Origin of the sequence: Serratia sp. CY33525, from assembly GCF_052169115.1 — a bacterium.
In the GTDB taxonomy this organism is placed as follows: domain Bacteria; phylum Pseudomonadota; class Gammaproteobacteria; order Enterobacterales; family Enterobacteriaceae; genus Serratia; species Serratia sarumanii.
The window spans coordinates 332708-386634 of the sequence record NZ_JBJNLK010000002.1 but is presented as its reverse complement, the minus strand read 5'-3'; the positions used below and the strand labels follow the sequence as shown (position 1 = coordinate 386634).

Below are 53927 nucleotides of genomic sequence, written 5' to 3'. Positions count from 1 at the left end.
GCATTTCTTCGCCATGGTCGGCATTGGCCTGTTCGTGGCGATCCACGTCTTTATGGTGATCGTCGTGCCCAAAACGCTGTGGGCGATGATAACGGGTGGCAAACATGAATGAGAAAAAGCCGCGGGCAACCGCGCCAAAACTGGAACCGGACCAAAAAAAGCAGCTGGTCAATCTGCAGCGCCGCCTGATGCTGCGCTCCGGCCTGACGCTGGGCGGCATCGCCATGCTCACCGGTTGCAACCTGCAAGACGGCGATCGGGTGGATAAGGTGCTGTGGGCCATGTCGCGCTGGAACGACCGGGTGCAGGCCTGGCTGTTCAGCGGCCAGCGGCTGGCGCAAACTTACCGGCCCGATCAGATTACCCAGCCTTTCCCCTTCAACGCGTTTTACCCGGAATACAACGTCCCCGAGATCGATCTGGCCGGCTACCGGCTTGAAGTCGCTGGGAAAGTGGAGAAAAAAGCGCCCTGGACGCTGGAACAGCTGCAGCGGCTGCCGCAGCAAAGCCAGATCACGCGTCTGATCTGCATTGAGGGCTGGAGCGCCATCGGCCAATGGGGCGGCGTGCCGCTGCGCACCTTTCTGCAGCACGTCGGGGCGGATCTGAATGCCGGTTACGTCGGCTTCAAATGCGCCGATCGCTACTACTCCAGCCTCGACATGGCCACCGCGCTGCACCCGCAGACCATTCTGGCGCTGGATTTCGGCGGCAAGGCGCTGCCGGCGGACTATGGCTACCCGCTGCGGCTGCGGGTGCCCACCAAGCTGGGGTTCAAAAACGCCAAACATATCGCCGCCATCTTTGTCAGCGACGTCAATCCGGGCGGCTATTGGGAAGATCAGGGCTACAACTGGTTCAGCGGCATTTAGTTTTGCGCGGCGCTGCGCATAAGCGCCATCGGCGGCTGGAGGATCTTCTCCGCCGCAGTTAATAATCGGTTCGTCACAAAGGGGATAACTATAGGAAAAATAATAGTAAAAAGGATTTCATCATGGAGATTGATGTGAGGGAGTCACACACAGGGATAGCAGACACATACAGGTATCAGATTACTGTAAGAAAAAGTGATGGTAAAACGGCCATCTATCATTTGGATTTCAAGAAAATTGGGCAAAACATGCACCATTGGTTTGCCCCAGTGTATGTGGACACTACTCTCCTCGATAATGCTTTCTCTCTGGAGTTTTATGATGTTAAGGCGCTGAGCGACGCAAGCAGGCACCAGCGCTCAGCTTTCGATACCTATACCGCAATGCATTACACCCTTCTCCAACGCGAACGTTTATTCGTCGTTGGCATCGGGGAAACCCTTCTCAAGTTTGCTTATCAGTATCATGCCAGGATCATCTTCAGTGCACCGTTAAGGCCAGCATTAGCTAAAATTTATGATTTCCTGTTGAAAAAACACGCTGAAAAAGGGCATTATTCATACAAAATAGAGTTTATAAAGGACGGCCTCTATGTCATCGAAATCCCGCGTAACCCCCATAACACCCCATACTTACCAGCAGCACGTTAAGGAACAACGCCTGAAAGAGATGCAAGCCTTCCACGAAGAGTGGTGGGAACAAAGGCGCCGCGAATGGCGTGAACGCGGCGGCGTTGAAGCAAGTGAACCGCCCGCACGTGGCATCGATACCGAACTTTTATCCTGATTCCGGTTCGTTCTTACTCTTCTTCCCCTGCCGTCAGCAACGCAAGCCCCGCTTGCTCGATTGCCTCCCGCGCGGCGGCGGGTAGCCCCTCGTCGGTAATGACGGCGTCAAAGGCGGCGATCGGCAGCGCCAGGTAGGTCGCGATCTTGCCGTATTTCGAGGTGTCGCTGAGCAGAATGCAGCGGCGGCTGGCCTCGACGATGGCCTTCTTTACCATCACCTTGTCTTCGTTCGGCGTCGACAGGCCGCGCATGCTCCACGAAGAGGCGGAGATAAACGCCAGATCGATAAACAGACCGCGCAGCGCCTGCGCCGCCGCTTCGCCGACGCAGGAGCGGTTTTCCCGGCACACGGTGCCGCCGGTGTGGATGATTCTGCACTGGCTGTGTTCGATCAGAAAGCCGGCGATGACAAAGTCGTTGGTCACCACCGTCAAATCGTCACGCTCATCGATCTGCTTCGCCAGCGCCAGCGTGGTGGTGCCGGCATCCAGATAAATACAGCTATTGGCGGGAATTTGCCGCGCCGCCAGCCGGCCGATGGCGATTTTCTGCCGGCTGAACATCCCCTCTTTGGCCTGGTGCGAAGGTTCGCTCGCCACCCGCTCGGGCGCCTGCACGCCGCCCGAGACCGACTGCACCGCGCCCTGTTCCTCCAGCTTTTGCAAATCGCGGCGGATCGTCATATGCGACACCCCCAGCCGTTCGGTCAGCTCGGCAATGCTGACGACGCCGCGTTCGGATACCAGCGCAAGAATTTGTTGATGGCGTTCTACAGGTATCACGGTTCCCTCTCGTTGCTGCGGTGATAATAATTGTGATTTTACGTCAATTTTCGTTCGCCGATAGCCCTAATTTTTCGCGGCGTGACGGCGCGCGCAGTGACGCCAGAAAAACATAAACTTATTTAAAAACATAACAATAATGTTGATGCAGGCCAGAAACCGTACGAAGAATTCGTCTCACGCATTGTTAATTATTGTGATGTCGATCGCGGATAAACGGCCGTCAAGCGCTTACATTTAACACAACAAAACAAATTATCACTAAAATTAACAGGAGTGCAGTATGACACACCCAGGGAATTATGCCGTCTGCGTCATTGGGCTGGGCGCGATGGGCATGGGCGCGGCGCGTTCGTGCCTCCGCGCCGGATTGACCACCTACGGGGCGGACCTGAATCCGCAGGCGCTGGCGGCGCTGCAACAGGCCGGCGCAAAACACGCGTCTACCAGCGCGCGCGACTTCGCCGCCGAACTGGACGCCGTGCTGCTGCTGGTGGTGAACGCCGCCCAGGTGAAGCAGATCCTGTTCGGCGAACAAGGCCTGGCGCCAAAGCTCAAGCCGGGCACCGCGGTGATGGTCTCTTCGACCATTTCCGCCGATGACGCCAAACAGATCGAGCAACGGCTGCTGGACTACGGGCTGCCGATGCTGGATGCGCCGGTTTCCGGCGGAGCGGCCAAGGCGGAGGAAGGCCAGATGACGGTGATGGCCGCCGGCGCCGACGCCACCTTCGAGCGCCTGCAACCCGTGCTGGACGCCATCGCCGGCAAGGTTTACCGCATCGGCGAGGCGATCGGCCTGGGCGCGACGGTTAAAATCATCCACCAGCTGTTGGCCGGGGTGCACATCGCCGCCGGAGCGGAAGCCATGGCGCTGGCCGCCCGCGCCGGCATCCCGCTGGACGTGATGTACGACGTGGTCACCCACGCCGCCGGCAACTCCTGGATGTTCGAAAATCGCATGCGCCACGTGGTCGACGGCGACTATGCGCCCAAATCGGCGGTGGATATCTTCGTCAAGGATCTGGGGCTGGTGGCCGATACCGCCAAGGCGCTGCACTTCCCGCTGCCGCTGGCCTCCACCGCCTTCACCATGTTTACCGCCGCCAGCAACGCCGGTTACGGTAAAGAAGACGACAGTGCGGTAATCAAAATCTTTGCCGGCATCGATTTGCCGCAGAAAAAGGAGGCAATCTGATGCTGCTCGGCGTAATCGCGGATGATTTTACCGGCGCGACCGATATCGCCAGTTTTCTGGTGCAAAACGGCCTGCCGACGGTGCAGTTGAACGGCGTGCCGCAAGACGAAACGCCGGTCAGCGCGCAGGCGGCGGTCATCAGCCTGAAATCGCGCTCCTGCCCGGCAGAGCAGGCGGTCGAACTGTCGTTGCAGGCGCTGGCCTGGCTGCAAAAACAGGGCTGCCGCCAGTTCTACTTCAAATACTGCTCCACTTTCGACAGCACCGCGCAGGGCAATATCGGCCCGGTGACCGACGCCCTGCTCGCCGCGCTGGGGGAAAGTTTCACAGTGGTATCTCCGGCGTTGCCGATAAACGGCCGCACGGTCTATCAGGGCCACCTGTTCGTCGGGGAACAGCTGCTGTCCGAATCCGGCATGCGTCATCACCCGGTCACGCCGATGACCGACAGCAACCTGCTGCGCCTGATGGAATCCCAGGCCACCGGGCGCTGCGGGCTGGTGACGGCGGCGGAAATGGATCGCGGCGCCGGGGCGGTCAGCGAGAAACTGCGGCAATTGGCGCAGGAAGGCGTGCGCTACGCGGTGCTGGATACGCTCAACGAACGGCATCTGCTCAGCCAGGGCGAAGCGTTGAAAACGATGAAGCTGGTGACCGGCGGTTCGGGCCTGGCGATCGGCCTGGCGCGGCAGTGGGCGCAGAACGGCGAGCGTTCGGCAGAGGCGGCCGGCGCGCCGCAGGGCGAGAAAGCGGCGGTGCTGTCCGGTTCTTGCTCCGTCATGACTAACCGGCAGGTGGCGCACTACCGCGAACGCGCGGCGGCGCAGGCCATCGATATCGGCCGCTGTCTCGATCCGCAGGCGCGCGCCGCCTACGCCGCCGAGCTGGCGCATTGGGCGCAGCGTCACGCCGGGGAGGCGCTTGCCCCGCTGATCTACGCCACCGCAGCGCCGGAAGCGCTGCAGCAAACGCAACGGCAGTACGGTAGCGCCGCCAGCGAGGCGGTGGAGGCGTTGTTCGCCGAGCTGGTAGTGCAACTGCGCCAGTTGGGATTCAGCCGCTTTATCGTCGCCGGCGGCGAAACCTCCGGCGTGGTCACGCAGGCGCTGGGCATTCGCGGCTTCCATATCGGCCCCAGTATTTCCCCCGGCGTTCCCTGGGTGCGCGCCAGCGATCGGGCCATTTCCCTGGCATTGAAATCAGGCAATTTTGGCGATGAAGCCTTCTTCGCGCGCGCGCAAACGGAGTTTCCAGTATGACCACGACCATCGAACAGCAGGCACGAGAAGAGATGGTGCGCCTGGGCGCCTCGTTTTTCCAACGCGGTTACGCCACCGGCTCAGCCGGCAACCTCTCGCTGTTGCTGCCGGACGGCGCGCTGCTGGCGACGCCGACCGGCTCCTGTCTCGGCGAGCTGCAGGCCGACCGCCTGTCTAAAGTGAGCCTGAACGGCGACTGGCTGTCCGGCGACAAGCCGTCGAAAGAGATCAGCTTTCACCGCGCGCTGTATCTGAACAACCCGGAATGCAAAGCGGTGGTGCACCTGCATTGCACCTACCTCACGGCGCTCTCTTGCCTGCAGGGGCTGGACGTCGACAACGCCATCAAACCGTTCACCCCCTATGTGGTGATGCGCGTCGGCAAGGTGCCGGTGGTGCCCTACTATCGCCCCGGCGACGAAAGGCTGGCGCAGGATCTGGCCCGCCTGGCGCCCACCCACCGCGCCTTTTTGCTGGCCAACCACGGGCCGGTGGTGACGGGTAAAGACCTGCGAGCGGCGGCGGACAATACCGAAGAGATGGAAGATGCGGCGCGGCTGATCTTCACCCTCGGCGATCGTCCGATCCGCTATTTGACCGATGATGAAATTGCCGAATTACGGAGCTGACCCATGCCTAAATTTGCCGCCAATTTATCGATGATGTTTAACGAAGTGCCGTTCCTCGAGCGCTTCGCCGCCGCTGCCGAACAAGGCTTCAACGCGGTGGAGTTCCTGTTTCCTTACGAGCATCCCGCCGAGCTGTTGGCGGAAAAACTGCGCGAACACGGCCTGCAACAGGTGCTGTTCAACACCGCGCCCGGCGATGTCGCCGCCGGCGAATGGGGGCTGGCGGCGCTGCCGGGCCGCGAGCAGGATGCGCGCGCCGATATCGATCGCGCGCTGGCCTACGCCATCGCCCTCGCCTGCCCCTGCGTGCACCTGATGGCCGGCGTGGTGCCCGCGGGCGCGGACCGGCAGTGTTATCTCGACACCTTTATCGCCAATGCGCGCTATGCCGCCGACGCCTTCGCCCCGCACGGCGTCAAGGTGCTGATCGAAGCGCTCAGCCCACCTGTCAAGCCCGACTACCTGTTCGCCAGTCAACATCATGCGGCGGAGGCGGTGGCGGCTATCGAGAGACCGAACGTGTTCATTCAGTTCGACTTTTTCCACGCGCAGTTAGTGGACGGCAATATCAGCGGGCTGCTGGAAACACTGGCCGGGCGCTACGCACATATCCAGATAGCCTCGGTGCCGGATCGCCATGAGCCGGATGACGGCGAACTGAATTACCCGTGGCTGTTCGACAGGCTGGATGCGCTCGGTTATCAGGGCTGGGTAGGTTGCGAATACCGGCCGCGCGGCGACACCGCCGCCGGGCTCGGCTGGCTGAAACCTTACCGCTAACGCCGCCGCCGACACCAGGAAATCGATTTTATAACAATGAAACGCACCCGTATCGCCACGCGGCGATCGCGGTGCCCAACGCTTACCCAACGAAAGGCTTTTTTCATGTCTACCTCTCTGCTGTTGCTGATTGCCGTTCTCGGCGTGGTGCTGCTGTTATTGATGGTCATCAAGGCGAAGGTGCAACCCTTTGTCGCGCTGTTGGTGGTCAGTCTGCTGGTGGCGTTGGCCAGCGGCATTCCGACCGGTGAAGTGATGAAAGTGATGACCGCCGGGATGGGCGGCGTGCTCGGCTCGGTGACCATCATCATCGGCCTGGGGGCGATGCTTGGCCGCATGATCGAACACTCGGGCGGCGCCGAGTCGCTGGCGCAGCGCTTCAGCCAGGGGCTGGGGCCGAAACGCACCGTCGCCGCGCTGACCCTCGCCGCGTTTATCCTCGGCATTCCGGTGTTCTTCGACGTCGGCTTTATCATTCTGGCGCCGATTATCTACGGCTTCGCCAAGGTCGCCAAAGTGTCGCCGCTGAAGTTCGGCCTGCCGATGGCCGGCGTGATGTTGACGGTTCACGTCGCGCTGCCGCCGCACCCCGGCCCGGTGGCCGCCGCCGGTTTGCTCAACGCCGACATCGGTTGGCTGACTATCATCGGCCTCGCGATCTGTATTCCGGTCGGCGCGATCGGCTATTTCGCCGCCAACTACCTCAACCGCAAAACCTATCCGTTATCGATAGAGGTGCTGGAACAGCTGCAGCTGGCGGCGCCGGAACCGCGTCCGGAAGGGCAAGCGCCGCTCAGCGATCGCATCAACCCGCCCGGCGCCGGGCTGGTGGCAGCGCTGATCGTCATCCCGATCGCCATCATCATGCTCGGCACCGTCTCCGCCACGCTGTTGCCTGCCGGCTCGGCGCTGCGCGATACGCTGTCGCTGCTGGGCTCGCCGGCGGTGGCGCTGATGATCGCCCTGCTGCTGGCCTTCTACTTCCTGGCGCTGCGCCGCGGCTGGAGCCTGCAACACGCCAGCGATGTGATGGGCGCTGCGCTGCCGACCGCCGCGGTGGTGATCCTGGTGACCGGCGCGGGCGGCGTGTTCGGCAAGGTGCTGGTAGAATCCGGCGTCGGCAAGGCGCTGGCGGAGGTGCTGACGGCCATCGGCCTGCCACTGGTGCCCGCCGCCTTTATCATTTCGCTGGCGCTGCGCGCTTCGCAGGGATCCGCCACCGTGGCGATCCTGACCACCGGCGGCCTGTTGTCGGAGGCGGTCAGCGGCTTGAATCAGCTGCAGCTGGTGCTGGTGACGCTGGCGACCTGTTTCGGCGGGCTGGGGCTTTCCCACGTCAACGACTCCGGTTTTTGGATCGTCACGCGCTATCTGGGGCTGTCGGTGGCCGACGGCCTGAAAACCTGGACGGTGCTGACCACCCTGCTCGGCCTGAGCGGCTTTCTGTTCACCTGGCTGTTGTGGCTGGCGGTGTGATTTCTCTGGCATACTGAACGCCGTTGTTTTTCATCGCCTTTCACCCTGTGCAGGAGCTGCAACATGACCATAATCAACACCGCGCCAACGCTTGTCACCGAACGCCTGCGGCTGGACGCGCACAGGCTGGACGACTTCGAGTCGCTGGCCGCATTGTGGGCCGATCCGCTGGTGGTACGCTATATCGGCGGCACGCCGCGCGACCGGGAAGACTCCTGGGGGCGCCTGATGCGCTACGCCGGCCACTGGGCGCTGTTGGGGTATGGAAATTGGGCGGTGCGTGACAAACAGAGCGGCGAGTACCTCGGCAGCATCGGCTTCTTCGACGGCCTGCGCGATATCACCCCGGCGCTCGACGCGCCGGAAATGGGCTGGACGCTGGTGAGTTCTGCGCACGGCAAAGGCTACGCCACCGAGGCACTGCGGGCGGCGCTGGCCTGGGGTAAAACGCACCTGCCGGGGGAGAAAACCGTCTGCATCATCTCGCCGGAAAACCAGGCTTCGCTGGCGCTGGCGAAAAAAGTCGGCTTTAGCGAAAGCCGCCGCAGCGAGTACCACCAGAGCCCGATCGTCGTGATGCATTGCCCGCTCTAAAACCTAACCGCGTTGCATCGCCAACGCCGTTTGAACAAAGTTGTCCCGCAGCGCGTCGGCGCGCTGCGGGTCCCAGGCGATACCGACCTGCCACTCCGTTTCCTCGCCGCTCAGCGGTAAAATGTCGATGCTGGCCGGCGCGATATGCGTGATGCTGTGCGGCAGCAGCGCAACGCCGACGCCGGCGGCGACCAGCGCCAACAGCGTCTGAATATCGCCGGCCTGCTGCACCACGTTCGGCGTCAAGCGATGAGCGGCGATAAACCGCAGCGACTGATCGCTCAGCCCGCGCCCGCGCTTCGGAGTCAACTGCAACAGCGGCAGCTGATTGAAACGCGCCATCAGATCGTCGGCGCGCAGCGCCAGCGCGCCCGGCGCGGCCAGCACCAACCGGTCACTCAGCATTGCCACGCCGCACAGCGGCGTATTGACCGGCAAACGCACGAACCCCGCCTGCAACTCCCCCTGCAACAGCAACTGATACTGCCGCTCCGACGGGATGTCCTCCAGGCCGATCGCCACCTCGGGAAACCGTTGGCGAAAAGCCGCCACCAGCTGCGGCGCCAGATGAAAGCTGGAGAGGCCAAATCCCAGCGCCAGCCGCCCCGCTTCCCCGAGCGCCACCCGCCGGGCGCGCCGCTGAAACTGCTGGTACTGTTCCACCAGCGCCTGCGCCTCCGGGTAGAGCCGCTGCCCGCCGGCGGTGAGCACCGCGCCCTGTCGGCCACGCTCGAACAATCGAACGCCGAGCTGGGTTTCCAGCGCCTGAATCTGCTTGCTCAGCGCCGGCTGGCTGATGCACAGCCGGCTCGCCGCCTGTCGATAGTTGCCCTGCTCGGCCAGCACCACCAGGGCGCGCAGTTGTTTTATGTCCATTCCATCAGGTTATCAAATAGGGAATTTAATTGATTATACAGTAATCAATCCACCTGCTGTAATCAACGCAGACCCTAACCGGAGAGACACCATGACCATCTCATTGCGCGCCGCCACGGTGCAGTTCCAGCATCGCGCCAGCGATAAGAATTACAACCTGTCGATCATTGAGCGCTTTATCGCTCAGGCGGCCGAGCAGCAGGTACAGCTGCTGGCCTTCCCGGAAATGTGCATCACCGGCTATTGGCACGTGCGCCATCTGTCCGACGCCGAAGTGCGGGCGCTGGCGGAACCGATCGCCGCCAGCCCTTCGCTGGCGCGTATTCGCCCGCTGGCGGAGCGTTACAACATGGCGATCGGCGTCGGGCTGATCGAGCTGGGCGACGACGGCCGTTGCTACAACGCCTACGCCGTATGCCTGCCGGACGGCGCGCTGCATGTGCACCGTAAACTGCACGCCTTCGAACACCCGGCTATCGCCAGCGGCGATCGCTATACCGTATTCGACACCCCCTGGGGCGTGCGCGTGGGCGTATTGATCTGCTGGGACAACAATCTGGTGGAGAATGTGCGCGCAACGGCGCTGCTGGGCGCGGAGGTGTTGATGGCCCCGCACCAGACCGGCGGCACCCATTCGCGCAGCCCGCACGGCATGAAGCCGATCCCACAGGCGCTGTGGCAGCGGCGGGCGGAAGATCCGCAGGCGATAGAAGCCGCCTTTCGCGGCGAACACGGCCGCGGCTGGCTGATGCGCTGGCTGCCCTCGCGCGCTCACGACAACGGGCTGTTTTTGCTGTTCAGCAACGGCGTGGGCCGCGATGACGATGAGGTACGCACCGGCAATGCGATGATCCTCGATCCCTACGGCCGCATCGTGGCGGAGACCTGGGCGGCGGAAGACCGGATGGTCAGCGCCGATCTCGATCTGACGCTGATCCCGCTCAGCACCGGCCGCCGCTGGATTTACGGACGCCGCCCCGAGCTGTACGGTTTACTGACCGAACCGCAAGGCTATGAGCGCGATGCCCGCAGCGCACGCTTTTCGACGCAGCCGACGGGGCCGGCGGCCAATGATAGATAAAAAAAATCCGCCCGAAGGCGGATTTTTTATCCGCGCGGCAACCTGTGCCGCGCATTCACGCCCGCAGGCATGAAGAAATCTTAGAAGCGGTAGCCTACGCCAACGTTCCAGCTGCCAACGTCCACGCTGCGGATGCGGCTCTGCTCGTAGCCAACGTCCAGGGCAACGTTTTCGATTGGGTTGAACTGCAGACCGGCACCGTAGGTGAAGCCGTAGTCGCTGTTGCCACCTTTGTTACCACCAGCCTGGGCGTTGTCGATGTTTTTGCCGTAGCCAACACCGATCACACCGTAGATGCTCGCCCAGTCGTTGAAGCGGTAAGCTGGACCTGCGGTGATGGAATCGTACTGAGATTTCTTGTAGAAACCGTTTTCAGAACGATTTTTTTCCAGGTGGGTGAAGGAGCCGATCACACCCAGTGGGTTGTTGTCGAACTCGTAACGGTATTTCAGGTTGAAACCGTCGGCCTTGTTAGCAACGCCTTGGAGATCACCCTGCGCATAGCCAGCGGATACGGTGCTCTGACCAGCGAATGCGGTACCTGCGCTAACTGCTAATACGCAAGCTGCTACTGCGGAAAGACATGCAATTTTTTTCATAACCACCTCAAACGCGTTTTATTATTAAGTACATCCATTTGTTCATGCTTTGAAAATATAACAAAAATTAGCGTGAAACTCTGCCTTGAAATGAGTGTCTAAAGCTTTATATCGTGTAACAGAAGATTTCAAGAACAGTGTATCTGCTTATTTTCGCTCTATTTTCGGCCGTATTCTACGGCTTTCTGTGACAAAAATCACCAATTTAATATCCAGATAATTCTTAAGAAAAAGCGCACTTTTTGACCAAATTCGCCACATCTCATCCGAGGATCGGCGGATTTCACCGCGATGCGCGCTTTTCTCAGACAGATTTTCGCCATTTCATTTACACTGCTCGCATCCCCGTTTCGACCGTTTTCTCAAGGCTGAGGAACGGCGCAAAAAAGGCTCGTTAAGGATGTCGTTATCTACTTCCGGCAGAGCGCCCTCCGCGCTGCTGCCCATCTGTCTGTTAATCATCGCCATGGTGTCTATCCAGAGCGGCGCCTCGTTGGCCAAAAGCCTGTTCCCGATCGTGGGCGCAGAAGGCATTACGACGCTGCGCCTTTTCATCGGCACCCTGATTCTGTTCATTATCTTCCGCCCGTGGCGTATGCGCATCGTCGCCGGCAGCCGCTTGCCACTGCTGATTTACGGCCTGTCGCTCGGCGCGATGAACTACCTGTTCTACCTGTCGCTGCGCACCGTGCCGCTCGGCATCGCCGTGGCGCTGGAGTTTACCGGCCCGTTGGCGGTGGCCATGTTCTCGTCGCGCCGACCGATCGACTTTCTTTGGGTGGCGCTGGCGATCGCCGGGTTGTGGTTCCTGTTGCCGCTCGGCCACGGCGTGGGCGGGATCGATCCGTTCGGTGCCGCCTGTGCGCTCGGCGCCGGTGCCTGCTGGGCGGTCTATATCATCTTCGGCCAGAAGGCCGGCGGCGATCACGGCCCCGGTACGGTGGCGCTCGGCTCCTTGATCGCCGCGCTGGTGTTCTGCCCGATCGGCGCCTGGCAAACCGGCAGCGTGCTGTTCAATCTCGATATTCTGCCGGTGGCGCTGGCGGTGGCGATCCTCTCCACCGCGCTGCCATATTCGCTGGAGATCATCGCGCTGCCCAAAATTCCGGCGCGCACCTTCGGCACCTTAATGAGCCTCGAACCGGCGATGGCGGCGCTGTCCGGCATGCTGTTCCTCGGCGAACACCTGAGCGGCGTGCAATGGCTGGCGCTGGCGGCGATTATCGCCGCCTCCATGGGCTCCGCCCTGACCATTCGCCCCAAGCCGCGCCTCGAAAGCCTTTCCTGATCGCCTGACTCGCCTGCCGACCGCAACGTCGGAATGCAGGCGGGTTAACTGTTTTCCTCGTGACAAATCGGCATACTTCCCCTTAGCCTGTATCGCAGGCTCTTTGGACTTTCGCTCACATGGAGAATAACAGTGATTCACAACAGCCTGTTCAACCCCCGCTTCGGCCGCGGACTCGCGCCGGCGCTGGTTTCAACCCTGACCGAGTTACGCCGATGCGACCTGCCCGAACTGGCGCTGGGCCATCACCCGATCGACGGCGACAACATCTTTATGGACGTGATGACGCTGACCACCGTGCCGGCGGCGGAAAAGCGCGCCGAAATGCATCAGGAGTACATCGCGCTGCATCTGCTGATCAGCGGCGAAGAACGCATCGAATACGGCCTGGCGGGCGACTGGCACCGCGAACATCCCCACGCGGAAAATAGCGACCTTCTGCTGCTGGACATCAAACGCCACCCGCAAACGCTGCACATGACGCACGGCATGTTCGCGATCTTTTTCCAGATGGAAGCGCACAAAACCGGCTGCCTGTGGCAGCGGCCGCAGCACATCAAGAAAGCGGTGGTGAGGATCCATCACCGCCTGTTGCTGTGAACCTGCGGCAGCGTCCGTAGAAAATCGGCGGCCTGGCGGGGAGAGCGCAAGCGCTTGAAACGGCGCCCTGCATCGGTACGGGCCATCTCCGCCAGGTATTTTCGCCGGTTCTTCGAGTAGGTGCGGATCGTCCACAGCACGATCGACTCGCGGCTGAAGAAAGAACGGCGGAAACTTTCCCGATTGCCGGTGCCCGGCCACAGCTCGCTTTTGCTGGCCGCGCGCCGGCACGCGCGGCGCACGGCCTGCCACAGCGTGCGGCAGAAGCCGTAGTCCAGCCACAGGATATAGTCGACCTCGCGCCACTTGATCGCCTGCGTGCGGCTGTAGTTGCCGTCCAGCACCCAGCCTCCTCCCGCTTCGGCCAGCGTCTGCTCAAGCCGCGCCAGGAACGCGTCATCGGGCGTCCCCTGCCACTCGGGCCGCCAATAGAGCCTGTCCATCTCGATATAGGGAACGTCAAGACGTTCCGCCAGTTGACGCGCCAGGGTGCTTTTACCGCTGCCGCTGGTGCCGACGACGTTAATTTTCATCATTCGCCAATAAAGTCCGGGGTTAATTCCCTTACTTTATCCGCATCAATTACGGCTATCAATCTGAATAGGCTTGAAATTAACACCCCGATAACAAAGCAGATATTTAGCCGAACCCGCATGCCGGCAGAAAATAAAATAACAGGGGTAAATCTTCACTGACATAAATAATACCTTAAATTGAAATAACAATAACTTTCATAAAGTTACACAAAAACAAAAAACAAATAAAAATAGTGCCATTCGGCCATTCCTATTTGTGCAATAGCCATTTTCGTGCGGCAAAAATAAATACCCCTGCTATAATTGATCCCGTAACGAAATAGGACAACGACTAATCAAGAGGATATCTGATATGAGTACCGCTAAACTGGTGAAAACGAAATCTTCTGATCTGCTGTATACCCGTAACGATCTGGACGAAAAAGTCAAACTGGCCGCCATCAAGGCGCTGAACCATCAGGTCGTGCAATTCATCGATCTTTCGTTGATCACCAAGCAGGCGCACTGGAACATGCGCGGCGCAAACTTCATCGCGGTCCATGAAATGCTGGACGGCTTCCGCACCGCCATCATCGAGCATCAGGACACCTTCGCCGAACGCGTGGTGCAACTGGGCGGCGTGGCGCTGGGCACCGTACAGGTGGTTAACGATCGCACGCCGCTGAAAAGCTATCCGACCAATATCCACAGCGTGCAAGAGCACCTGAAAGCGCTGGCCGATCGCTACGGCGCGGTCGCGAATGACATCCGTAAAGCCATTACCGAAGTGGAAGACGAAGATACTGCCGACATGTTCACCGCCGCCTCGCGCGATCTGGACAAGTTCCTGTGGTTCATCGAATCCAACATCGAATAACGCTAAAAAGTTGCAGAGCGCCCGTCGTTCCGGGCAGAACAGGCTGGGCTTCGCCCGGCCTGTTTTCTTTTTCGCGGCCGTTGCATTGTACAAAAAACGGCCCATATTAAACGGTAAGGTTCCTTTGTCAGGAGGTAACGATGGCCAGCGGCTGGGCGGCGGACGGCGCCGTACAAGATCAGATTGATTCCACCGTCGACGATGCGGTGCAGCGCGCGCGTGAAGCGCTCGGGCACGGCGAGAGCGAGCGCTATTGCCAGGAATGTGGAGAGCCGATCCCCGAGGCGCGCCGCAAGGCGTTAACCGGCGTGCGTTTTTGCCTCGCCTGCCAGACCGAACAAGACAAAAAACACGCGGCCGCCAGCCTGTATAACCGGCGCGGCAGCAAAGACAGCCAGTTGCGCTAGCATTATCTGCCCCCCTTTTCGCCGCACGCGGCTCCGATTGCACCGTCAGTGCATCATGAAAGTTAGAGTTAGTTATCAATATTGAAGCAAAAACGTTAAAGAACGGTTGTTTCACAGCCAAAGTTTGGTTAATGATAGCCCCATGCACCAAGATAATTCTTACGCACCATTTTGGTGCCTCACCTTGGTGCACAACCATAACAATTCGCCTTCACGGCACAACATCACGCAATAACTCTTTGTTTTTATAGTAGTTGAAAACATGGCACGATTTTTTCATGGCACCAACTGCAATATAAAAAATGGGTAATCCGCAACCTGTACAGGAATTCCTCTCATGAAGTCGATTTTTAAAGTCTCCCTGGCCGCACTCTCTCTGGCCTTTGCCGTAAGTTCCCACGCAGCAGACAAACTGGTGGTCGCCACCGACACCGCTTTCGTTCCTTTTGAGTTCAAACAAGGCGACAAATACGTCGGCTTCGACATCGACCTGTGGGCCGCCGTCGCCAAAGAGCTGAAGCTGGACTACACCCTGAAGCCAATGGACTTCGGCGGCATCATTCCGGCGCTGCAGACCAAAAACGTCGATCTGGCGCTGGCCGGCATCACCATCACCGATGAGCGCAAGAAAGCCATCGACTTCTCCGACGGCTACTACAAGAGCGGCCTGCTGGTGATGGTCAACGCCGACAACAACAGCGTGAAAAGCATCGACGATCTGAACGGCAAAGTGGTGGCGGTGAAGAGCGGCACCGGCTCGGTGGATTACGCCAAGCAGCACATCAAAACCAAGGATCTGCGTCAGTTCCCTAACATCGACAACGCCTACATGGAGCTGGGCACCAAGCGCGCCGATGCGGTGCTGCACGACACGCCAAACATCCTGTACTTCATCAAGACGGCCGGCGCCGGCAAGTTCAAAACCGTAGGCGATTCGCTGGAAGCACAGCAGTATGGCATCGCCTTCCCTAAAGGCAGCGACGAGCTGCGCGAGAAGGTGAACGGCGCGCTGAAAACCCTGCGTGAGAACGGCACCTATAACGAGATCTACAAGAAGTGGTTCGGCACCGAACCTAAGTAAGCTGTGAATTTGGCAAGCTATTAACTTAAGCACAGGGGGCGCTTACCCCCCTGCGCTTCGTTGTATCTGATACCCACGTTCGGGATCACCGGGAGAAATATCATGCAGTTCGACTGGAGCGCCATCTGGCCCGCCATTCCTATCTTGTTAGAGGGCGCCAAAATGACCCTGTGGATTTCGGTCCTCGGTCTGATTGGCGGCCTGATCATCGGCCTCGTCGCCGGCTTTGCCCGCACCTACGGCGGTTGGATCGCCAACCACATCGCGTTGGTGTTTATCGAAGTGATCCGCGGCACGCCGATCGTGGTGCAGGTGATGTTCATCTACTTCGCCCTGCCGATGGCGTTCACCGATTTGCGCATCGATCCGTTCACCGCGGCGGTGGTGACCATCATGATCAACTCCGGCGCCTACATTGCGGAAATCACCCGCGGCGCGGTGCTGTCGATTCATAACGGTTTCCGCGAGGCCGGCCTGGCGCTCGGCCTGTCGCGCCGCGAAACCATCCGCTACGTCATTATGCCGCTGGCGCTGCGCCGCATGCTGCCGCCGCTGGGCAACCAGTGGATCATCAGTATCAAAGACACCTCGCTGTTCATCGTGATCGGCGTGGCGGAGCTGACCCGTCAGGGTCAGGAAATTATTGCCGGTAACTTCCGCGCGCTGGAAATCTGGAGCGCCGTGGCGGTTATCTATCTGATTATTACCCTGGTGCTGAGCTTCGTGCTGCGTCGTCTGGAAAGAAGGATGAAAATCCTGTGATTGAATTTAAAAACGTCTCCAAGCATTTTGGCCAAACCCAGGTGCTGCATAACATCGATTTGAAGATCGACAAAGGCGAAGTGGTGGTGATCATCGGGCCGTCCGGCTCCGGCAAATCCACCCTGCTGCGCTGCATCAACAAGCTGGAAGAGGTCACCAGCGGCGATCTGATCGTCGACGGCCTGAAAGCCAACGATCCGAAAGTGGACGATCGGTTGATCCGCCAGGAAGCCGGCATGGTGTTCCAGCAGTTCTACCTGTTCCCGCACCTGACGGCGCTGGAAAACGTCGCCTTCGGCCCGATCCGCGTGCGCGGCGCGAAGAAGTCCGATGCGGAAAAGCTGGCGCGCGAGCTGCTGGCCAAGGTCGGTCTGGCGGAGCGTGCCCACCACTATCCGTCCGAACTGTCGGGCGGGCAGCAGCAGCGCGTGGCGATTGCGCGCGCGCTGGCGGTGAAGCCGAAAATGATGCTGTTCGACGAGCCGACCTCCGCGCTCGATCCGGAATTGCGCCACGAAGTGCTGAAGGTGATGCAGGATCTGGCCGAGGAAGGCATGACGATGGTCATCGTCACCCACGAAGTCGGCTTTGCCGAAAAAGTGGCGTCGCGCCTGATCTTTATCGATAAGGGCCGGATTGCCGAAGACGGCAACCCGCACGACCTGATCAACCATCCGCCCAGCCCGCGTCTGCAGGAGTTCCTGCAGCACGTATCCTGATCCTGGCGGTTTCACGGCGGGCGCGCCACGCGCCCGCCGCTTTCATTCCGCACGCGTTCCCACGCCCCATCGCGTTTCCTTTCCTACTATATTCATTGTTTTTCATCGTATTGCTCTGACATCCGCCGATCACAGAACGCCAAAGAGAGGAACAATGCCGCCAAACGCAGACTCCCGACGAGGTTCTCATCTGCGAGAACACCTGCTTTTCCTGCTGCTGTTGCTGACCCTGAACGTCTTCGCACCACCGGCACTGGCGCAAAACGCGCCGCCCGCGCCCGCCGACAAGAGCGAGCAGCAGAAGGCCGCCTACGCCGCGCTGGCCGATCTGCTGCAAGACGACAAAACGCGCGCGGCACTCATCAACCACCTGAAACAGGCCGCCGGCGACGCCCCCGCCGCCGCCCCAACAACGCCGGAGGAATCAACGCCGGCCACGCTGAGCGACAGCCTGAACTCGCTGGCGCAGGAAGGCATCGGCACCTTTAACCAGAAGCTCGGCGCGCTGCAAAAGCTGATCGACTCCGGCCCGAAGCGCGTTTTCAATCCCGCCGGCTTTTTCCGCGCGCTGGGTTACTTTCTGCTGACGGTGACGGTCACCTTTGCGCTGTTCCACCTGATCCGGCGGCTGATCGCGCCGCTGTACAAACGCATGGGCAGCTGGGGGCACAACGCGCGGCTACAGCGCGGCCCGTGGTATAAGCGCCCCGCCGCCATTCTCGGCGCTTTCGCCGTCGATCTGCTGGTGCTGCTGCTGGCGCTGGCGGCGGGCAACCTGTTCGCCCGCCACGTCCACGCCGACAGCGCCACCATTCTGCGGCTGCAGACCCTGTTTCTCAGCGCCTTCGCGGTGATTGAGTTTTTCAAAGCGGTGCTGCGGCTGATTTTCGCCCCCAACTTCGACTACCTGCGCCCCTTCCCCTTCAGCGACCAGAGCGCGCGCTACTGGAACACGCGCCTCGCCTGGCTCAGCGGCCTGATCGGCTACGGCCTGATGGTGGTGGTGCCGGTGGTGGCGGTGCAGATCAGCTACCCGGCCGCCGCCGCCGTCAACCTGGTGGTGATGCTGGCGCTGACGCTGTACGCCATCTGGCTGATCCTGCACAACCGCAAGCCGATACAGCAACAGATCAACCTGCTGGCCGAACGGTCGATGGCGTTTTTCAGCGCGATCCTGCGCGGCCTGGGGCATATCTGGCATCTGCTGGCGATCGCCTATTTTCTGGTGTTGTTCGTGCTGTCCCAGTTCGACATCGGCAACAGCCTGCGCTTTATGATGAGCGCCACGGTGAAAAGCCTGCTGGTGGTCGGCGTCGGCGCTCTGCTGTCCGGCATGCTGACCCGCTGGATTTTCCGCCGCATTTCGCTGCCGACCGACGTTAATCTGCGCTATCCGATGCTCGAGCGGCGCATCAACTCCTACATCCCCAACGGGCTGAAGATACTGCGGGTGATGGTGGTGCTGGCAGTGACGCTGTTCCTACTCGATGCCTGGCACCTGATCAACCTGTACCAGTGGGCGGGCAGCGAAAATGGCCAGCGAACGCTCGGCGGGCTGGTGCATATCCTGCTGATCCTGCTGATCGCCGTCTTCAGCTGGACGCTGATGGCCAGCATCATCGAGCACCGCCTGGCGCTGGAACTGAGCAACGGCGTGCGGCCGAGCGCGCGCGAACGCACGCTGCTGACGCTGTTTCGCAACGTGCTGGCCATCGTTATCAGCACCATTACCGTGATGATCGTGCTGTCGCAGGTCGGGCTGAACATCGCGCCGCTGCTGGCGGGCGCCGGCGCGCTGGGGCTGGCCATCAGCTTCGGTGCCCAGACGCTGGTGAAAGACGTGATCACCGGCGTGTTCATCCAGTTCGAAAACGGCATGAACACCGGCGAATATGTCACCGTCAGCGGCATCACCGGCACCGTGGAGCGCATGACCATCCGCTCGATCGGCCTGCGCGACGACTACGGCGTCTACCACATCGTGCCGTACTCCTCGATCACCACGCTGGCCAACTATGCGCGCGAATTCGGGGTATACCGCGCCAACTACACCGTCAGCCGCGACGAGGACATCGATCGGGTCAATGAGGTGCTGCATCAGGCCGTCGCGGCGCTGAAGCAGGATGAACAGGTGAAGCATTTCCTGATTGGCGAGCCGGTCTTCAACGGCGTGGTGGCGCTGGGCGACCGCTCGTTCACCACCCGCGTAACGGTGCGCACGCAGGCGCTGAAACAATGGGTGGTGCAATACGCCCTCGATCGGCTGGTGAAAATCCATTTCGATCGGGCCGGCATCGGCATGCCGCAGCAGGCGATGCAGATCTCCCGCGCGCCGCAGCCGCAGGAAGAACAGGCGCCGCCCTCGGTCCCCGGCGGTTAGCGCCCGCAGGGCTGAGCGGCCAGAAAGGCCGCCACGTCCTGTCGGTAGGCGTCGTATTGCACCGAGCGCGGCGCAAACAGGCCAACCACGTTGATCAGCCACGGATGGCGGGCGAACAGCGGTTTGATCATCACATGATCGGCCTCGTCGATGCGCGTCACCGTCAGCAGCGAGGCCGGGATCGTTTGCCGATACACGCGCTCGGTTTCGTCCGCGTCCACGTTGACGTCGCGCCCGCCCAGGATCAGGTGCACCGGCGTGGTGAAATGCCGCAATTCCGCCGTCGCGTCGCTGGCCATGTTAGCGCGGATAAAGCGCCAGCGGTCGGCGCTCAATGCAGCGGCGGCGCCATACTCGCGGCGGTACTGCGCGTAGCCGTCCGGCTGTTCGAGCAGCGTCTGAATGTGGCGCCAATGCGCCTCGCGCGCCTGGATCAGCGCTTCATCATCCCCTGCCGCCGCCATCGCCGCCCGGGTGTTATAACGCCCTTGCCGCAGCCAGTTGATCGCCGGCGCCAGCGCCAGCGTGAAGGCGATGTCGGGGCGCAAACGCGCCACCGCCGGCATCACCCACCCCGCCTGGCTGGTGCCCCACAGCCCCACGCAGCGCGCATCGAAGCGCCCGTCCCGCCGGGCCCAGTCGATGATATCGGCGGTTTCCCGCGCGCGATCCGCCATGGTCTGATGCAGCCAGTTGCCGCCGGAGCCGCCAACGCCCGGCTTATCGAAGGATAAAACCGCGTAGCCCTGCTGCGCCATCGCCTCCCAAATGCCGTAATAGCCTTCGTCGCGGCTGGCGTTAGCCGGCCCATCACCGTGTACGAACACCACGACGCCGGGCTTGACCGGCGCATGCTGCGGCAACACCAGCGTGCCGGTCAGCCGGTTGCCGCCGGCGGTCACCGTGACCGGTTCAGTGACAAAACGAAAGTCGTTGACGTAAATGACCCAGCCGAGCGCCAGCAGGAGCAGCGCCACGCTGCACAATCCTATTTTGCGCACGTCGCCTCCCCGCAGCGTCTCTCCATCAACACCCAGTCGGCCTGGCCGAACAGCCATCCCAACGCAGCGTAATGCTCTTCTCGCCGCACCTGAAAACCGCAGCGCCGATACAGGCGCAGCGCATCCACGTTGCGCCGGCTGACGTGCAGGCTCAGGCGTCGGCCCGCGCCTTGCCCGGCAGCGTAGTCGTTCATCCACTGCAGCAGCCGCTTGCCCACCCCTTTGCCACGCTGACTCTCGGCCACCGCCAGGTAAGAGAGATACAGTTCATCGGCCGCCGGGGTGTGCCGCAACACCGCCATTTGCAGATACATGCGCCAAACGTTCAGCCAGCCATAGCGGCGGCACAGCCGCCAAATCGGCAAGGTGCGCGGACACCGCCCGGCGCTGTTCTCGCCAGCGGCCGCATTGAGGGCAAAGGCCGCCACCACCTGTTCATCCTGCTTCACCACAAAGCTGCGCTCCCGGCTACCGCCTTGCTTCCAACTCCATAGCCGATAGAACAAACGCCACTGAAGGCGGGCGCTCAGACGGCGCGCGCGCTGAAACTTGTCGCAGAACGCGGCGTAGATCAGCGCCGCCGTTTGCAGGCGGTCAGCATCGCGGTACGGCTCAATGTGCAGCATATCCACCTCGACTAGGGATGCCGGTAGAGCAGCTGTTCCAACAGCCGCACCGGCGTGGTCTCCTCCGGCGCAGGCGACGTAAAGATCGCCTGCCGCCAGGCCTGACTTTCGATCGCGTCCAGCACCAGCTGCGCGAGCGGCAACGGCGCTATCGCCGGTGCGATCTCACCGGTTTGCTGAGCCTCGGCGATAACCGTCGCCAGCGCCTCAATCAGCTGCCGCTGGTTGGCGCTGAACGGCTCGGCCAACGCCGGGTTGCGCGCCACCTCCGCCACGATCTCAGCCGACAGCTGCACATTGGCCGGCTCGGCGACAAAGGCGTGATAGGCGGTGAAAAAGGCCGACAGCGCCTGCTTCGGCCGCGTTCTGTCGGCCCGCAGCCCGGCGGCAAACTCGGCGAATACGCCGTTTTCCAGCAGCGCGATCTCGCCGATCAACGCTTCCTTGCCGGTAAAGTGGTTATAGAGGTTGCCGACGCTGACGCCCGCCGCCTGCGCGATATCCCGCATGCTGGTCTGGTGAAATCCCCTATGGGTAAAGCTGTGCAGCGCGGCCTCGACAATCTTTTCTCGGTTTCCCATCGGCAGCTCCCGAAACGGTGAAGGGGGCGCCTGGCGCCATCGAGTGAACATGAACGAACGTTCGTTCATATTTAAGGATAGCATAGGCCGGAAAAATTGAACCACGGCTCAACGGCGTGCGAATCGGCGGGAAGATAAAAACGCCGCCCCCGTTTTCGGCGGGCGGCGCGATGAAAAGTCAGTGCAGCGCGTCGCCCTGCTTCACCGACGTGAACGCCTGCATCAGCTTCACGACGTCGTGCATGCCGATGTTGACCTGGTTGATCACTTCCCCGGCGTCATGGGTCAGCGCCACGCCGCCGCCGGCCTGCTCTACGCAGGTTGCCATGCCGGCAATCGCCGCCGCCACGCCTTGCTGGATGGACTTGGTCATGCGTTCGATCTCGGTCGCCGCCTTGCGCGACTGTTCCGCCAGCGTGCGCACTTCGTTGGCCACCACCGCAAAACCGCGCCCGTGCTCGCCGGCGTGGGCGGCTTCGATCGAGGCGTTAATCGCCAGCAGGTTGGTTTGGGAGGCGATTTTACGAATGGCTTCGACGATGGTGCCGATCTGCTGAGAACACTTGCCCAGCTCGGTGACCACGTCCGAGGTTTCGCGCGCCGCCGCTTCGACCTGCTGCATGCCCTTCACCGCCTGCTGCACGATAATCGCGCCCTGCGCCGCCTGCCGGTCGGTATCGAGCGACAGATGATGCGCGTTGCGCACCATCTCTTCTTCATGCTGCTGCTGTTGCATCAGCCGGGTGATGTCCTGGGCAATCTTCACCACCTTCACCACCTGGCCTTCGTTGTCGAGGATCGGGTTGTAACTGGCCTCCAGCCATACCCGTTCGCCGCGCCGGTTGAGGCGCTCAAAACGCCCGGTGATGAACTCGCCGCGCGCCAGGCGCTGCCAATGCCGCCGATAATCGTCGGAATTGGCGAACTCCGGCGGGCACAGCACCGCATGCGACTGCCCGCACGCCTCTTCCAGCCGATAGCCCATCAGCGCCAGCATATTGTCGTTAGCGCTGACGATGGTGCCCTGCGGCGTGAAAGCGATCATCGCCATCGATCGATTCAGCGCCGCCAGCAGGCTGCGATGCTCCTGCGCCTGGGTCACTCGCTCGGTCACTTCGCTGGCGATCTTGACGATCTCCACCACCTTACCCTGTTTATTCAGCACCGGCGCATAGGTGCCTTGCAGCCACACCGCCTCCCCGTTTTTCGCGATGCGCTTTATGGTGTCCGTGATGGGTTGGCCCTTATTCAGCGTCTCCCAATGTTTGCGGTACAGCGGGCTGGCAACATAGTTCGGATCGCAGAAAATACGGTGATGCCGGCCTATCACGTCATCGCGTTGAAATCCCAGCGTGTTGAGGAAAAGATCGTTGGCGCGCAATACCGTGCCGTCGGGCGAGAATACGATCATCGGAACGGCGTGTTCTATCGCGCTCAGTTCGGCGCCTTTGTGGGTAGTTAACTGACTGAATCGTAACAGCATAAGGTGTAGTCCTTGTGGCAGATGATGGCGCTTTTCTTATTTTTGCCTGGCCACGTGCCGCGCCCACACGCAGACGTGCCATCGCGGAAGGAACGGGCAGCGCCGTTCCTTCTGGTTATTGCTCTTAACCGGATTAAATTTATTTATTCAGTAAAGTAATTATTCGAATTTAAATAAACCAACAGACTAAGATTTTTATTATTAATTCCGTATTGAGAATAACGTAAGTGATGAAAATTGAAAGGTAAAATGCGGGTTTTTGTCGGCGCCGGCAGGTCAACCGGCGCCGGAAGGATTAGCGCCAGCGTTCGGCTGCCCAGGCGGCCTGTTGCTCGGCGTCGTGGAAGGTCCAGGCGACAAAGCGGCTGATCTTCTGCCCTTGCGTCATCTCGATGGTGCGCACCTCGGCCGCGCCCGCCACGCTCAACGCATGGTAGATGGCCGGCAGCGTGGTGTTTTTCGAGATGAGCGAAGTGAACCACAGGCAGTTGTTGGCCTTGCCGACGCTCTCTTCCACCATCTTGCGCACGAAGGCTTCTTCGCCGCCTTCGCACCACAGTTCGTTGTTCTTGCCGCCGAAGTTTTGCACCGGCTTGTCGGCCACTTCCCCTTTGCCCAATTTATGCAGCTTGCGGCGGGTGCTGGCGCGCGCTTCCTGCTCGGAAGCGTGGAACGGCGGGTTGCACAGGGTGGCGTCAAATTTCTCGGCCGCGCCGATGATGCCGCTAAAAATCAGCTCAGGCTGTTTCTGCAACCGCAGACGCACGCTGTTACGCAGCGTCGGGTTCATCTCGACGATCATTTTGGCCGCGTTGAGCGACACCGAATCGATTTCAGACCCGGTGAAACGCCAGCCATATTCGCGCAGGCCGACGATCGGGTAAATGCAGTTGGCGCCGACGCCGACGTCGAGGATCGCCACGCCCTTGCCGCGCGGGATCTCGCCACCGTTGCTGGTCGCCAGCAGATCCGCCAGGTGGTGCAGATAATCGGCGCGGCCGGGGATCGGCGGGCACAGGTAGTCCGCCGGAATATCCCAGTGTTCGATGCCGTAAAAGTGCTGCAGCAACGCACGGTTGAGCATTTTCACCGCCGCCGGATCGGCGAAGTCCACCGACACATCGCCCCAGCCGTTCGGTTTTACGAACGGCGCCAACGCCGGGCAGCTGGCGATCAGCGCCGGGAAGTCATAGCGTGAACGATGACGGTTGCGCGGATGCAGGCCGCTTTTCTGCTGCGGGAAGGTTTTCTTTTTTTCCACCGTGACGGGCTCTCTTGAAGGTATTTCCGGCGCGTAAGATAACACATCCCGCCCGCAATGGCGCAGCGGCGGGAAACCCGGCACAATGAAAACCTCATCGATTGCCACAGGATCCCCCATGAGCCGTGAATCTCGTTATTATTATGAACCCGCCGCCGGCCACGGCCTGCCGCACGATCCGCTGAACGCCATCGTCGGCCCACGCCCCATCGGCTGGATCTCTTCCCGCAGCGCCGCCGGCTTGCGCAATCTGGCGCCCTACAGCTTTTTCAACTGCTTCAACTACCGTCCGCCGATCGTCGGTTTCGCCAGCACCGGCTGGAAAGACAGCGTGGCGAATATCGTGGAAACCGGCGAATTCGTCTGGAACCTGGCGACACGCCCGCTGGCGGAAGCGATGAACAACAGTTCCATCCCCCTGCCGCGCGGCGAGGATGAATTCGCCTTCGCCGGCGTCACGCCGCTGCCCGGGCGCCGGGTCAAAGCCGAGCGCGTGGCCGAAAGCCCGGTTAACTTCGAATGCCGGCTGACCCAGTGCATTCAGCTGCAAACCGCCGCCGGCGAACAGGTGGAAACCTGGCTGGTATTGGGCGAGGTGGTGGCGGTGCACCTCGATCCGGCGCTGCTGGACGAACACGGCGTCTACCAGACCGCCGCTGCCGAACCTATCCTGCGCGCCGGCGGCCCGACCGCCTACTATGGCATTTCCGAACAGCACCGTTTCGATCTGGCGCGCCCGACGCGCTGATCGTCTCCCCCGTTTAGGCAGAAGATGAACGGGGGAATAAATAATCAAAAAATCTGAACAAAACCATCAACACTCTCCGATTTCATCCCGCCTGTCACTGCGCAATAATCTTCTCATCGAAAGGCAAACCCCTTTCTCCCTAATTCACTTTGACAGGAATGACGAACATGAAAACCATCAAAAATTTTGCTGCCGCTATCGCCCTGGCCACCGTTTCTTTCACCACTTTCGCCGCTGAACACGTCAGCGCCCAGGATGCCGCCCAATTCGAAAAAGCCGGCGTGATCGTCGCCAGCGGCGCGACCGACCTGAGCAGCCTGAAGTCTCAACTGGCCGCCAAAGCCGATGCCGCAGGCGCCAAGGCCTTCACCATCACTTCCACCAGCGGTAACAACCTGATGCACGCCACCGCGGTTATCTACAAATAATCACCGCCCCAGACGCCAAAAAGCCCGCCGGATATCACCCCGGCGGGCTTTTTTATCTTCGCTTGCGTCAGCGCTGCATGGGCACGACAGCCGGTTTTTTGCCACCCGCTTTATCAGCAACCCACGCGTAAGCGAATCGGACAATGCTGCCGGAAACGGGTTTAAACCCCGTATTTAATGGGGTTTACAGGGGATATGTACACACATTTTTTTACCGTGCCATTGCTGGACTAACGGAAGAGGATGATTATCATATTACGCAGACTACAGATGCAGAGAGCGTTGTATGCAACATATCATTGAAGGTTTCCTCAGTTTCCAGAAAGAGATTTTCCCGCAGCGTAAGGAACTCTTTCGCAGCCTGGCCTCCAGCCAAAATCCCAAAGCGCTGTTTATTTCCTGTTCTGACAGCCGCCTGGTGCCGGAGCTGGTGACACAGCAAGAGCCTGGGCAACTGTTCGTTATTCGCAACGCCGGTAACATCGTCCCTTCCTTTGGCCCGGAGCCGGGTGGGGTTTCTGCGACTATCGAATACGCGGTAGTGGCGCTGGGCGTCACTGATATCGTGATTTGTGGCCACTCGAACTGTGGCGCCATGAAGGCTATCGCGTCCTGTCAGTGCCTCGATCCCATGCCTGCGGTAGCCCACTGGCTGCACTACGCGGATGCGGCCAAAGCGGTGGTCGAGAAGAAAACCTGGAATAGCGAAACAGACAAAGTTAACGCTATGGTGGAAGAGAACGTTATCGCCCAGCTAAATAATATCAAAACCCACCCTTCTGTGGCGGTGGGTCTGCGCAACAGCGGGCTGCGCCTGCACGGCTGGGTGTACGACATCGAAAGCGGCGAAATTCGTACGCTGGATAGAAACACCAAGAGCTTCGTTTCCCTGGCCGATAATCCCGACGTCTATTTCGAATAAAATAACGCCCAGATTTTATCATTAAATAAAATCCACGCTGCCGCGTGGATTTTTTTATTGTCAGCCTTAAACCAAACGCGCCTCTATCGCCGCGGCGAAATCGCGACACATCCGTTCGTCGCCGTCGGCGTTGTCCGCCAATACCGTCTCGCCGTCCACCACCCGAATATGCGCCTCCAAATCGAAATCCGCCGGCGGCTGCGGGCGCGCGGCGGCGGCGGCCATCGTCTGCTGCGCCTCGCGCCACGCCTGCGCCACCGTCTGGTTACAGGCCTGCGCCAGATAGTCCGGGTTGAACCCTTCGCCGGTCAGGCTGCGCAGCGTGTCATCATGGCTGACGCTGTTGCCCGGCAACCAGTAGTGTTGCGCCAGATCCGGGCCGATGGCCGGGTTGTCCGTCAGGTAACCGTCGCGCTGCAGGAAGAACTGGCGGGTTTGTTCCACCGCCATCATCGCCAGCAGATAACCCTGATAAGAGCAGGCGGACTCCAGCGACAGCAGGTGCGGGATCGCCAGCGTCGGGCGCGGGCTGCCGCTGATGCCGAGGATCTTCTGCTCGACCTCGCGCGCCAGCGCGGTGATGGCTTCCGGCGTGCGCTGCTCGTCATCCCACTGATACAGCGCCCACTCGAAGTACGGTACCAGCAGGATATGGCGTTCGTTGAACGCGCGCATCGGCTGGCGCGCCGCGATACCGGCTTCGATTAGCGCATCGGGCACCGCTTCGCCGGCGGCGTTTTTCGCATAGCGTTTCAACCAGTCGGCGTCGTCCAGCAGGCTGTCGCAGAACATCGACTGGGTTTCGGCATAGGCCATCGAGGTCGGCGGGAATTCCTGCGAGAAGCACGGCGCATTCTGGCGAATGTTGGCGAAATGCGCCGCGTGGCCGCCCTCGTGGAACAGCGTGTTGAGCCCGTAAGCGCCGCTGCCCACCTGCCCCGGCTGCGCCAGGCTGGTGAAGTTGATGCGCGCCGGCACCCATTCCCCCTGGCGCACAAACGGCGGCACCGGGCCGTGCATAAAGCCGTTCTCATACTTGCCTTTGCGCACCAGCAGATCGAGGTTCATCTCGGCGCCGCCAAAGCCGATGTGCAGGCGTTTGAAGCTGTCGACCCAGCGCTCCAGCGAACGAGAAAACGGGAAGTAAGGATCCAGTTGGCGGGTGACGTCGCCGGCGCTGGCAAAGCGCACGTTCCACGGCTCCAGCGCCTGGCTGCCCTTGTCGGCCGCCAGTTGCTGCAGGCTGCGCGCGTTGGCCTCGCGGGTTTCCCGCTCGAAGCGATCCAGAATGGCGAACAGCTGCTCCGGCGTCATGCGCTCGGTTTTGTTCACCTTGTAGTCGAAATAGTTGCGATAGCCCATCTGGCGCGCAAAGCGGTTGCGCAAGCTAATCAGTTCCGGCAGGCCGTTATGCAGCAGCCATTGCTCCAGATCGCGCAGCGCCTGCTGCGAGCTGCGGCGGTAGTCTTCGTTCGGGTTGGTCGCCTGGTTGGTCAACAGCTCGCCGAGCGAGGCCGCCACCCGCTGGCCTTCGGCGTTCAGATGCGTAACCTGATAGCCCTTGCGGCGCGCGTAGAGATCGGACTCGGCGTGGATGATCCGATCCAACAGCGCCTGCGCCTGCGGATCTTCAATGGCGTTGCAGTCGAAGAAACGCAGCCAACCTTGCAGGCCGTGGATCAGCGCCTCGCGCTGCGCCGTCTGCGGCAGCGTTTCCAATCCGGCCAGCAGATTGCGGATCTCCGCCAGCCGGCGCGGTTCGGCGATAAAGCGCTTATAGGCGCTTTCCGCGGCGGCAAAGCGCGCCGACACCTCTTCACCGCCGGTGCCCATGTAGTTTTGCCAGAACAGCTCTTCTTTGGCGCGGTGAACGTCGAGGTAATCCTGGTTCAATTGATTGAAGTAATCGAGAGCCTGTTGCATAACCGTCCTTCTCTGCCGATGAGGAAATATCCCAGTATAGTCGCGCTCAGGCCTGACGCAGGCGCTGCAGCCCCTGTACCAGCGTTTCGCTCTCGCCGGCGGCCACCAGGCAACAGGCGACCTGCCGCTGGATGGCCTGCGGGATCGCCACCTCGCCCGCCAGGCAGCGCTCGATCCAGCGCGCGGTGGTTTCCGCGTCTTTCGCCGCCGGCAACGTCGGCGTTTCATCCTGCAAGGTGCGCTCCAGCAACACGCGCTGTTCGCCGCCGGCAATGGCAATATAGTGAATCTGCGGGCAGCGCAGCGGGTTGGCGTAGGCTTCGCCTTCAGTGCCGTGCATCAACAGCCCGCGGGCGCCGATCTGGCGGAAAAACGACGCCACCCGGCCGACATACTCCGGGTGTGAGACGCTGGCGAGGCGCAGCGCATCCTGTTCGCCGAACGGCGTCGCCAGCTTGGCCAGCGTATGCGCGCTGTTGCGCACCCCCATGCGCCAACGCAGCCCGAGCTGCCGCGCCAGCGGCGCCGACAGCGTGGAAACCGGCATGAACACCGCCTCGCCGTTATCGAGACGCTGCTGGGCGTGAACGGCCTGTTCCGACCACGGCAGCCCCAGGGCGCGGAAAATCTCGGCGCTGGTCACGCGGGTGCTGTCGTCCAGCACGCCGTGCACCACCACCGGCAGGCCCACTTTCGCGAGCAGCAGCGCCAGCAGCGGCGTCAGGTTGGCCTGCTTGCGCGCGCCGTTGTAGCTCGGCAGCACCACCGGCAGCGGCCGCCCCTGCGGCGCCTGCAGCGGCAACACCTGCTGCTGCATCGCCTGGTAGAAGCCCAGCATCTCCTCTTCGGCTTCGCCCTTGATGCGCAGCGCGATCAGAATGCCGCCCAGCTCCAGCTCGGGGACCTCCCCGGCCAGCATCGCCTGATACAGCTCAAAGGCGGTCTGCCGATCCAGGTCGCGCGCATGGTTTTTGCCGCGGCCTATTTCTTTGATAATTTTGGTGTAATCCATCCGAAGGTTCCCCTTGCTCACTCTTCGGTTAGCATACCCTATCCGCGCCGCCGCTCAACCTCCTCCGCCAGCCGCCGCTGCGTTTCATCGCCGTCGCGCAGCCCGGCGATCACCCCATCGGCATCGTCGGCGCTGCGGTTTTGGCTCATCTTCCATTTGCCTTCGCGCCGGGTGACGGCGATCTCGATACCGACGATGCCTTTAAGCTGCGCGGCGATGTAGTTGGCCGGCGCGTCGTCGAGCCGCCAGGGCGCCGGGCGCCCTCCTTCCTGCTGCGCGGTCAGATCGATCAGCTGGCGCCGCAGCCAGGCCGGGTCGTCCGTCACCGTCGGTACGCCATACAGCTGCACCACGCTGTAATTCCAGGTCGGCACCACTTTGCCGGTCTGGCGCTTGCTCGGATACCAGCCGGGCGATACATAGCCCTCCAACCCCTGAAAAATCACCAGGCATTCCGCCGCGTGCTGCAGCCGCCGCCAGTGCTCGTTGGCGCGCGCCAGGTGCGCCCGCAGCCGGATCTGCCCCTGTTCGACATCGGCCAGAAACGGCAGCGGATCGGCCGTCAATCCCTGCTCACCGTGGCTGACCAGCAGCCCCAGCGGGTGGGCGCGCACCAGCGCCAGTTGGGCATCCAGATCGTCTTCGCGAAATGCGGCGGGTTGAAACATCAGTGTGGCTCCTTACGCTCTCTCATCATGACGACAGTAAAGCACCCGCCGGCGGCCTACTTAAGATCCGCTTTCTGACTATTTCGCGTGATCCGGTTTAACAAGATCAGGGCGACGCCCATCGCCAACAGATTAAATACCATGGCGCCGGCAAAGGCCTCGGCATAGCGCTCCGCCGCGCCGCCGTGCGCCAGCAGCGGCACGAAACCGACGCCGCTGACCACGATGCCCAGCGCGCCCCCCACCTGCTGCACGGTGGCAACCAGCCCCGCCGCCATGCCCGCCTGCCGCTCGTGCGCCAAACCGAGCACCAGATTCAGCAGCGGCGTCATGCTCAGCGCCTGGCCGAATCCCAGCACCACCAACCCCGGCAGCAGCCGCAGCGGATGCGCCAGCGCCGCGCCCCACAGCGCCTGCGCCATCAGCAGCGCCAGCCCGGCGGCGTAAATCGCCACGCCCGCGCTCAACGCACGGTTGCCCCAACGCAGCGCCAGCCGGGGCGCCAACATCGACGCCAGCATAAAGGCCGCGCTGGCCGGGGCGAACAGGCTGCCCGCCTGAAAAGGCGTCAGCCCCGCCCCCGCCTGCAGCAGCAGCGCGAAACACAAGAAAAACGAGGAAGCGGTGGCATAAATCGCCAGCACCACCGCCATACCCGGCGCGAAGCCCGCCTGGCGGAACAGCGCCGGATCGAGCACCGCATCGTCGCCGCGCTGCGCCAGACGGCGCTCCCAACGCAGGAAGCCCCACAGCGTCAGCATTGCCAGCGCCAACATCGGCGCGATCCACCACGGCCAGCCGCGCGCCGGCCCTTCCAGCAGCGGCAGCAGCAACAGCGACAGGCCGGTCGCCGCCAGCCCCAGGCCAACGCCGTCCAGCCGCTGCGCCTGCGCCACCCGCGATTCGGGAATGCGCCGCGCCGCCCACAGCGCCAGCGCGCCGATCGGCAGATTAATCAGAAAGATCATGCGCCAGCCGCTGCCGAACAGGTTGGCCTCGATGATAAAACCACCGAGGATCTGGCCGAAGATCGCCGCCAGCCCCAGCGTCATGCCCAGCCAGGCGAAGGCGCGCCGCCGCTGTTGCGGCTCGTACAGCACCCGCATCAAGGCGTAAATTTGCGGAAACAGCAGCGCCGCCGCCGCCCCCTGCAGAATACGCGCGGCGATCAGCAGGCTGAGCGATCCCGCCAACCCGCACAGCAATGAAGTCAGCGTGAATCCCAGCATGCCGAGGCTGAACAGACGCCGACGTCCGAAGCGATCGCCCAGACGCCCGCCGGCGATCAACAGCACCCCGAACGCCAGTTCATAACCGGCGACGATCAACCCGACGCCGGCAAAATCGGCGGCGAATTCTCGCTGGATCACCGGCGCCGCCACGTTGACCACAAACAGATCGAACACCGTGACAAAACCGCCCAACAGCAGCACCGGCAGGCCGGCCAACCCTCGCCGTTCACGAGATAATGAATGTTCCATACCACCTCCAGAGATTATGATGGCCGCAGTATGAAACATGTTTTAAACTGTTACTATATAGCCACTTATACTATTACTGACAGCAACAGGACGGCCGCCATGCCCCCACGCACCCTCGAGCGCACTCGCCACGAACTGGCGGATTTTCTACGTCAAAAGCGAGAACAGCTGTCGCCACAGGCGGTCGGTTTGCCGAGCGGCAGCCGCCGCCGCACGCCGGGATTGCGGCGCGAGGAGGTCGCGGCGCTGGCCGGCGTCGGCCTTACCTGGTACACCTGGCTGGAACAAGGCAGGGAAATCAATGCGTCGGTGGCGTTTTTGGAAAACCTGGCGCGGGTGCTGCAGCTCGACGCCGCCGGCCGCTACCACCTGTTTTTATTGGCGCATCAGCGCCCGCCGGTGCCGGTCGGCCATCAGTGGTGCCAGGTCTCGCCGCTGGTGCGGCGGCTGCTGGACGATTTGGCGCTGCGGCCGGCCTACGTCATGAACCTGAGTTGGGACATCATCGCCTGGAACCCGGCGGCGCAGCGGCTGTTCGCCATCGCCGAACGCCCGCCGGAAGAGCGCAACATGTTGTGGATGCTGTTTGCCGATCCGCAGCTCAATGCGCGCCTGCTGGAGTGGCGGGCGCAGGCGCCGCAAATCCTGGCCAGCTTCCGCCGCGACTACGCTCGCGCGCCGGAGGATGAGGTGATGCGCCAACGGGTACAGGCGCTGGAGCGGGTGTCGCCGCAGTTCCGCCAGCTCTGGCGGCAGCACGACATTCACGGGCGCTGCCAGGGACGGCGCAGCTTCGCCATCCCGGAAATCGGCCCGGTCACCTTTGACCACGCCTCTTTCATCGTCGACGAAGAGAATCACCTGCGGCTGGTGATGTACAGCGCGCTGCCGGACGAACCGGCCAGCGCGGCGTTTGAAGCGCTGCTGCGCGAGGGTTAGCGGCGGCTGTCGAAAATGAGCTTGCAGGCCAGCCCGGCGAACACCCCGCTCAGCAGGTAGTTCGGCCAGCGGGCGCTGAAGCGGCGGCCGACAAAGCGGCTTTTCATGCCGCTGACCGCCAGGATCACCCCGCCGTTAATCAGCAAGCCCACCAGATTCAGCACCGTCGCCAGCGCCAGCATCTGCACCACCACCGAGCCTGAACGCGGATCGATAAACTGCGGAAACAGCGCCAGCACGAACAGCGCCATTTTCGGGTTGAGGATATTGGTGAACAGCCCCTGGCGGAAGATGCGCGCCGTCGGCACCGCCTGCAACCCGGCGGAAGCCTGCAAACTGCTGCCGGATCGCAGCGTTTTCCACGCCAGATAGAGCAGATAGGCGGCGCCCAGCATTCTCACCGCGTCGTAAGCCAGCGGCACCGCGACAAACAGTTGCGACAACCCCAGCGCCGCCGCCAGCGCGTGACAATACGTGCCGAGCTGAATGCCCGCCAGCGAAGCGAAACCGGCGCGCCGCCCCTGGCTGACGCTGCGCGAAGCGATCAGCAGCATATCCGGGCCGGGGGTCAGCGCCAGCGCCACGCAGGCACCGGAAAACAACAACAGCGTTGCGGCATCAATCATGAATCACCTGATAATAAGACGGACGGGAATGGAGCGTCCATCATAGCGGCGCCGACGTGGCTTGTCAGCGCCGCTCGCGTCAGATCACCCACAGATCGAGATACTCGTTGACCGGCATCTGCGCCAGCCGCTGCCGGTCCAGCGACACCTCGAGAATGCGCTGCTGCTGCAGAGCCGGGAACTGGCGCGCCAGGTTGGTTTTGAACTTCTCGACCAGCAGCGGGATGCCCTCTTCGCGCCGCCGCGCATGGCCGATAGGATACTCCACCGCCACCTCATCCAGACGGCTGCCGTCGGTAAACTCCACCGTCAGCGCATTGGCGATCGATCGTTTTTCCGGATCGTGATAATCGCGGGTGAAGGCGGGATCTTCATAGCAGCGGATCTTGCCGCGCAATGCATCGATGCGCGGATCCTCGGCTACCCGATCCTCGTAGTCCGCAGCCGTCAGCCGGCCGAACAGCAGCGGGATCGCCACCATATACTGAATGCAGTGATCGCGATCCGCCGGGTTATCCAGCGGCCCCTGCTTGTCGATAATACGCAAACAGGCCTCATGAGTGCGAATGCTCACCCTGGCGATGTCGGCGGCGGTTTTGCCGGCGGCCTGCATCTGACGATGCAGCGTCATGGCCGCCTCCACGGCGGTCTGGGCATGGAACTCCGCCGGGAACGAAATTTTAAACAGCACGTTCTCCATCACATACGCGCCGTACGGCCGCTGGAAGCGGAAAGGTTTGCCGTTGAAAGAGACGTCGTAGAACCCCCAGGTCGGCGCCGTCAGCGCCGAGGGATAGCCCATCTCGCCGGTGGCGGCCATCAGCGCCAGCCGCACCGCGCGCGCGGTCGCATCCCCCGCAGCCCAGGATTTGCGGGTGCCGGCGTTCGGCGCATGGCGATAGGTACGCAGCGACTGCCCGTCCACCCACGCCAGCGACACCGCATTCAGGATCTCCGCCCGGCTCAGGCCGAGCATCTGCGCCACCACCGCGGTGGACGCCACCTTCACCAGCAGCACGTGATCCAACCCCACCCGGTTAAAGGCATTTTCCAGCGCCAGGCAGCCCTGGATCTCATGCGCCTTGATCATGGCGATCAGCACCTGCCGCATGGTCAGCGGCGCTTTGCCCGCCGCCACCGCCTGGCGCGAGAGCCAGTCGGCCACCGCCAGGATCCCGCCCAGGTTGTCCGACGGGTGCCCCCACTCCGCCGCCAGCCAGGTATCGTTGAAGTCGAGCCAGCGAATCATGGCGCCGATATTGAACGCCGCCTGCACCGGATCCAGCTGGAAGCGGGTGCCCGGCACCCGGCTGCCGTTCAGCACCTCGGCGCCCGGCACCACCGGCCCCAGCAGTTTCTTGCAGGCCGGATAGCTCAGCGCCTCCAGCCCGCAGCCGAGGGTATCGAGCAGGCAATAGTGGGCGGTGCGGTACGCCGCCGGGGTATCGACGGCCTCTTTCATCACATAATCGACGATATCGACCATTTCGCGATCGAACGGCGGACGGCGGGTGTTGGCAGACTCAAGCATCATGATTCCCAAAGGCTCCATAGTGAAAACGACACGATAGCGATCGGCGCTCAGCGCTGATCCAGCGGTACGAACGCCCGCGCTTCCGGCCCGGTATAGTTGGCGGACGGGCGAATGATTTTGTTGTCCTGCCGTTGCTCGATGATGTGCGCCGACCAGCCGCTCACCCGCGCCATGACAAACAGCGGCGTGAACATTTCGGTGGGCACCCCCAGCTGGTGATAAGACACCGCCGAGAACCAGTCGAGGTTGGGGAACATCTTTTTGGTGTCGCGCATCACGCTTTCCAGCCGATCGGCGATGTCATACAGCTTCATCGCCCCCGCCTCCCGCGACAGGCGCAGCGCGATCTCTTTGATCACCTGATGGCGCGGATCGGAGACGGTGTACACCGGGTGCCCGAAGCCGATCACCACCTCTTTGTTGTCGATGCGGCGGCGAATGTCGGCCTCCGCTTCGTCCGGCGTTTCATAGCGTTGCTGGATCTCCAGCGACACCTCGTTGGCGCCGCCGTGCTTCGGCCCACGCAGCGCGCCAATGGCGCCGACGATCGCCGAATAGACGTCGGATCCGGTGCCGGCGATCACCCGGCCGGCGAAGGTCGAGGCGTTGAACTCATGCTCGGCGTACAGGATCAATGACGCGTGCATCGCCTGCTCCCAACTGGCGGAAGGCGCTTCGCCGTGCAGCAGGTGCAGGAAGTGGCCGCCGATGGAGTCGTCGTCGGTCTCCGGCTGAATGCGCTCGCCGTTGTGGCTGTAGTGATACCAATACAGCAGCATCGATCCCAGCGACGCCAGCAGCCGGTCGGCGATGTCGCGCGCGCCGGCCGCGCCGTGCTGCTCTTTTTCAGGCAGCGTGCAGCCAAGGGCCGAGACGCCGGTACGCATCACGTCCATCGGGTGAGACGCCGCAGGCAACGCCTCGAGCACCGTGCGCACGCTGGCGGGCAGGCCGCGCAGGGCTTTGAGACGGTGTTTGTAGGCCTGTAGCTCATCGCGGTTGGGCAACTTGCCGTGGATCAGCAGGTGGGCGACCTCTTCAAACTCGCAGTGGCGCGCGAGATCGAGAATGTCGTAACCGCGATAGTGCAGATCGTTGCCGCTGCGCCCTACGGAGCACAGCGCGGTATTCCCGGCGGGCACGCCGGATAACGCCACGGATTTTTTCGGCTTAACGCCAGTCGGGCTTTGCGGGGGGATCGCTTGGCTCATACCGTCCTCGTTTGGCTTGTGCGTGAATGGCGCCTATTCGTCGCGTTGGCGAGCGAACAGGGCGTCGAGTTTCTCTTCGAACAAATAGTAGTTGATGCTTTCGTACAGCTCGTTGCGGGTCTGCATGGTGTCGATGACGCTTTTCTGCGTGCCCTCCTCGCGCAAAGCGCGGTACACCCGCTCCGCCGCGCGGTTCATCGCCCGGAAGGCCGACAGCGGATACAGCGCCATATCCACCTGGGCGCTGCGCAGTTCGTCGGTGGTAAACAGCGGCGTCGCGCCGAATTCGGTGATATTGGCCAGGATCGGCACCTGCGTCGCTTCGGCGAAGCGGCGGTACATGCCCAGCTCGGTGATCGCTTCCGGAAACAGCATGTCGGCTCCGGCCGCCACGTAAGCCTGAGCGCGCTCGATGGCCGCCTCCAGCCCCTCCACCGCCAGCGCATCGGTGCGCGCCATGATCACGAAGTCTGGATCGCTGCGCGCATCCACCGCCGCCTTGATGCGATCCACCATCTCTCCGGTGGAAACGATGGCCTTATTGGGGCGATGGCCGCAGCGCTTGGCGCCGACCTGATCTTCGATATGCAGCGCCGCCGCCCCGGCCTTGCTCACCGATCGCACCGTGCGGGCGACGTTGAACGCCGAAGCGCCGAAACCGCTGTCCACATCCACCAGCAGCGGCAGCGGGCAAACGTCGGTGATGCGCCGAATATCGGTCAGCACATCGTCCAGGGTCGAAATGCCCAGATCCGGCAGCCCCAGCGAACCGGCCGCCACGCCGCCGCCGGAAAGGTAGATGGCCTGGAACCCGGCCCGCTGGGCCAGCAGCGCATGGTTGGCGTTGATCGCGCCGGCGATTTGCAGGGGTTTTTCTTTACTCAGGGCCTGACGAAAGGCGAGCCCGGGTGAGCGCAGCGTCATGACGTTTTCTCCGATTAGCCAGATGAAACAGACAGAGCAAGGGGCGGGCCAGGTTGTGCTTCGGTGAGGAAAAAATTAAACGCGATAAAAATAAGCGAGTTACAACATCTGCAGCGCCATTGGCCAGTCAAAGAGGTAAAAAACGTTTCAGCTAACGTTTCAATCGCTGTTTCACGCAGAAAATTTGAAACATAACTGAAACCGGGCTACACCTAATGCAGCCACTTCCATTCGGTAACCCACCATGAGCGATCACGTCACGCCGGACAAACCGGTGATCTGGACCGTCTCCATCACCCGCCTGTTCGATCTGTTCCGGGACATCAGCCTCGAGTTCGACCATCTGGCAACCATCATCCCGATCCGCCTCGGCTTTGAGGAGGCGGTGCAGCACATCCGCGCCCGCCTGGCTACCGAGCCTTGCGACGCCATCATCGCCGCCGGCTCCAACGGCGCCTACCTGAAAAGCCGCCTGTCGGTGCCGGTCATCCTGGTCAAGCCCGGCGGCTTCGACCTGCTGCAGGCGCTGAGCAAGGCGCGCAGAACCGCCGATCGGATCGGCGTCATCACCTATAAAACCCCTCTGCCCGCGCTGCTGGAGTTCCAGCAGACCTTCGATCTGCCGCTGGAGCAGTGCAGCTACGTCACCGAAGAGGACGCGCGCGGCCAGATCGCCGAGCTGAAAGCCGCCGGCATTCAGGCCGTGGTTGGAGCGGGCCTCATCAGCGAGTTGGCGGAAGAGGCCGGGCTCACCGCCATTTTTCTCTATTCCGCCGCCACCCTGCGCGCCGCCTTCAGCGATGCGCTGGACGTGACGCGCCTGATGCAGGGCGGCGGCAAACGCGGCGGCGATTACGCCGCGCGCAATACCCTGCAGCCGCGCTACGGGCTGGGCGATTTGCAGGGCAAGTCCCCGCAGATGGAGCAGACGCGGCGCACCATCATGCTGTACGCCCGCTCGCCGGCGGCGGTATTAATTGAAGGAGAAACCGGCACCGGCAAGGAGCTGGCGGCGCAGGCGATCCACCGGGAATACTTTTCCCGGCGCGGCGCGCCGGCCAGGGGCGCGACGCCGCCGTTCGTCGCCATCAACTGCGGCGCCATCGCCGAATCGCTGCTGGAGGCGGAGCTGTTCGGCTATGAGGAAGGCGCCTTTACCGGCTCACGGCGCGGCGGCCGACGCGGACTGCTGGAAACCGCCAACGGCGGCACTCTGTTTCTGGATGAGATCGGCGAAATGCCGCTGCACCTGCAAACCCGGCTGTTGCGCGCGCTGGAAGAGAAGGCCGTCACCCGGGTCGGCGGGCAGCAGCCGGTGGCGGTCAACTTTCGCGTCATCAGCGCCACCCACAACCACCTGGAGCAGGCGATTCAACGGGGCGGCTTTCGCGCCGATCTGTTCTACCGCCTGAGCGCCCTGCGGCTGCAGCTGCCGCCATTGCGGGCGCGCGGCGACGATATCGCGATGCTGGCGGAACACTTTCTGAAGCGGTCGCTGGCGGCGCTCGACGTGCCGCTGACGGAGCCGCTGCGCGCCGCCCTGGCCGGCTGTTACGCCGCGCTGAGTCATTACGCCTGGCCCGGCAACCTGCGCGAACTTCGCAACATGATGGAGCGGGTGGCGCTGATGCTAAGCACCGGCGCCGCGCCGAGCGGCGAGACGCTGCGCTGGCTGCTGCCGGAGCTGGCGGCGGCCACGCCGTCCGAGACGCCGCCAGCGCCCGTCTCCGCCCACGAAGCGCTGGCGCGATGCGGAGGCGACCACGCCGCCGCCGCCCGATTGCTCGGGATCAGCCGCACCACCTTATGGCGCCGGCTGAAAAAAACGAACTGAGCATCAGCCGGCGCGCCGGCCGTCCGAGGCCGGCAGAAGTCGCACTCGCCGCTCGCCCAGCAGGTTCATGCCCGCCGCCGCCAGCAGGATGATCGCCGCGCCCAACAGCTGCCAAGCCGACAGCCGGTGGCCAAACGCCAGGCGATCCACCAGCATGGCGGCGATCGGGTAGATGAACGACTGCGAGCCGATCAGGTTGGTCGGCAGCTTCTGCAGCGCGCCGTACATCAGCACGTACATCAGGCCGGTGTGCAGCACGCCGAGCGTCGCCAGCATGCCCCACTGCCCAGCGCTGGCCGAAACGTGGAAATCCACCAGCGGCAACAGCATCACCGCCCCTACCGCCACCTGGATCAGCGCAATAAGATGCGGCGGCGTGCCCTTCAGCCGCTTGGCCGCCAGCGCCATCAGGGCGTAAAAAAACGCCGCGCCGAGCGCCAGCGCGATGCCCGCCAAATAATGACTCTGTTCCCCCGCCTGCCGCGGCTGCGCCAGCACCACCAGCATCATGCCGCCGAACGCCAGCCCCAGCCACAGCAGCTTGCGGGCGGTCAGCCGTTCCCCCAGAAACAGCGCCCCCAGCCCCACCAGCATAAACGGCTGGGTGTTGTACACCGCCGTGGCGATGGAGATAGAGGCATAGGAATAGGCGGCAAACAGCAGCAGCCAGTTGATCACCAGCGCCACCCCACCGGCGATCGCCAGCAGCAGCGTGGCGCGCGTCAGCACATCGCGCCGCAGCTGCCCCAGCGCGCCGCACACCGCCAGCAGCACCAGCGCCCCCACCGCGCAGCGCCAAAACACCACGTTGACCACCGGCTGGCCGGACATCAGCACAAACCAGCCGATGGAGCCGGAAATCAGCATCGCCGCCGTCATCTCCAGCGAGCCGCGTTTTATCTCTGCATTCATTCTGCGTTCCTCCAAACTTGCCCAGAGGCATAGCTTGCGGCTTCGCCGAGCGGCTTTCCATAGCATAAAAAAGGCAGATATGCTTAACTGCCTTTTTCTCGTAGTTATAATAAAGAAAATACCTAACGGAGGCGTTATGGATGATATCGATCGCCAGATCCTGACTCTTTTGGCGCAGGACGCGCGCGCGTCGTTGAAGACGCTGAGCGCGCAGGTGGGGCTGTCGTCGCCGAGCACGTCGGAAAGGCTGCGGCGGCTGGAGGAAAGCGGCGTGATCCAGGGCTATACCCTGAACGTCAATCTGCAGGCGGTGGGCTACGCCTTCGAGTCGCTGGTGCGCATCAAGCCGCTGCCGGGCATGCTGAAGAAGGTCGAGCAGCTGATTCAGGCGATACCGGAAGTGGTCGAATGCGACAAGGTGACCGGCGAAGACTGCTTTATCGTGCGGCTGGTGGCGCACTCGATGGCGCAGCTCGACCACACCCTCGATCGGCTGGCCGAGCATGCGCAGAGCAACACCTCGATCGTGAAAACCACGCCGGTCAAGCGCCGCCTGCCGCCGCTGCTCTGATTAACGCCGCCGCTTGCGGGCGAACGGATTGCCGCGCTTCTTCTCTTTTTTGGCCGCGTCGGCGGCGGATTTCAGCGCCGCCAGATGCGCCTTGTCGGCCTCCGGCACCGCGCGCTGTTCGATCGGGAACACCGGCAGCGACGCCAACAGCCGCGAACCGTAGTTTTTGGTCAACAGCCGGCGATCGTAGATCACGATCTCGCCGTAGCATTGGTTGCTGCGGATCAGGCGGCCGACCTGCTGGATCAGGTTGAACGAGGCGCTCGGCAGGCTCTGCACTTCGAACGGATAGCGCTTCAGCGATTTCAGCCACTCGCCTTCGGTAATGATCACCGGGCTGTCGATCGGCGGGAACGCAATTTTGTGAATGTGTACCTGGGTCAGCAGCTCGCCTTTCAGATCCAGCCCTTCGGCGAACGATTGCAGCCCCACCAGCACGCTGGCGACGCCCTTCTCCACCCGCTTGCGGTGCTCTTCCACCAGCCGGTAGCGCGGCTGGTCGCCCTGCACCAGCAGCATCAGCCGCAGATCGGTCACGTAGCTGAGGAAAGTCTGCATCGCCCGGTGGCTGCTGAACAGGATCAGCATGCCTTTGTGTTTGCCGCTCGCCTGCTCAGCGCGGAAACATCGCGCCATCTCCTCAAGGTGCTCCGCCTCGTTGGCGAGAGCCGGTTCGTAGCGCATCTGCGGAATGACAATCTTGCCCTGTTCGACATGATTGAACGGCGAAGAGAGCGTTTCGAAACGATCGCCGGCCTTCTCGCTCAGCCCGCTCATCTCCTGCAAACGCGCGAAGCTGTTCAGCGAACGCAGCGTGGCCGAGGTGACCACCACATGCGGCACCTTGCGCCACAGCAGCTTCTCCAGCTGGTCGCTGACGCGGATGCCGACGCAGTGCAGGTAAAGATGAGTGACGTTATCGCGCAGCTCGCGTGTGACCCATTTGGAGATCGGCGCGTTGGACGATTTGTCGAGCGCCGCCAGCCGCCACAGCTTGCTCATCGCCTCCAGATAACCCAGCGTGCGGCTCATCTGAATGATCGACCGGTGCAGGCGCACGATGTCATGCTTGCCGGTCTGCTCGGTGAGATCGTTAAGCACGAACTCCGCCAGCCCGCGCAGCGCGTCGGTCAGTTTAAACAACCGCGCGCAGCTCTCCACCATCTCCGCCGGCAGCTCGCCCATTTCAAAACGGTGCTCGGCCGCCACGCTGTCACCGGGCAGATAGGCGCTGACCTGATGCTCGAAGATCTGCACCAGCTCGCGCAGCTCCTCGCAATGGTTTTTCAGCCGCTCGCTGTTGGCCAGCCCCGGCGGATTCTTCGGCCGGTACTGCGTCATGCACTGCTCGACCTGGCGCACGATCATGTCCAGCTGCAGGTTGGTCGACAGCGCGGTGATTTCCCCGTCGATCTCCAGCGCGTCGCGCGCCACCTCCGGCAAATGGTGGCCTTCGTCCAGCACCAGCAGCAGCTCTTTCGGGTTCGGCAACACCGATTCCGTCTCCAGCGCCGCCATCACCAGCGCGTGGTTGGCCACCACCACGTCGGCGCTCTCGATCTCTTTGCGGGCGATATAGAACGGGCATTCGCGAATATAGTGGCAGTTGCGCCCCAGGCAGTTGGCCTTGTCGGTGCTCAGCTTGGCCCACAGCGGATCGTCGATGCTCTGCTGATAGTGATCGCGCAGCCCGTCCCACTCGAAGCGGGCCAGCGCCTTGGTCAGCTTCTGGCACAGCGCCTGCTCTTCGCCGCTGGACGGCGCCAGCTCGTCGTCGAGGAACAGCGTCAGATCGCCCTGTTGGCTGACGTCGGTGCTCATCGCCGCCAGATTGCGCGGGCACACGTAACGCCCGCGGCCAAAGGCGCCGGTAAATTTCAGATCGGGGATAATCTTTTTCAGCAGCGGCAAATCCTTGCTGTAGATCTGGTCCTGCAGCGCCACGTTGGCGGTGCTGACCACCAGCGGTTTACTCTCCGCCCGCCCGACGGCGATGCCCGGGATCAGGTATGACAGCGTTTTACCGACGCCGGTCGGCGCCTCGATCGCCAGATGGCGCGGGTAGTCGCCGGCCAGCGTCTTCGCCACCTCGGCGATCATCTGGCGCTGGGGCGCACGGGAAATGAAATCCGGTATTTGCTGCTGCAGGGCTTTGTACCACTGGCCAATCTGATCTTTAACTGCGGAGGAGAGCGCCATTCAACTCTTATCTAAACGAAATGATGGCGCCATTGTCCCACAGACCGCCCGCGGCGTCAGCCCGAGTTACGCCTGCGGATCGATCATCGAGGCGCGCCCGGCGCTGAACGACCACTCGTCCAACTGGGTGGTGGTGATCACCACCATCACATCCTCGGGGCGCAGCCGCAGGTTTTCCGCCAGCAGCGCCGCCAGCCGCCCGTAGAAGCGCCGCTTGGTGTCGGTGTCGCGCGGCCGCCCGGCGGTGATGTAAAACAGCACGAAATCCGCGCTGCGCGGCCCGCCGAGATAGTCGCGATCGTAGATAAGCTCACCGGGGCGGTATTGATCGATCACCTGAAATTTATCCGTCGGCGGCACCTCGAAGGCCTCCACCAGCGCCTGATGCAGGCTGTCGGACAAGGTTTGCAGATAGTCGGCGGACTTGCCCTGATGCAGGGCGATGCGGCTAAACGGCATGGTTGTCCTCCTGTTCCAGTTCGCGCAGGCGCGCCACGGCCGACGCCGCCGCGGGCCAGCCGGCGTAGAACGCCAGATGGGTGATGAGCTCGGCCAGCTGCTGGCGCGTCACGCCGTTGCGCTGCGCCAGCTGCAGGTGAAACGGCAGCTGTTCTACGCGGTTGAGGGCCACCAGCGCGGCGACGGTAATCAGGCTGCGCTCGCGCGGGCTCAGCGCCGGCCGCTGCCAAATATCGTCAAACAAAACGCTGTCGCTGAGCTGCGCCAGCTTGGGGGCAATATCGCCGAACGCCTGTTGCCCGGCCTGGGATTCTGATGGCATCACACTCTCCTGTCAGTTGCGGATAGCCTTACGCTACCCGCCGCCGCAGCGAGTGAAAATCGGGATTTTCAGCAGTCTCGGTTCAGAAAAACGGGAGGGTTCCCCACCGGGCGGCGGGGAGGCATCACGATTCCAGCGGGGCAACACCGTCGAAATGGGCGCTCAGCAACGCATTCAGCTCCGGCCGCTGTTCCACCCGCTCTGCGATGGCGTACAGCCGCGGGCAGTGTTGCCGGAACCACGCGCGGCCCGGCCGCCAGTTGCACATCACCGCCACGTACAGATCCAACGCGCTGAAGCTCTTGCCGAGAAACCACGGGCCCGCAGCGCCGGCGGCGGCGTTCAGCTGCCGCAATAAGCGCTCGCGATAAGCCATTACCGCGTTTTTCAGCTGTTCCGCCCCCGCCGCCTGCGGCTGCCAGCGCTGCGGATGGTCGGCATAGGTGAAGGTGGGGTAAATCTCCGCGTTGATGAACAGCAGCCAGCGCAGAAAACGCGGCAACAGCGGCGAGCCGCCGGGCGGCGCCAGTTCGGCGTGCGGCGCGCGATCGTGCAGCAACAGAATGATCGCCGCACTCTCCGTCATCACTTCGTCATTGGGCAACACTAAGGTGGGCACCTGGCCCAACGGGTTCAGCGCCAGCAGGCGATCGCGCTCCGGGCCGTCCTGCGTGTAGTCCACCTCCTCATAGCCCCAGGGGAAAGCGGTCAACACCAACGCGGCGGCCACGATCGTCGAGCCGCAGCCCTGCGTGCCGAACAAAGTATAAGTATCGTGCATGATTCCTCCCGCAGCGGAACAAGGTATCGATAACTGTAGACCAGCCGCCGACCGTCGGCCGAAGAAAAAATTCACTCTTTACGCGACTTTTTTAATCGTTCGACATGAAAATGAATTTTTTGTCATAAATAGATCACATTACTACGGTAAAAATTCTCCGCCGCCAACAATCAGGCGGCACAGTAAAACAGCAATGCAACTGATGATAAGCGTCTTTCAATCGAATAAAGCAGGGTAACCCATGAAACGTAATCTTCTGGCCGTTATTATTCCGGCACTTTTACTTGCGCAAGCGGCACAGGCAGCAGAAATCTACAATAAAGACGGCAACAAACTCGATTTTTACGGTCGTGTAAAGGCCCTGCATTATTTCTCCGATGATGCCGGCAACGACGGTGATAAAACCTACGTGCGTATCGGCTTTAAAGGCGCGACTCAGATTAACGATATGCTGACCGGCTACGGCCAGTGGGAATATCAGATCGCCGCCAACCACACGGAATCCGACGGCACTAAAGACACCAAAACGCGTCTGGGCTTCGCCGGTCTGAAATATAAGGATCTCGGTTCCTTCGACTACGGCCGCAACTACGGCATCATTTACGACGTCGGCGCCTGGACGGATATGATCCCTGAATTCGGCGACGATGCTTACATCAAGACCGACAACTTTATGAACGGCCGTACCAACGGCGTCGCCACCTACCGCAATAACAACTTCTTCGGACTGGTCGACGGCCTGAAATTTGCCGTGCAGTACCAGGGCAAGAACGAAAACGACGGCCGCTCCGCCAGCAAGGCGAACGGCGACGGCTGGGGCCTCTCCTCCAGCTACGAAATCATCGACGGCCTGAGCGTGGGCGCCGCCTATGCCTCTTCCAACCGCACCACCACGCAAAAAGCGGGCACCTTCGGTAAAGGCGACAAGGCCGATATCTGGGCCGGTGGTCTGAAATACGACAACAACAACGTCTACCTGGCCGCGACTTATTCGCAGAGCCGCAATATCGCGCCTATTTCCGGCACCGCTACCATCAATAACAACGCCACTTCCGTTAGCGGCTTCGCCAATAAAGCGGAAGGGATTGAATTGGTCGCACAATATCAGTTCGACTTCGGTCTGCGCCCATCGCTGGGTTACGTTCAGCAGAAAGGCAAAGATATTGAAGGCATCGGCGACGTCGATCTGGTGAAATATTTCGACGTAGCGGCAACCTATTACTTCAACAAAAACATGTCCACTTATGTCGAATATAAAATCAACCAGCTCGATGACGACAACAAGCTGGGTCTGAAAAACGACGACGTGGTTGTTGTCGCCCTGACCTACCAGTTCTGATGTGATGAATGAATAACCACCACTGCAAACTTTAGCGTCACTTGATACCCAGAGTTTTATTTCGCCGGGCGGCTGCGTCCGGCTTTTTTGTTTTTATTTTCCCCCTGTCCAATCCCCCCGCTTGCCTTGCAAAAAAAACGGGTCTACATGTATAGTTTTCTCCCCGAGCGAAATCAGCCATGCATAACGACGGACGCTTCGACTTCCACAACGCCCTGCGCTACAGCAGCGACGAACTGGCGAACATCCTCAGCCACTGCTTTGAAAACTACATCGTGCGCTTTGTTGTCGACGGGCCGACCTTCGCCGCCCGTTTCGGCGCCGAAGATCTCAGCCTGAACGACAGCCTGATCGTCACCCACCGCCATGAACCGGTGGCGGTGGCGCTGATCGCCCGCCGCGGCCGGCACAGCCGGGTCGCGGCCTTTTCCGTGCGCCCGGAGATGCGCGGCCAGGGCCTGGGCAAGACGCTGATGCAGCGGCTGGTGGCAGACGCCCGCCACCGCGGCGACCGGCGGCTGTCGCTGGAAGTGATCGAAGGCAACGACGCCGCGCTGGCGCTGTACCACCGCGCCGGGCTGCGCATCGTGCGCACCCTGACCGGCCATCAGGCGCCAGCGGAAGCGCCGCCAGGCACGGCGGAACTGCAGGCGGTCGATCCGCTGACCGTCAGCCATCGCCTGACGGCGGAAGGCGCCACCGATCTGCCCTGGCTGATCGCCCCCGAATCGCTGTTCAAGCTGCCGGGCAAACCGCAAGCCTATACGCTCAATCGTCAGGCCTACGCCGTGGTGATGCCCGGCGCCGAGCACTGCTGGCTGCGCCTGATCTACGTGCCGCCGCAGCACCGCGGCCAGGGGCATGCGCGCGCCTTGCTGGCCGCCCTGCAAACACGGTTCGCCCCTTTGCCGCTGACTGCCAACGTCGTTGTGCCCGAGGTGGCCGCCCCCTTCTTTACGCATCTTGGCTGGCGGCAGGATCCCCTGCGCCAGTTCGAGATGGATATGCTGCTGGACAGCCCACAAGAATAAAACCGAGAGAGATAACGATGGCAGGAAAACAGGCAAGGACACTCACCCTCGGCGCGGCGATTGGCGTCGCGCTGCTGACGTTGGCCGGTTGCGCGCAGCCGCCGCACACCGACGCGCAGGCCCAGCAGCGGCTGGCGGATCAGTCGGTGCTGGCGGTGAACTGGTTCCAACAGTCCGGCGAATACCGCGCGCTGGCGCATCAGGCGTTCAACAGCGCGCAGCGCGCCTTCGATCAGGCCAGGGCCGCGCCGGGCCGTAAAAAGGCGGTGGTGGTCGATCTGGATGAAACCATGCTGGACAACAGCGCCTACTCCGGCTGGCAGGCGCAGCAGGGCCAGCCATACGACGGCGCCACCTGGGCCAAATGGACGCAGGCCGAACAGGCCGGCGCGGTGCCGGGCGCGGTGTCGTTCGCCCGCTACGTCAACGCCCATCAGGGCACGATGTTCTACGTGTCGAACCGCAAGCAGAGCGAATACGCCGCCACGGTGGCCAACATGCAGAAGCTCGGTTTCACCGGCATGTCGGAAAAGACCGTGCTGCTCAGCACCGATACCTCCAATAAGCAGGCGCGCTTCGACGCCATCAAACAAGCCGGCTACGACATCGTGGTGTACGCGGGCGACAACCTGAACGACTTCGGCGCCGCGACTTACCACCAGGACAACGCGCAGCGCCGGGCGTTCGTCAGCGAGAACCAGAACAAGTTCGGCACTGAATTCATCGTGCTGCCCAACCCGCTGTACGGCGATTGGGAAAGCGGACTGGCCCGCGACTACAACAAGCTGACGCCGCAGCAGAAGCTGCAGGTGCGCCAACAGGCGATCAAAGCCTGGAGCGGGCGCTGATTCAGGAATAGGGAGAAAAAAACCATATAACCTAATATTTTGTCAAAAAGGGATTAACGGAGCATGCCGCCGAACAAATGGGGATATTGGCTCGGCGGCATGAACATAAAGAAATGCGTATGCTCAAATTTTTGATTGCGGGTATAAGAAATGTGAGAAATCGGTATCGGCACTGCCCTGTGAAGCCAATCCCACAACGCTTCCCGGTGAAGCAAGCACTTTCACTATCCTTTCAGCAATATCAGAGTAGTTCATCCCTTAACCCTCTCGATTTTAACCGTCCGAAAACCATAGCGGCATCCGTTCTTTGATTTAATCTGGCCGTAACCTAAGCAGCAAGGCACGGATCTTCAAGGTCAAATGGCTATGGGGAGTTACAACATCATTCCAGAACTTTTTCGAAACAGACCGCCTGCGGGTTACCTCGATAACGGCCATAGTTTTCGCGTATCCGATACCCCTGAGCCAGATAAAACTTGATGGCACGCAGGTTCACTCTTCGAGTTTCCAGCCACAGTTGGCGATACCCCAACCATCGAGCCTGTTGTTCCAGAGCATGTAATAATTTACGACCAATACCATTGCCAGGCTCACGTACATACATCCGTTTTAACTCCGCAACGCCAGAAGTTAATCGACGCAGCGCCCCACAAGCTACGGCTTCATCGGCAGCATTGCGTACCAACATAAAACAACCTCCATCCGCTTCTATAGAAGCAGGATCAAACGAGGATGTACCGCTATCGCCGGTGATCTCAGCCAGTTGCATCGACAATTCCGCCATCAGCGCCAACGCGTCTGAGCTATCGACTTCACTTAATAGTATTCGAAGAGTCACAGCAGTTTGTACATATAGCAGGTGGCTTCCAACGCCCCGCCGTCGCTGGCGCGGGCGTAATGCGGAATGTCGCCCGCCGCCTCGAACCCCAATTGGCGGTACAACCCCTGCGCCGCGCTGCCGCTCAGGGTGTCCAGCACCAGCAGGCTGCGGCGATGACGCGCCGCCAGCGCCTGCACTTCCTGCATCAACTGCCGGGCGACGCCCTGCCGCCGCGCCTGCGGGTGCACCATCAGCTTGGCCACTTCCGCCCGGTGGCGGCCGTTGTCCGGCATCGCCAACAGCAGTTGCACGGCGCCGACCGGCCGACCGTTCGCCAGCGCCACCAGCATCGCACGCTCTCCCCGCGCCAGGGCCGGCAGCAACCCCTGCCAAAATGCCCGCGCCTGCTCCACCGTAAAGGGCATGACAAAACCGATGCTGGCGCCGTGCGCCACGCTGGCGTGCAGCATCTCGGCCAAGTCGGCCACGGCGCTTTGCGCCGCGTCGGCGCCCCACTGTTGCAATTCAATCATGGCTATGGCCTGCAGATAACGAGCGTGTAATGGGCCGGCTCATCGCCGGGGACATGGAAACGGGACGCGCCGAACAGGCGGTAGCGCAGGCAATCGCCGGGCGACAGCCGGAAAACGCGCCCTTCCAACGTCAGCTCCAGTTGCCCGGACAGCAGCCAGAGGTGATGCTCCAGCGCCGGTATCGACGGCAGGTCGTAATCAATCTGCGCGCCGGCATCGAGCCGGGCTTCGATAAACTCGGCCTTATACAGCGCGGCGGGAGGAGAAACGGAGCGACGGTGGAAACCGCTGGTGCGATCGACCCATACCGGCTGTTGCGGCGGCCGCAACAGCTCCGGCGGTTCGTCTTCGATTTCGCTCAACAGGCGCGACATGGTCAACCCGTAGGCGGCGCACAGCCGGTTCAGCAGCGACGCCGTCGGGCTGGTTTCGGCACGCTCCACCCGCGAGAGCGTCGCCCGGCTGAGGCCGGTGCGCTGCGCCAACTCCTCCAGCGACCATCCCTGCTGCTGGCGCAAATCCGCCAGCCGCTGCGCCAACCTCAGGTCGGCAGTCTCCAAACCGTTATCCATCGCTCGCACTCGCCTTGAAATCCCATATAAGAGAAATAATCTCAAATTAGAGATATGGCAAGCGGATTTTAAAAAATGCCGCGCAGCGCGATGAATATCAGCATGCTCAGCAACACCACCGCCAGCATACTGCGCAGCAAGAACGCCACTATCACCGGCAAACACTATCGAAGAAGGAGGAGCGTTCTAGCACTCGCGCGAGGGCGGGTTTTGTACAAGATTGCCCGTCTCGGCGCTCGGCGGCGCGATCGCCGCGCAGCGCCAGGCGCTGAATACCGCCAGCAGCGGCGCCAGCGCGAACGCCAGGAACAGCCAACGCGCCGCCGACGCCGCGCCCGCCGCGCCGCCCGGATCGTTCAGCCCCGCCAGATTGGCGATCATCCCGGCCAGCGCCGCACCGAATGCGGTGGCGAACAGCTGCACCGTGGTAATCGAAGCGCCGGCGATATCTTTGTCCGCTTCGGGCGCCACCTGCAAAATGCGCGTCAGCAGGTGCGGCCAGCCGAAGCCGATGCCGAACCCCACCAGCAACAGCGCAATGACGATCGGCGCCAGCGCCTGCCAGTGGCCGCCGGACGGCACCGGCATCAGGATCGCCAGCGCCAGCAGCCCCACCAGCACAAACAGCGGCCCGCTGACGATCGCCCGGCGAATGCCCGCCCCGCGCCAACCTGAGCTGAGGATCTCGGACAGCGTCCAGCCGGCGGCCATGGCGGCGGCAATATAGCCGGAGATCAGCGGCGACTGGCCGTGCAGCAGCTGCAGAAAATAGGGCACGAAGATCTCGCTGGTCATGCCGATCACCAGCAACGCGGTCGTGATGTAGAGCGCCGCCAGCGATGAGCCGCGCCGCAGCGCGCCGTGCGGCAACAGGCGGGCGCGCGAGTGCGCTTCGCGCTTCAGCAGCCAGGCCATCAGCACCAGCGAGAGCGCGATGCCCGCCAGGTTGATCCAGGCGCTGTGCGCCAGACTGCCGGCGGACACCGCCAGCACCGCCACGGTCAGCAACAGCAGCTGCGCGGTCGGCAACGGCGCGGCCGCCTGCTGCGCTTTGCCCTTGGGCAGGATGAGGAAGGTAAATGCGGCGTACAGCGCCATGATCGGCAGCAGAATGCCGAAGGCCCAACGCCAGGCGTTCAGCTCGGCGAAAATGCCGCCCACCGCCGGCCCCACCAGGGTGGCGATGCCCCACATCGCCGAGATGAGCGCCATGGCACGCGGCCACAATCGCTGCTCGAACACCAGGTTGATCATCGCGTAGGAGAGCGCAAAGATCAGCCCGCCGCCGAAGCCCTGCACCGTACGGCCGATCAGCATCACCGGCATGCTCGGCGCCAGCGCGCACAGCGCCGCCCCGGCGATGAAGAACAGCGAAGCCACCAGATAGGCGCTGCGCGCGCCGTAGCCGCTGAGCAGCCGGGCCGACAGCGCGGAACCGAGGATCGACGCCACCACGAACAGCGTGGTGTTCCAGGCGTAGAGATCCAGACCGCCGATATCCTGCACCACCGAGGGCAGAATGGTGGTGGCGACCAGAATATTGATGGCATGCAGCGCCACGCCGAGCGAAAGCGCGATCGCACTGGCCGCATTTTTGCCGGAGAAAAGGTCGCTCCAGCGGCTATCGTCATGGGTTATCACGGTTGTCGTCCTGTTTTCAGAGGAATGGCATTGAGTTGGTCATAAGATTGCGTTAAATTTAACAAGAGTTATCTTGGAATAAGTTAGGGCGAGGCGGAGAAATATGTCAAGAATAAACTTGGAAAATAGCGGCAGCACCGCACAATCGGTCAGTGACCGCTTGCTGACGCTATTGAAAACCCGCGGCCCACAGCAAGCTTCTGACGCAGGAAAGGTGCTCGGCACCACCGGTGAGGCGGCCCGCCAGCAGTTCGTCAAGCTGGCGAAAGAGGGGCTGGTCGAAGCGGTGGCGGAAACGCGCGGCGTAGGCCGCCCGGTGCAGCTGTGGCATTTGACCTCGGCCGGCAACGCGCGCTTTCCCGACACCCATGCGGATCTGACCGTGCAGCTGCTGCGCACCGTGCGCGACAAGCTGGGCGAACAGGCGCTCGACGTGCTGATCGAGACCCGCGAGCAGGAAAACCGCATCAACTACAAGCAGGCGATGATCGGCGCCGCCGATCTGCAGGAGCGCGTGGCGCGCCTGACCGAAATCCGCTGCCGCGAAGGCTATATGGCCGAATGGCGTCAGGAGGAGGACGGTTCCTATCTGCTGGTGGAAAACCACTGCCCGATCTGCGCCGCCGCCACCGTCTGCCAGGGCTTCTGCCGGGCGGAGCTGAGCATCTTCACCGAAGTGCTGCAGGCGCAGGTGGAGCGCGCCGAACACATTCTGGCCGGCTCGCGCCGCTGCGCCTACCGGATTTCGCTCCTTTAACACTGGTTTTTGCCCACGTTTTCAACCGGTACAGATTATTCTGCTTGTGCATCCCGCACCTTCCCTTCTAAGGTTGAATTAACGCATATTCAGACCAACAGCGGGCCTCGCGCTCGCTCTGGCAAATCCGTCGGCGCCTGGCGCGCAGCGGCAGAGTAACCCCACGGGAGTTGAACGATGAAGAAGCCGCATGCCGGATTCTGGCTGGCGACGCTGGGACTGGGCGTCTGCTGGCTGCTGGCGCTGCTGACTCGCGATCGGCTCAACGGCATCCTGCTGGCCGGCGCGGCGCTGGCGCTGATCTTTACCCCGGCCGCCCGCCGCAAAGGCGCGGCCCTGGCCGCCCTGGGCGGTATCGGCATGGATGGGCTGTGGAGCTACAGCGGCGTGCTGCACTACAGCGGGCAACACGGCCTGCCGCTCTGGACCATCGCGCTGTGGATCGGCTTCGGCTGCTGGTGGTATTGGCTGCTGGACGTGGTCAGAGCGGCCCCCTGGCCGCTAGCGGTGCTGGGCGCCGCCGCCGGCCCCTTCGCCTACGCCGTGTCCTGGAAACTGGACGCCTTGCTGCCCGGCGTGCCGCCGGAGTTCATGCTGCTGCTGCTGGCCGTCGGCTGGTCGATTTACCTGCCGGCCGTCAGCTGGCTGCAGTGGAAGCGGCGGGACAGCTGAACGGCGGGCGGCGGCCGGGAAAAATAATGCCGAAAGCCATTGCTTATCGGTTGCCCGATCGGGTTTACTGATCGTTCTAATAATAATCACCCCTGCAAAAACATATCCCTATGCTTAGCCAACAAAGCCGTAGCGTCCTGCCGTTGATCGGGGCGTTGTTCACGTTATATATCGTTTGGGGTTCCACCTATTTCGTCATTCGCCTCGGCGTCGCGCAGTGGCCGCCGCTGATGATGGCCGGCATTCGCTTTCTCGTTGCCGGCATCGTGCTGTTCAGTTTCCTGGCCTGGCGCGGCCACGCGCTGCCGACGCCGAAGCAGTGGCTGGCCGCCGGCGCCATCGGCATTCTGCTGCTGGCGGTGGGCAACGGCCTGGTGACGGTGGCGGAGCACCAACACGTGCCGTCCGGCATCGCCGCGGTGATGGTGGCGACGGTGCCGCTGTTCACCCTCTGCTTCAGCCTGCTGTGGGGGATGCGCAACACCAAACTGGAATGGGCCGGCATCGCGCTAGGTCTGGTGGGCATCGTGCTGCTTAATACCGGCAACAACCTGGTGGGCAACCCGACCGGCGCGCTGCTGATTTTGCTGGCGTCGGCCAGCTGGGCCTTCGGGTCGGTACTGGGATCGCGCATCTCGCTGCCGGCCGGGCCGATGGCCGGCGCGGCGGAAATGCTGGTCGCCGGCGTGGTGTTATTGGCAGCCAGTCAGCTGAGCGGCGAGCGTCTGACTCAGATGCCGAGCACCGGCGGCTTTCTGGCGCTGGGCTATCTGATCGTCTTCGGCTCGATGCTGGCGATCAGCGCCTATATGTTCTTGTTGAAGAACGTGCGCCCGGCGGTCGCCACCAGCTACGCCTACGTCAACCCGGTGGTGGCGGTGCTGCTCGGCATCGGCTTTGCCGGCGAATCGCTGGCGCCGCGCGAGTGGCTGGCGCTGGTGATCATCGTGGCGGCGGTGGTGCTGGTGACGCTGGGAAAATACCTGTTCGCCCGCCCGGCCCGCGTGCAGGCCATCGACAGCGAACGGTAGCGATCGCAAAGGGCGGTCTGCGGGCCGCCGTTAAAAACGATTCTTGTTTCACCCGGCGAAGGGGCTATAATTCCCGCTGTTCCAAGCAACCTGCGAAATTATTCCTATGCTGAAAAAAGCGTTCGTCATCGTCATCGCCCTGTGCGCCTTCGGTTCTTTGGGCGGCGTATTCCTCGCCGGGCTGAACATCTACACCCGTTCCACCACCCCGCACGAAGAAAGCGCGCCTGCCGGGGATGCCGCCGCCACGCCGGCGCAAACCGAAACCCTTCAGGCCAAGTGATCGTCCAGCCAGCGCTGGCCGCTGGCAGCGCAGCTGTAAAAAGTGCTGCAGCCGCCTGACGCGTTCCGACACCGGCGAGCGATGCGGGCACCAGGCATTTCGAGCAGTTCCTCACCGCGCCATAGCCGCCTTCCCCACGCCGGGGAGAAAAACGACGCGCTGCGCCTGATGCAGGCCGACGCGCGGCGGGTTACCTGCTGGCGATGGAGAACGGCTTCGTCACCGGCAGCGCGATCGACATCGACGGCGGCGGCCTGCTGTAACGGCGGCTAGAGCGCCGTCACGCCCTGCGCGGCGGCCTGCTGTTCCAGCACGGTGATAATCTGGTAGGCCGAACGCGGCACCAGGCTGAAATCGCCGATCAGCAGGCGGTCGCTGACCGCCTCATCCA

Annotated in this window: 58 protein-coding genes and 1 pseudogene (2 of these 59 running past the window's edge); 32 read left to right on the top strand and 27 right to left on the bottom strand. The window is 62.2% G+C overall.

Annotated features, from left to right (window positions below; genetic code table 11):
* The 3 genes from ACJ8IM_RS06890 to ACJ8IM_RS06880 form a co-directional block, all read left to right on the top strand.
* Positions 1-112: the 3' portion of a cytochrome b/b6 domain-containing protein gene (locus ACJ8IM_RS06890; protein WP_033637673.1), read on the top strand. Its footprint begins 494 nt before the window's first position; only the last 112 of its 606 coding nucleotides appear in the window; its start codon lies off the left edge, out of view; it ends in the stop codon at positions 110-112.
* Positions 105-872 (top strand): molybdopterin-dependent oxidoreductase, encoded by a 768-nt coding sequence (locus ACJ8IM_RS06885; RefSeq protein ID WP_033637672.1) that lies wholly within the window; start codon positions 105-107, stop codon positions 870-872. Before ACJ8IM_RS06890 ends, ACJ8IM_RS06885 begins: the two co-directional genes overlap by 8 nt.
* 122 nt (positions 873-994) lie before the next feature.
* Positions 995-1522 carry a hypothetical protein gene (locus ACJ8IM_RS06880; protein WP_050595983.1) on the top strand — a complete coding sequence of 176 codons (528 nt, stop codon included), beginning with the start codon at positions 995-997 and terminating at the stop codon, positions 1520-1522.
* A gap of 149 nt (positions 1523-1671) precedes the next feature.
* Here the strand turns inward: ACJ8IM_RS06880 and ygbI are convergent, their stop codons facing one another.
* The gene (gene ygbI / locus ACJ8IM_RS06875; protein WP_033653394.1) at positions 1672-2442 is read right to left on the bottom strand and encodes a DNA-binding transcriptional repressor YgbI; all 771 of its coding nucleotides are present in this window, start codon (positions 2440-2442) and stop codon (positions 1672-1674) included.
* Positions 2443-2725: 283 nt separating this feature from the next.
* Between ygbI and ltnD the strand changes: the two genes are divergently transcribed.
* The 6 genes from ltnD (at position 2726) to ACJ8IM_RS06845 (ending at position 8378) form a co-directional block, all read left to right on the top strand.
* Positions 2726-3640, top strand: coding sequence for an L-threonate dehydrogenase (gene ltnD, locus ACJ8IM_RS06870; protein WP_033646860.1), 915 nt, complete (start codon positions 2726-2728; stop codon positions 3638-3640).
* A complete protein-coding gene (gene otnK / locus ACJ8IM_RS06865; protein ID WP_080289896.1) occupies positions 3640-4899 on the top strand; it encodes a 3-oxo-tetronate kinase in 1260 nt (419 codons plus the stop codon). Before ltnD ends, otnK begins: the two co-directional genes overlap by 1 nt.
* Complete coding sequence (gene otnC, locus ACJ8IM_RS06860; RefSeq protein WP_033637668.1) at positions 4896-5528, top strand: 3-oxo-tetronate 4-phosphate decarboxylase; 633 nt, start codon at positions 4896-4898, stop codon at positions 5526-5528. Before otnK ends, otnC begins: the two co-directional genes overlap by 4 nt.
* A gap of 3 nt (positions 5529-5531) precedes the next feature.
* Positions 5532-6308, top strand: coding sequence for a 2-oxo-tetronate isomerase (gene otnI / locus ACJ8IM_RS06855; RefSeq protein ID WP_033653396.1), 777 nt, complete (start codon positions 5532-5534; stop codon positions 6306-6308).
* Between the two features lie 105 nt (positions 6309-6413).
* Positions 6414-7784 (top strand): GntP family transporter, encoded by a 1371-nt coding sequence (locus ACJ8IM_RS06850; protein ID WP_033646865.1) that lies wholly within the window; start codon positions 6414-6416, stop codon positions 7782-7784.
* A 63-nt stretch (positions 7785-7847) separates the two neighbouring features.
* Complete coding sequence (locus ACJ8IM_RS06845; protein ID WP_033653397.1) at positions 7848-8378, top strand: GNAT family N-acetyltransferase; 531 nt, start codon at positions 7848-7850, stop codon at positions 8376-8378.
* Positions 8379-8381: 3 nt separating this feature from the next.
* Here ACJ8IM_RS06845 and ACJ8IM_RS06840 read toward each other — a convergent pair whose 3' ends face one another.
* Positions 8382-9254 (bottom strand): LysR family transcriptional regulator, encoded by an 873-nt coding sequence (locus ACJ8IM_RS06840; protein ID WP_033653398.1) that lies wholly within the window; start codon positions 9252-9254, stop codon positions 8382-8384.
* Between the two features lie 91 nt (positions 9255-9345).
* Here ACJ8IM_RS06840 and ACJ8IM_RS06835 point away from each other — a divergent pair, with 91 nt between their 5' ends.
* Positions 9346-10335, top strand: a complete 990-nt coding sequence (locus ACJ8IM_RS06835) for a nitrilase family protein (RefSeq protein ID WP_033653399.1) — start codon at positions 9346-9348, stop codon at positions 10333-10335.
* Positions 10336-10415: 80 nt separating this feature from the next.
* On the opposite strand, the gene ompX is transcribed toward ACJ8IM_RS06835, so the two are convergent.
* Positions 10416-10934: an outer membrane protein OmpX gene (ompX, locus tag ACJ8IM_RS06830; RefSeq protein ID WP_033637662.1), complete on the bottom strand. Its 519-nt coding sequence runs from the start codon at positions 10932-10934 to the stop codon at positions 10416-10418.
* Between the two features lie 400 nt (positions 10935-11334).
* Between ompX and rhtA the strand changes: the two genes are divergently transcribed.
* Both rhtA and ACJ8IM_RS06820 read left to right on the top strand, forming a co-directional pair.
* Positions 11335-12222, top strand: a complete 888-nt coding sequence (gene rhtA, locus ACJ8IM_RS06825; protein WP_004939202.1) for a threonine/homoserine exporter RhtA — start codon at positions 11335-11337, stop codon at positions 12220-12222.
* Between the two features lie 132 nt (positions 12223-12354).
* On the top strand, positions 12355-12822 hold the full coding sequence (locus tag ACJ8IM_RS06820) for a YhcH/YjgK/YiaL family protein (RefSeq protein WP_033646871.1): 468 nt from the start codon (positions 12355-12357) through the stop codon (positions 12820-12822).
* Here ACJ8IM_RS06820 and ACJ8IM_RS06815 read toward each other — a convergent pair.
* Positions 12804-13355, bottom strand: coding sequence for an AAA family ATPase (locus ACJ8IM_RS06815; RefSeq protein WP_033653536.1), 552 nt, complete (start codon positions 13353-13355; stop codon positions 12804-12806). The two genes, ACJ8IM_RS06820 and ACJ8IM_RS06815, sit on opposite strands and share 19 nt — an antisense overlap.
* Before the next feature lie 355 nt (positions 13356-13710).
* Between ACJ8IM_RS06815 and dps the strand changes: the two genes are divergently transcribed.
* The 6 genes from dps (at position 13711) to ybiO (ending at position 19563) form a co-directional block, all read left to right on the top strand.
* Positions 13711-14214 carry a DNA starvation/stationary phase protection protein Dps gene (dps, locus tag ACJ8IM_RS06810; RefSeq protein WP_004939215.1) on the top strand — a complete coding sequence of 168 codons (504 nt, stop codon included), beginning with the start codon at positions 13711-13713 and terminating at the stop codon, positions 14212-14214.
* A 140-nt stretch (positions 14215-14354) separates the two neighbouring features.
* Positions 14355-14621 carry a DksA/TraR family C4-type zinc finger protein gene (locus ACJ8IM_RS06805; RefSeq protein ID WP_033637659.1) on the top strand — a complete coding sequence of 89 codons (267 nt, stop codon included), beginning with the start codon at positions 14355-14357 and terminating at the stop codon, positions 14619-14621.
* A gap of 337 nt (positions 14622-14958) precedes the next feature.
* Positions 14959-15702: a glutamine ABC transporter substrate-binding protein GlnH gene (gene glnH / locus ACJ8IM_RS06800; protein WP_004939223.1), complete on the top strand. Its 744-nt coding sequence runs from the start codon at positions 14959-14961 to the stop codon at positions 15700-15702.
* A gap of 102 nt (positions 15703-15804) precedes the next feature.
* On the top strand, positions 15805-16464 hold the full coding sequence (glnP, locus tag ACJ8IM_RS06795; protein ID WP_004939229.1) for a glutamine ABC transporter permease GlnP: 660 nt from the start codon (positions 15805-15807) through the stop codon (positions 16462-16464).
* Positions 16461-17183: a glutamine ABC transporter ATP-binding protein GlnQ gene (gene glnQ / locus ACJ8IM_RS06790; RefSeq protein WP_004939230.1), complete on the top strand. Its 723-nt coding sequence runs from the start codon at positions 16461-16463 to the stop codon at positions 17181-17183. Before glnP ends, glnQ begins: the two co-directional genes overlap by 4 nt.
* A gap of 154 nt (positions 17184-17337) precedes the next feature.
* Positions 17338-19563, top strand: a complete 2226-nt coding sequence (gene ybiO / locus ACJ8IM_RS06785; protein ID WP_033653400.1) for a mechanosensitive channel protein — start codon at positions 17338-17340, stop codon at positions 19561-19563.
* Here ybiO and ACJ8IM_RS06780 read toward each other — a convergent pair.
* From ACJ8IM_RS06780 to rlmF, 5 genes are all read right to left on the bottom strand, one after another.
* Positions 19560-20564: an alpha/beta hydrolase family protein gene (locus ACJ8IM_RS06780; RefSeq protein ID WP_033653401.1), complete on the bottom strand. Its 1005-nt coding sequence runs from the start codon at positions 20562-20564 to the stop codon at positions 19560-19562. The genes ybiO and ACJ8IM_RS06780 overlap by 4 nt on opposite strands.
* On the bottom strand, positions 20552-21190 hold the full coding sequence (locus tag ACJ8IM_RS06775) for a GNAT family N-acetyltransferase (RefSeq protein WP_033653402.1): 639 nt from the start codon (positions 21188-21190) through the stop codon (positions 20552-20554). The genes ACJ8IM_RS06780 and ACJ8IM_RS06775 overlap by 13 nt, the downstream gene beginning before the upstream one ends.
* An 11-nt stretch (positions 21191-21201) precedes the next feature.
* Positions 21202-21771 carry a TetR/AcrR family transcriptional regulator gene (locus tag ACJ8IM_RS06770; RefSeq protein WP_033653404.1) on the bottom strand — a complete coding sequence of 190 codons (570 nt, stop codon included), beginning with the start codon at positions 21769-21771 and terminating at the stop codon, positions 21202-21204.
* A 178-nt stretch (positions 21772-21949) separates the two neighbouring features.
* Positions 21950-23254, bottom strand: coding sequence for a methyl-accepting chemotaxis protein (locus ACJ8IM_RS06765; protein WP_033653405.1), 1305 nt, complete (start codon positions 23252-23254; stop codon positions 21950-21952).
* A gap of 295 nt (positions 23255-23549) precedes the next feature.
* Complete coding sequence (gene rlmF, locus ACJ8IM_RS06760) at positions 23550-24515, bottom strand: 23S rRNA (adenine(1618)-N(6))-methyltransferase RlmF (RefSeq protein WP_172448763.1); 966 nt, start codon at positions 24513-24515, stop codon at positions 23550-23552.
* A gap of 118 nt (positions 24516-24633) precedes the next feature.
* Between rlmF and ACJ8IM_RS06755 the strand changes: the two genes are divergently transcribed.
* The 3 genes from ACJ8IM_RS06755 to ACJ8IM_RS06745 all read left to right on the top strand — a co-directional run bounded on the left by ACJ8IM_RS06755 (position 24634) and on the right by ACJ8IM_RS06745 (position 26613).
* The gene (locus ACJ8IM_RS06755) at positions 24634-25263 is read left to right on the top strand and encodes a flavin reductase family protein (RefSeq protein ID WP_033646882.1); all 630 of its coding nucleotides are present in this window, start codon (positions 24634-24636) and stop codon (positions 25261-25263) included.
* A gap of 167 nt (positions 25264-25430) precedes the next feature.
* The gene (bhsA, locus tag ACJ8IM_RS06750; RefSeq protein WP_033653406.1) at positions 25431-25691 is read left to right on the top strand and encodes a multiple stress resistance protein BhsA; all 261 of its coding nucleotides are present in this window, start codon (positions 25431-25433) and stop codon (positions 25689-25691) included.
* A gap of 286 nt (positions 25692-25977) precedes the next feature.
* Positions 25978-26613: a carbonic anhydrase gene (locus ACJ8IM_RS06745; protein WP_004939270.1), complete on the top strand. Its 636-nt coding sequence runs from the start codon at positions 25978-25980 to the stop codon at positions 26611-26613.
* A gap of 66 nt (positions 26614-26679) precedes the next feature.
* Here the strand turns inward: ACJ8IM_RS06745 and ACJ8IM_RS06740 are convergent, their stop codons facing one another.
* From ACJ8IM_RS06740 to ACJ8IM_RS06725, 4 genes are read right to left on the bottom strand one after another with little or no spacing between them, the layout of a single operon-like run.
* Positions 26680-28536 (bottom strand): M3 family metallopeptidase, encoded by a 1857-nt coding sequence (locus tag ACJ8IM_RS06740; protein WP_033653407.1) that lies wholly within the window; start codon positions 28534-28536, stop codon positions 26680-26682.
* A gap of 46 nt (positions 28537-28582) precedes the next feature.
* Positions 28583-29548 carry a DNA-binding protein YbiB gene (gene ybiB / locus ACJ8IM_RS06735; protein ID WP_033653408.1) on the bottom strand — a complete coding sequence of 322 codons (966 nt, stop codon included), beginning with the start codon at positions 29546-29548 and terminating at the stop codon, positions 28583-28585.
* 38 nt (positions 29549-29586) lie between these two features.
* A complete protein-coding gene (locus ACJ8IM_RS06730; RefSeq protein ID WP_033653409.1) occupies positions 29587-30216 on the bottom strand; it encodes an FMN-binding negative transcriptional regulator in 630 nt (209 codons plus the stop codon).
* 56 nt (positions 30217-30272) lie between these two features.
* Complete coding sequence (locus ACJ8IM_RS06725; protein WP_033653410.1) at positions 30273-31697, bottom strand: MFS transporter; 1425 nt, start codon at positions 31695-31697, stop codon at positions 30273-30275.
* A 99-nt stretch (positions 31698-31796) separates the two neighbouring features.
* Here ACJ8IM_RS06725 and ACJ8IM_RS06720 point away from each other — a divergent pair, with 99 nt between their 5' ends.
* Complete coding sequence (locus ACJ8IM_RS06720; RefSeq protein WP_033637650.1) at positions 31797-32636, top strand: helix-turn-helix transcriptional regulator; 840 nt, start codon at positions 31797-31799, stop codon at positions 32634-32636.
* Here ACJ8IM_RS06720 and ACJ8IM_RS06715 read toward each other — a convergent pair.
* From ACJ8IM_RS06715 to prpB, 4 genes are all read right to left on the bottom strand, one after another.
* Entirely contained in the window at positions 32633-33262 is a 630-nt protein-coding gene (locus tag ACJ8IM_RS06715) for a LysE family translocator (protein ID WP_033653411.1), read from the bottom strand. The two genes, ACJ8IM_RS06720 and ACJ8IM_RS06715, sit on opposite strands and share 4 nt — an antisense overlap.
* A 79-nt stretch (positions 33263-33341) precedes the next feature.
* Positions 33342-34793, bottom strand: a complete 1452-nt coding sequence (locus tag ACJ8IM_RS06710) for a bifunctional 2-methylcitrate dehydratase/aconitate hydratase (RefSeq protein WP_033653538.1) — start codon at positions 34791-34793, stop codon at positions 33342-33344.
* Between the two features lie 50 nt (positions 34794-34843).
* Positions 34844-36007: a bifunctional 2-methylcitrate synthase/citrate synthase gene (gene prpC, locus ACJ8IM_RS06705; RefSeq protein WP_033646891.1), complete on the bottom strand. Its 1164-nt coding sequence runs from the start codon at positions 36005-36007 to the stop codon at positions 34844-34846.
* A gap of 33 nt (positions 36008-36040) precedes the next feature.
* The gene (prpB, locus tag ACJ8IM_RS06700) at positions 36041-36931 is read right to left on the bottom strand and encodes a methylisocitrate lyase (protein ID WP_033646893.1); all 891 of its coding nucleotides are present in this window, start codon (positions 36929-36931) and stop codon (positions 36041-36043) included.
* A 244-nt stretch (positions 36932-37175) separates the two neighbouring features.
* Here prpB and prpR point away from each other — a divergent pair, with 244 nt between their 5' ends.
* Positions 37176-38765, top strand: coding sequence for a propionate catabolism operon regulatory protein PrpR (gene prpR, locus ACJ8IM_RS06695; protein ID WP_033653412.1), 1590 nt, complete (start codon positions 37176-37178; stop codon positions 38763-38765).
* A 3-nt stretch (positions 38766-38768) separates the two neighbouring features.
* On the opposite strand, the gene ACJ8IM_RS06690 is transcribed toward prpR, so the two are convergent.
* Positions 38769-39677 (bottom strand): DMT family transporter, encoded by a 909-nt coding sequence (locus ACJ8IM_RS06690; protein ID WP_033653413.1) that lies wholly within the window; start codon positions 39675-39677, stop codon positions 38769-38771.
* Positions 39678-39813: 136 nt separating this feature from the next.
* Between ACJ8IM_RS06690 and ACJ8IM_RS06685 the strand changes: the two genes are divergently transcribed.
* Positions 39814-40248 carry an Lrp/AsnC family transcriptional regulator gene (locus ACJ8IM_RS06685; RefSeq protein ID WP_033646897.1) on the top strand — a complete coding sequence of 145 codons (435 nt, stop codon included), beginning with the start codon at positions 39814-39816 and terminating at the stop codon, positions 40246-40248.
* On the opposite strand, the gene dinG is transcribed toward ACJ8IM_RS06685, so the two are convergent.
* The 4 genes from dinG to ACJ8IM_RS06665 form a co-directional block, all read right to left on the bottom strand.
* Positions 40249-42447 carry an ATP-dependent DNA helicase DinG gene (gene dinG / locus ACJ8IM_RS06680; RefSeq protein WP_033637643.1) on the bottom strand — a complete coding sequence of 733 codons (2199 nt, stop codon included), beginning with the start codon at positions 42445-42447 and terminating at the stop codon, positions 40249-40251.
* Positions 42448-42513: 66 nt separating this feature from the next.
* A complete protein-coding gene (locus tag ACJ8IM_RS06675) occupies positions 42514-42906 on the bottom strand; it encodes a tautomerase family protein (protein ID WP_033646903.1) in 393 nt (130 codons plus the stop codon).
* The gene (locus ACJ8IM_RS06670) at positions 42896-43228 is read right to left on the bottom strand and encodes a carboxymuconolactone decarboxylase family protein (RefSeq protein WP_033653414.1); all 333 of its coding nucleotides are present in this window, start codon (positions 43226-43228) and stop codon (positions 42896-42898) included. The genes ACJ8IM_RS06675 and ACJ8IM_RS06670 overlap by 11 nt, the downstream gene beginning before the upstream one ends.
* A 124-nt stretch (positions 43229-43352) precedes the next feature.
* Positions 43353-44009: a glutathione S-transferase family protein gene (locus tag ACJ8IM_RS06665; RefSeq protein ID WP_033653415.1), complete on the bottom strand. Its 657-nt coding sequence runs from the start codon at positions 44007-44009 to the stop codon at positions 43353-43355.
* Between the two features lie 241 nt (positions 44010-44250).
* Here ACJ8IM_RS06665 and ompC point away from each other — a divergent pair, with 241 nt between their 5' ends.
* From ompC to ACJ8IM_RS06650, 3 genes are all read left to right on the top strand, one after another.
* On the top strand, positions 44251-45348 hold the full coding sequence (gene ompC / locus ACJ8IM_RS06660) for a porin OmpC (RefSeq protein ID WP_033646909.1): 1098 nt from the start codon (positions 44251-44253) through the stop codon (positions 45346-45348).
* Positions 45349-45527: 179 nt separating this feature from the next.
* Positions 45528-46379 (top strand): GNAT family N-acetyltransferase, encoded by an 852-nt coding sequence (locus ACJ8IM_RS06655; RefSeq protein ID WP_033653416.1) that lies wholly within the window; start codon positions 45528-45530, stop codon positions 46377-46379.
* Between the two features lie 17 nt (positions 46380-46396).
* Complete coding sequence (locus ACJ8IM_RS06650) at positions 46397-47227, top strand: 5'-nucleotidase, lipoprotein e(P4) family (protein WP_033646913.1); 831 nt, start codon at positions 46397-46399, stop codon at positions 47225-47227.
* A gap of 382 nt (positions 47228-47609) precedes the next feature.
* On the opposite strand, the gene ACJ8IM_RS06645 is transcribed toward ACJ8IM_RS06650, so the two are convergent.
* From ACJ8IM_RS06645 to ACJ8IM_RS06630, 4 genes are all read right to left on the bottom strand, one after another.
* Positions 47610-47996 carry a GNAT family N-acetyltransferase gene (locus ACJ8IM_RS06645; protein ID WP_229601690.1) on the bottom strand — a complete coding sequence of 129 codons (387 nt, stop codon included), beginning with the start codon at positions 47994-47996 and terminating at the stop codon, positions 47610-47612.
* A gap of 65 nt (positions 47997-48061) precedes the next feature.
* Positions 48062-48580, bottom strand: coding sequence for a GNAT family N-acetyltransferase (locus ACJ8IM_RS06640; RefSeq protein WP_033653417.1), 519 nt, complete (start codon positions 48578-48580; stop codon positions 48062-48064).
* A 2-nt stretch (positions 48581-48582) separates the two neighbouring features.
* Entirely contained in the window at positions 48583-49152 is a 570-nt protein-coding gene (locus tag ACJ8IM_RS06635) for a helix-turn-helix domain-containing protein (protein ID WP_033653418.1), read from the bottom strand.
* Between the two features lie 186 nt (positions 49153-49338).
* Entirely contained in the window at positions 49339-50793 is a 1455-nt protein-coding gene (locus ACJ8IM_RS06630; protein WP_033653419.1) for an MFS transporter, read from the bottom strand.
* A 103-nt stretch (positions 50794-50896) separates the two neighbouring features.
* On the opposite strand from ACJ8IM_RS06630, the gene ACJ8IM_RS06625 reads away from it, so the two are divergent.
* From ACJ8IM_RS06625 to ACJ8IM_RS06605, 5 genes and pseudogenes are all read left to right on the top strand, one after another.
* Positions 50897-51550, top strand: a complete 654-nt coding sequence (locus tag ACJ8IM_RS06625) for a helix-turn-helix transcriptional regulator (protein WP_033653420.1) — start codon at positions 50897-50899, stop codon at positions 51548-51550.
* 177 nt (positions 51551-51727) lie between these two features.
* Positions 51728-52222 carry a DUF2878 domain-containing protein gene (locus ACJ8IM_RS06620; protein WP_033646919.1) on the top strand — a complete coding sequence of 165 codons (495 nt, stop codon included), beginning with the start codon at positions 51728-51730 and terminating at the stop codon, positions 52220-52222.
* 110 nt (positions 52223-52332) lie between these two features.
* Positions 52333-53253 (top strand): drug/metabolite exporter YedA, encoded by a 921-nt coding sequence (gene yedA, locus ACJ8IM_RS06615; RefSeq protein WP_033646923.1) that lies wholly within the window; start codon positions 52333-52335, stop codon positions 53251-53253.
* A gap of 106 nt (positions 53254-53359) precedes the next feature.
* On the top strand, positions 53360-53536 hold the full coding sequence (locus tag ACJ8IM_RS06610) for a hypothetical protein (protein WP_016928550.1): 177 nt from the start codon (positions 53360-53362) through the stop codon (positions 53534-53536).
* A gap of 182 nt (positions 53537-53718) precedes the next feature.
* Positions 53719-53799 (top strand): annotated as a pseudogene (locus ACJ8IM_RS06605) (SDR family oxidoreductase); the annotation flags it as partial.
* Positions 53800-53805: 6 nt separating this feature from the next.
* Here the strand turns inward: ACJ8IM_RS06605 and ACJ8IM_RS06600 are convergent.
* Positions 53806-53927 carry the end of a phosphate/phosphite/phosphonate ABC transporter substrate-binding protein gene (locus ACJ8IM_RS06600; protein ID WP_080289897.1) on the bottom strand. Its footprint extends 640 nt past the window's final position, so only the last 122 of its 762 coding nucleotides appear in the window; the start codon falls outside the window, past its right edge; the stop codon is at positions 53806-53808.

What these genes read in the sequence shown, in the direction of transcription:
- ACJ8IM_RS06885 (WP_033637672.1), top strand. Translation starts at nt 105, where the DNA reads ATGAATGAGAAAAAGCCGCGGGCAACCGCGCCAAAACTGGAACCGGAC.
- ACJ8IM_RS06880 (WP_050595983.1), top strand. Translation starts at nt 995, where the DNA reads ATGGAGATTGATGTGAGGGAGTCACACACAGGGATAGCAGACACATAC.
- ltnD (WP_033646860.1), top strand. Translation starts at nt 2,726, where the DNA reads ATGACACACCCAGGGAATTATGCCGTCTGCGTCATTGGGCTGGGCGCG.
- otnK (WP_080289896.1), top strand. Translation starts at nt 3,640, where the DNA reads ATGCTGCTCGGCGTAATCGCGGATGATTTTACCGGCGCGACCGATATC.
- otnC (WP_033637668.1), top strand. Translation starts at nt 4,896, where the DNA reads ATGACCACGACCATCGAACAGCAGGCACGAGAAGAGATGGTGCGCCTG.
- otnI (WP_033653396.1), top strand. Translation starts at nt 5,532, where the DNA reads ATGCCTAAATTTGCCGCCAATTTATCGATGATGTTTAACGAAGTGCCG.
- ACJ8IM_RS06850 (WP_033646865.1), top strand. Translation starts at nt 6,414, where the DNA reads ATGTCTACCTCTCTGCTGTTGCTGATTGCCGTTCTCGGCGTGGTGCTG.
- ACJ8IM_RS06845 (WP_033653397.1), top strand. Translation starts at nt 7,848, where the DNA reads ATGACCATAATCAACACCGCGCCAACGCTTGTCACCGAACGCCTGCGG.
- ACJ8IM_RS06840 (WP_033653398.1), bottom strand. Translation starts at nt 9,254, where the DNA reads ATGGACATAAAACAACTGCGCGCCCTGGTGGTGCTGGCCGAGCAGGGC.
- ACJ8IM_RS06835 (WP_033653399.1), top strand. Translation starts at nt 9,346, where the DNA reads ATGACCATCTCATTGCGCGCCGCCACGGTGCAGTTCCAGCATCGCGCC.
- ompX (WP_033637662.1), bottom strand. Translation starts at nt 10,934, where the DNA reads ATGAAAAAAATTGCATGTCTTTCCGCAGTAGCAGCTTGCGTATTAGCA.
- rhtA (WP_004939202.1), top strand. Translation starts at nt 11,335, where the DNA reads ATGTCGTTATCTACTTCCGGCAGAGCGCCCTCCGCGCTGCTGCCCATC.
- ACJ8IM_RS06815 (WP_033653536.1), bottom strand. Translation starts at nt 13,355, where the DNA reads ATGAAAATTAACGTCGTCGGCACCAGCGGCAGCGGTAAAAGCACCCTG.
- dps (WP_004939215.1), top strand. Translation starts at nt 13,711, where the DNA reads ATGAGTACCGCTAAACTGGTGAAAACGAAATCTTCTGATCTGCTGTAT.
- ACJ8IM_RS06805 (WP_033637659.1), top strand. Translation starts at nt 14,355, where the DNA reads ATGGCCAGCGGCTGGGCGGCGGACGGCGCCGTACAAGATCAGATTGAT.
- glnH (WP_004939223.1), top strand. Translation starts at nt 14,959, where the DNA reads ATGAAGTCGATTTTTAAAGTCTCCCTGGCCGCACTCTCTCTGGCCTTT.
- glnP (WP_004939229.1), top strand. Translation starts at nt 15,805, where the DNA reads ATGCAGTTCGACTGGAGCGCCATCTGGCCCGCCATTCCTATCTTGTTA.
- ybiO (WP_033653400.1), top strand. Translation starts at nt 17,338, where the DNA reads ATGCCGCCAAACGCAGACTCCCGACGAGGTTCTCATCTGCGAGAACAC.
- ACJ8IM_RS06775 (WP_033653402.1), bottom strand. Translation starts at nt 21,190, where the DNA reads ATGCTGCACATTGAGCCGTACCGCGATGCTGACCGCCTGCAAACGGCG.
- ACJ8IM_RS06770 (WP_033653404.1), bottom strand. Translation starts at nt 21,771, where the DNA reads ATGGGAAACCGAGAAAAGATTGTCGAGGCCGCGCTGCACAGCTTTACC.
- ACJ8IM_RS06765 (WP_033653405.1), bottom strand. Translation starts at nt 23,254, where the DNA reads ATGCTGTTACGATTCAGTCAGTTAACTACCCACAAAGGCGCCGAACTG.
- ACJ8IM_RS06755 (WP_033646882.1), top strand. Translation starts at nt 24,634, where the DNA reads ATGAGCCGTGAATCTCGTTATTATTATGAACCCGCCGCCGGCCACGGC.
- bhsA (WP_033653406.1), top strand. Translation starts at nt 25,431, where the DNA reads ATGAAAACCATCAAAAATTTTGCTGCCGCTATCGCCCTGGCCACCGTT.
- ACJ8IM_RS06745 (WP_004939270.1), top strand. Translation starts at nt 25,978, where the DNA reads ATGCAACATATCATTGAAGGTTTCCTCAGTTTCCAGAAAGAGATTTTC.
- ACJ8IM_RS06740 (WP_033653407.1), bottom strand. Translation starts at nt 28,536, where the DNA reads ATGCAACAGGCTCTCGATTACTTCAATCAATTGAACCAGGATTACCTC.
- ybiB (WP_033653408.1), bottom strand. Translation starts at nt 29,548, where the DNA reads ATGGATTACACCAAAATTATCAAAGAAATAGGCCGCGGCAAAAACCAT.
- ACJ8IM_RS06730 (WP_033653409.1), bottom strand. Translation starts at nt 30,216, where the DNA reads ATGTTTCAACCCGCCGCATTTCGCGAAGACGATCTGGATGCCCAACTG.
- ACJ8IM_RS06725 (WP_033653410.1), bottom strand. Translation starts at nt 31,697, where the DNA reads ATGGAACATTCATTATCTCGTGAACGGCGAGGGTTGGCCGGCCTGCCG.
- ACJ8IM_RS06720 (WP_033637650.1), top strand. Translation starts at nt 31,797, where the DNA reads ATGCCCCCACGCACCCTCGAGCGCACTCGCCACGAACTGGCGGATTTT.
- ACJ8IM_RS06715 (WP_033653411.1), bottom strand. Translation starts at nt 33,262, where the DNA reads ATGATTGATGCCGCAACGCTGTTGTTGTTTTCCGGTGCCTGCGTGGCG.
- ACJ8IM_RS06710 (WP_033653538.1), bottom strand. Translation starts at nt 34,793, where the DNA reads ATGCTTGAGTCTGCCAACACCCGCCGTCCGCCGTTCGATCGCGAAATG.
- prpC (WP_033646891.1), bottom strand. Translation starts at nt 36,007, where the DNA reads ATGAGCCAAGCGATCCCCCCGCAAAGCCCGACTGGCGTTAAGCCGAAA.
- prpB (WP_033646893.1), bottom strand. Translation starts at nt 36,931, where the DNA reads ATGACGCTGCGCTCACCCGGGCTCGCCTTTCGTCAGGCCCTGAGTAAA.
- prpR (WP_033653412.1), top strand. Translation starts at nt 37,176, where the DNA reads ATGAGCGATCACGTCACGCCGGACAAACCGGTGATCTGGACCGTCTCC.
- ACJ8IM_RS06690 (WP_033653413.1), bottom strand. Translation starts at nt 39,677, where the DNA reads ATGAATGCAGAGATAAAACGCGGCTCGCTGGAGATGACGGCGGCGATG.
- ACJ8IM_RS06685 (WP_033646897.1), top strand. Translation starts at nt 39,814, where the DNA reads ATGGATGATATCGATCGCCAGATCCTGACTCTTTTGGCGCAGGACGCG.
- dinG (WP_033637643.1), bottom strand. Translation starts at nt 42,447, where the DNA reads ATGGCGCTCTCCTCCGCAGTTAAAGATCAGATTGGCCAGTGGTACAAA.
- ACJ8IM_RS06675 (WP_033646903.1), bottom strand. Translation starts at nt 42,906, where the DNA reads ATGCCGTTTAGCCGCATCGCCCTGCATCAGGGCAAGTCCGCCGACTAT.
- ACJ8IM_RS06670 (WP_033653414.1), bottom strand. Translation starts at nt 43,228, where the DNA reads ATGCCATCAGAATCCCAGGCCGGGCAACAGGCGTTCGGCGATATTGCC.
- ACJ8IM_RS06665 (WP_033653415.1), bottom strand. Translation starts at nt 44,009, where the DNA reads ATGCACGATACTTATACTTTGTTCGGCACGCAGGGCTGCGGCTCGACG.
- ompC (WP_033646909.1), top strand. Translation starts at nt 44,251, where the DNA reads ATGAAACGTAATCTTCTGGCCGTTATTATTCCGGCACTTTTACTTGCG.
- ACJ8IM_RS06655 (WP_033653416.1), top strand. Translation starts at nt 45,528, where the DNA reads ATGCATAACGACGGACGCTTCGACTTCCACAACGCCCTGCGCTACAGC.
- ACJ8IM_RS06650 (WP_033646913.1), top strand. Translation starts at nt 46,397, where the DNA reads ATGGCAGGAAAACAGGCAAGGACACTCACCCTCGGCGCGGCGATTGGC.
- ACJ8IM_RS06645 (WP_229601690.1), bottom strand. Translation starts at nt 47,996, where the DNA reads ATGCAACTGGCTGAGATCACCGGCGATAGCGGTACATCCTCGTTTGAT.
- ACJ8IM_RS06640 (WP_033653417.1), bottom strand. Translation starts at nt 48,580, where the DNA reads ATGATTGAATTGCAACAGTGGGGCGCCGACGCGGCGCAAAGCGCCGTG.
- ACJ8IM_RS06635 (WP_033653418.1), bottom strand. Translation starts at nt 49,152, where the DNA reads ATGGATAACGGTTTGGAGACTGCCGACCTGAGGTTGGCGCAGCGGCTG.
- ACJ8IM_RS06625 (WP_033653420.1), top strand. Translation starts at nt 50,897, where the DNA reads ATGTCAAGAATAAACTTGGAAAATAGCGGCAGCACCGCACAATCGGTC.
- ACJ8IM_RS06620 (WP_033646919.1), top strand. Translation starts at nt 51,728, where the DNA reads ATGAAGAAGCCGCATGCCGGATTCTGGCTGGCGACGCTGGGACTGGGC.
- yedA (WP_033646923.1), top strand. Translation starts at nt 52,333, where the DNA reads ATGCTTAGCCAACAAAGCCGTAGCGTCCTGCCGTTGATCGGGGCGTTG.
- ACJ8IM_RS06610 (WP_016928550.1), top strand. Translation starts at nt 53,360, where the DNA reads ATGCTGAAAAAAGCGTTCGTCATCGTCATCGCCCTGTGCGCCTTCGGT.